48 protein-coding genes and 3 pseudogenes (1 of these 51 running past the window's edge) are annotated in these 57,671 nt (G+C 34.6%); 19 read left to right on the top strand and 32 right to left on the bottom strand.

The genetic code is table 11. The features are described 5' to 3' along the window. Window positions 1–58: 58 nt before the first annotated feature. The 3 genes from V6255_RS08330 to V6255_RS08340 all read right to left on the bottom strand — a co-directional run bounded on the left by V6255_RS08330 (window position 59) and on the right by V6255_RS08340 (window position 3,826). Window positions 59–1,960: a putative bifunctional diguanylate cyclase/phosphodiesterase gene (locus V6255_RS08330; RefSeq protein WP_341627732.1), complete on the bottom strand. Its 1,902-nt coding sequence runs from the start codon at window positions 1,958–1,960 to the stop codon at window positions 59–61. Between the two features lie 628 nt (window positions 1,961–2,588). Next, window positions 2,589–2,834, bottom strand: a complete 246-nt coding sequence (locus tag V6255_RS08335; RefSeq protein WP_341627733.1) for a glutaredoxin family protein — start codon at window positions 2,832–2,834, stop codon at window positions 2,589–2,591. 599 nt (window positions 2,835–3,433) lie between these two features. Continuing rightward, complete coding sequence (locus V6255_RS08340; protein WP_341627734.1) at window positions 3,434–3,826, bottom strand: DUF4112 domain-containing protein; 393 nt, start codon at window positions 3,824–3,826, stop codon at window positions 3,434–3,436. 348 nt (window positions 3,827–4,174) lie between these two features. Here V6255_RS08340 and V6255_RS08345 point away from each other — a divergent pair, with 348 nt between their 5' ends. Further along, window positions 4,175–5,749, top strand: a complete 1,575-nt coding sequence (locus V6255_RS08345; RefSeq protein ID WP_341627735.1) for a diguanylate cyclase domain-containing protein — start codon at window positions 4,175–4,177, stop codon at window positions 5,747–5,749. Between the two features lie 169 nt (window positions 5,750–5,918). Here V6255_RS08345 and V6255_RS08350 read toward each other — a convergent pair whose 3' ends face one another. The 3 genes and pseudogenes from V6255_RS08350 to V6255_RS08360 form a co-directional block, all read right to left on the bottom strand. Beyond that, window positions 5,919–6,320: a carboxymuconolactone decarboxylase family protein gene (locus V6255_RS08350; RefSeq protein WP_425355918.1), complete on the bottom strand. Its 402-nt coding sequence runs from the start codon at window positions 6,318–6,320 to the stop codon at window positions 5,919–5,921. Window positions 6,321–6,347: 27 nt separating this feature from the next. Further along, window positions 6,348–6,728, bottom strand: a pseudogene (locus tag V6255_RS08355) (carboxymuconolactone decarboxylase family protein); the annotation flags it as partial. 67 nt (window positions 6,729–6,795) lie between these two features. Next, the gene (locus V6255_RS08360) at window positions 6,796–7,212 is read right to left on the bottom strand and encodes a MerR family transcriptional regulator (RefSeq protein ID WP_341627787.1); all 417 of its coding nucleotides are present in this window, start codon (window positions 7,210–7,212) and stop codon (window positions 6,796–6,798) included. Window positions 7,213–7,408: 196 nt separating this feature from the next. Between V6255_RS08360 and V6255_RS08365 the strand changes: the two are divergent. Beyond that, a pseudogene (locus V6255_RS08365) lies at window positions 7,409–7,612 on the top strand (IS110 family transposase); the annotation flags it as partial. Window positions 7,613–7,644: 32 nt separating this feature from the next. On the opposite strand, the gene V6255_RS08370 reads toward V6255_RS08365, so the two are convergent. The 8 genes from V6255_RS08370 to V6255_RS08405 form a co-directional block, all read right to left on the bottom strand. Beyond that, a complete protein-coding gene (locus tag V6255_RS08370) occupies window positions 7,645–8,835 on the bottom strand; it encodes a restriction endonuclease PLD domain-containing protein (RefSeq protein ID WP_341627736.1) in 1,191 nt (396 codons plus the stop codon). Between the two features lie 611 nt (window positions 8,836–9,446). Continuing rightward, complete coding sequence (locus tag V6255_RS08375; protein ID WP_341627737.1) at window positions 9,447–9,968, bottom strand: IS110 family transposase; 522 nt, start codon at window positions 9,966–9,968, stop codon at window positions 9,447–9,449. Between the two features lie 175 nt (window positions 9,969–10,143). Further along, window positions 10,144–13,077 (bottom strand): NACHT domain-containing protein, encoded by a 2,934-nt coding sequence (locus V6255_RS08380; protein WP_341627738.1) that lies wholly within the window; start codon window positions 13,075–13,077, stop codon window positions 10,144–10,146. Between the two features lie 484 nt (window positions 13,078–13,561). Next, window positions 13,562–14,815, bottom strand: a complete 1,254-nt coding sequence (gene arsJ / locus V6255_RS08385) for an organoarsenical effux MFS transporter ArsJ (protein ID WP_341627739.1) — start codon at window positions 14,813–14,815, stop codon at window positions 13,562–13,564. A gap of 79 nt (window positions 14,816–14,894) precedes the next feature. Next, window positions 14,895–15,896, bottom strand: coding sequence for an ArsJ-associated glyceraldehyde-3-phosphate dehydrogenase (locus tag V6255_RS08390; protein ID WP_341627740.1), 1,002 nt, complete (start codon window positions 15,894–15,896; stop codon window positions 14,895–14,897). 147 nt (window positions 15,897–16,043) lie between these two features. Then, window positions 16,044–16,376 carry a metalloregulator ArsR/SmtB family transcription factor gene (locus V6255_RS08395; RefSeq protein ID WP_341627741.1) on the bottom strand — a complete coding sequence of 111 codons (333 nt, stop codon included), beginning with the start codon at window positions 16,374–16,376 and terminating at the stop codon, window positions 16,044–16,046. Between the two features lie 377 nt (window positions 16,377–16,753). Continuing rightward, window positions 16,754–17,713, bottom strand: coding sequence for a pyridoxamine 5'-phosphate oxidase family protein (locus tag V6255_RS08400; RefSeq protein ID WP_341627742.1), 960 nt, complete (start codon window positions 17,711–17,713; stop codon window positions 16,754–16,756). A 9-nt stretch (window positions 17,714–17,722) separates the two neighbouring features. Beyond that, a complete protein-coding gene (locus tag V6255_RS08405) occupies window positions 17,723–18,187 on the bottom strand; it encodes a VOC family protein (RefSeq protein WP_341627743.1) in 465 nt (154 codons plus the stop codon). 196 nt (window positions 18,188–18,383) lie between these two features. On the opposite strand from V6255_RS08405, the gene V6255_RS08410 reads away from it, so the two are divergent. Beyond that, window positions 18,384–18,947: a TetR/AcrR family transcriptional regulator gene (locus V6255_RS08410; RefSeq protein ID WP_341627744.1), complete on the top strand. Its 564-nt coding sequence runs from the start codon at window positions 18,384–18,386 to the stop codon at window positions 18,945–18,947. A 108-nt stretch (window positions 18,948–19,055) separates the two neighbouring features. On the opposite strand, the gene V6255_RS08415 is transcribed toward V6255_RS08410, so the two are convergent. The 3 genes from V6255_RS08415 to V6255_RS08425 all read right to left on the bottom strand — a co-directional run bounded on the left by V6255_RS08415 (window position 19,056) and on the right by V6255_RS08425 (window position 21,237). Further along, window positions 19,056–20,429, bottom strand: coding sequence for an aldehyde dehydrogenase (locus tag V6255_RS08415; RefSeq protein ID WP_341627745.1), 1,374 nt, complete (start codon window positions 20,427–20,429; stop codon window positions 19,056–19,058). 55 nt (window positions 20,430–20,484) lie between these two features. Then, on the bottom strand, window positions 20,485–20,961 hold the full coding sequence (sixA, locus tag V6255_RS08420; RefSeq protein ID WP_341627746.1) for a phosphohistidine phosphatase SixA: 477 nt from the start codon (window positions 20,959–20,961) through the stop codon (window positions 20,485–20,487). Window positions 20,962–21,096: 135 nt separating this feature from the next. Next, complete coding sequence (locus V6255_RS08425; RefSeq protein WP_081695378.1) at window positions 21,097–21,237, bottom strand: TIGR02808 family protein; 141 nt, start codon at window positions 21,235–21,237, stop codon at window positions 21,097–21,099. Window positions 21,238–21,480: 243 nt separating this feature from the next. Between V6255_RS08425 and V6255_RS08430 the strand changes: the two genes are divergently transcribed. The 10 genes from V6255_RS08430 (at window position 21,481) to V6255_RS08475 (ending at window position 33,075) form a co-directional block, all read left to right on the top strand. Further along, a complete protein-coding gene (locus tag V6255_RS08430) occupies window positions 21,481–22,440 on the top strand; it encodes an AAA family ATPase (RefSeq protein ID WP_025564490.1) in 960 nt (319 codons plus the stop codon). Beyond that, on the top strand, window positions 22,440–23,381 hold the full coding sequence (locus V6255_RS08435; RefSeq protein WP_341627747.1) for a DUF58 domain-containing protein: 942 nt from the start codon (window positions 22,440–22,442) through the stop codon (window positions 23,379–23,381). Before V6255_RS08430 ends, V6255_RS08435 begins: the two co-directional genes overlap by 1 nt. Next, the gene (locus V6255_RS08440; RefSeq protein WP_341627748.1) at window positions 23,365–23,880 is read left to right on the top strand and encodes a DUF4381 domain-containing protein; all 516 of its coding nucleotides are present in this window, start codon (window positions 23,365–23,367) and stop codon (window positions 23,878–23,880) included. The genes V6255_RS08435 and V6255_RS08440 overlap by 17 nt, the downstream gene beginning before the upstream one ends. After that, window positions 23,873–24,856, top strand: a complete 984-nt coding sequence (locus V6255_RS08445) for a VWA domain-containing protein (RefSeq protein ID WP_341627749.1) — start codon at window positions 23,873–23,875, stop codon at window positions 24,854–24,856. The genes V6255_RS08440 and V6255_RS08445 overlap by 8 nt, the downstream gene beginning before the upstream one ends. Beyond that, window positions 24,846–26,891 carry a vWA domain-containing protein gene (locus tag V6255_RS08450; protein ID WP_341627750.1) on the top strand — a complete coding sequence of 682 codons (2,046 nt, stop codon included), beginning with the start codon at window positions 24,846–24,848 and terminating at the stop codon, window positions 26,889–26,891. Before V6255_RS08445 ends, V6255_RS08450 begins: the two co-directional genes overlap by 11 nt. Further along, entirely contained in the window at window positions 26,891–28,627 is a 1,737-nt protein-coding gene (locus V6255_RS08455; RefSeq protein ID WP_341627751.1) for a BatD family protein, read from the top strand. Before V6255_RS08450 ends, V6255_RS08455 begins: the two co-directional genes overlap by 1 nt. Window positions 28,628–28,971: 344 nt before the next feature. Further along, entirely contained in the window at window positions 28,972–29,988 is a 1,017-nt protein-coding gene (locus V6255_RS08460) for an amino acid ABC transporter substrate-binding protein (RefSeq protein ID WP_298943746.1), read from the top strand. A 63-nt stretch (window positions 29,989–30,051) separates the two neighbouring features. Further along, window positions 30,052–31,236, top strand: coding sequence for an amino acid ABC transporter permease (locus V6255_RS08465; RefSeq protein ID WP_201288099.1), 1,185 nt, complete (start codon window positions 30,052–30,054; stop codon window positions 31,234–31,236). 1 nt (window position 31,237) lies between these two features. Continuing rightward, window positions 31,238–32,317 carry an amino acid ABC transporter permease gene (locus tag V6255_RS08470; protein WP_341627752.1) on the top strand — a complete coding sequence of 360 codons (1,080 nt, stop codon included), beginning with the start codon at window positions 31,238–31,240 and terminating at the stop codon, window positions 32,315–32,317. Window positions 32,318–32,328: 11 nt separating this feature from the next. Then, window positions 32,329–33,075 (top strand): amino acid ABC transporter ATP-binding protein, encoded by a 747-nt coding sequence (locus tag V6255_RS08475; RefSeq protein WP_425355915.1) that lies wholly within the window; start codon window positions 32,329–32,331, stop codon window positions 33,073–33,075. A gap of 591 nt (window positions 33,076–33,666) precedes the next feature. Here V6255_RS08475 and V6255_RS08480 read toward each other — a convergent pair. From V6255_RS08480 to V6255_RS08490, 3 genes are all read right to left on the bottom strand, one after another. Further along, a complete protein-coding gene (locus V6255_RS08480; RefSeq protein WP_341627753.1) occupies window positions 33,667–33,843 on the bottom strand; it encodes a hypothetical protein in 177 nt (58 codons plus the stop codon). A gap of 292 nt (window positions 33,844–34,135) precedes the next feature. Further along, window positions 34,136–34,642: a GNAT family N-acetyltransferase gene (locus V6255_RS08485; RefSeq protein WP_341627754.1), complete on the bottom strand. Its 507-nt coding sequence runs from the start codon at window positions 34,640–34,642 to the stop codon at window positions 34,136–34,138. A gap of 308 nt (window positions 34,643–34,950) precedes the next feature. Further along, a complete protein-coding gene (locus V6255_RS08490; RefSeq protein ID WP_341627755.1) occupies window positions 34,951–35,379 on the bottom strand; it encodes a hypothetical protein in 429 nt (142 codons plus the stop codon). 322 nt (window positions 35,380–35,701) lie between these two features. Between V6255_RS08490 and V6255_RS08495 the strand changes: the two genes are divergently transcribed. Continuing rightward, entirely contained in the window at window positions 35,702–36,262 is a 561-nt protein-coding gene (locus V6255_RS08495; RefSeq protein WP_341627756.1) for a GNAT family N-acetyltransferase, read from the top strand. A 63-nt stretch (window positions 36,263–36,325) separates the two neighbouring features. On the opposite strand, the gene V6255_RS08500 is transcribed toward V6255_RS08495, so the two are convergent. The 4 genes and pseudogenes from V6255_RS08500 to V6255_RS08515 all read right to left on the bottom strand — a co-directional run. Next, complete coding sequence (locus V6255_RS08500) at window positions 36,326–36,910, bottom strand: YqaA family protein (RefSeq protein ID WP_341627757.1); 585 nt, start codon at window positions 36,908–36,910, stop codon at window positions 36,326–36,328. 190 nt (window positions 36,911–37,100) lie between these two features. Continuing rightward, on the bottom strand, window positions 37,101–37,433 hold the full coding sequence (locus tag V6255_RS08505) for a DMT family transporter (protein ID WP_425355916.1): 333 nt from the start codon (window positions 37,431–37,433) through the stop codon (window positions 37,101–37,103). Window positions 37,434–37,598: 165 nt separating this feature from the next. Then, window positions 37,599–37,802, bottom strand: coding sequence for a hypothetical protein (locus V6255_RS08510; RefSeq protein WP_341627759.1), 204 nt, complete (start codon window positions 37,800–37,802; stop codon window positions 37,599–37,601). A 24-nt stretch (window positions 37,803–37,826) separates the two neighbouring features. Next, window positions 37,827–37,901 (bottom strand): annotated as a pseudogene (locus V6255_RS08515) (MerR family transcriptional regulator); the annotation flags it as partial. Between the two features lie 218 nt (window positions 37,902–38,119). On the opposite strand from V6255_RS08515, the gene V6255_RS08520 reads away from it, so the two are divergent. Beyond that, window positions 38,120–38,299, top strand: coding sequence for a DUF6435 family protein (locus tag V6255_RS08520; protein WP_341627760.1), 180 nt, complete (start codon window positions 38,120–38,122; stop codon window positions 38,297–38,299). A 125-nt stretch (window positions 38,300–38,424) separates the two neighbouring features. On the opposite strand, the gene V6255_RS08525 is transcribed toward V6255_RS08520, so the two are convergent. The 4 genes from V6255_RS08525 to V6255_RS08540 form a co-directional block, all read right to left on the bottom strand. Beyond that, a complete protein-coding gene (locus V6255_RS08525) occupies window positions 38,425–38,616 on the bottom strand; it encodes a CsbD family protein (RefSeq protein ID WP_160063029.1) in 192 nt (63 codons plus the stop codon). Between the two features lie 286 nt (window positions 38,617–38,902). Continuing rightward, window positions 38,903–39,871 (bottom strand): endonuclease/exonuclease/phosphatase family protein, encoded by a 969-nt coding sequence (locus V6255_RS08530; protein ID WP_341627761.1) that lies wholly within the window; start codon window positions 39,869–39,871, stop codon window positions 38,903–38,905. Between the two features lie 792 nt (window positions 39,872–40,663). Beyond that, window positions 40,664–40,993 (bottom strand): rhodanese-like domain-containing protein, encoded by a 330-nt coding sequence (locus V6255_RS08535; RefSeq protein WP_160063033.1) that lies wholly within the window; start codon window positions 40,991–40,993, stop codon window positions 40,664–40,666. Window positions 40,994–41,109: 116 nt separating this feature from the next. After that, entirely contained in the window at window positions 41,110–42,438 is a 1,329-nt protein-coding gene (locus V6255_RS08540) for a CinA family nicotinamide mononucleotide deamidase-related protein (protein WP_341627762.1), read from the bottom strand. A gap of 631 nt (window positions 42,439–43,069) precedes the next feature. Between V6255_RS08540 and V6255_RS08545 the strand changes: the two genes are divergently transcribed. The 3 genes from V6255_RS08545 to V6255_RS08555 all read left to right on the top strand — a co-directional run bounded on the left by V6255_RS08545 (window position 43,070) and on the right by V6255_RS08555 (window position 49,852). Beyond that, window positions 43,070–44,929, top strand: a complete 1,860-nt coding sequence (locus V6255_RS08545; RefSeq protein WP_341627763.1) for a DUF294 nucleotidyltransferase-like domain-containing protein — start codon at window positions 43,070–43,072, stop codon at window positions 44,927–44,929. A gap of 596 nt (window positions 44,930–45,525) precedes the next feature. After that, window positions 45,526–46,740: an efflux RND transporter periplasmic adaptor subunit gene (locus V6255_RS08550; RefSeq protein ID WP_341627764.1), complete on the top strand. Its 1,215-nt coding sequence runs from the start codon at window positions 45,526–45,528 to the stop codon at window positions 46,738–46,740. 4 nt (window positions 46,741–46,744) lie between these two features. After that, window positions 46,745–49,852 carry an efflux RND transporter permease subunit gene (locus V6255_RS08555; protein WP_341627765.1) on the top strand — a complete coding sequence of 1,036 codons (3,108 nt, stop codon included), beginning with the start codon at window positions 46,745–46,747 and terminating at the stop codon, window positions 49,850–49,852. 350 nt (window positions 49,853–50,202) lie between these two features. Here the strand turns inward: V6255_RS08555 and V6255_RS08560 are convergent, their stop codons facing one another. The 4 genes from V6255_RS08560 to V6255_RS08575 all read right to left on the bottom strand — a co-directional run bounded on the left by V6255_RS08560 (window position 50,203) and on the right by V6255_RS08575 (window position 55,225). After that, window positions 50,203–50,517 (bottom strand): DUF4144 domain-containing protein, encoded by a 315-nt coding sequence (locus tag V6255_RS08560; RefSeq protein WP_341627766.1) that lies wholly within the window; start codon window positions 50,515–50,517, stop codon window positions 50,203–50,205. Between the two features lie 742 nt (window positions 50,518–51,259). Further along, on the bottom strand, window positions 51,260–52,123 hold the full coding sequence (locus V6255_RS08565) for a DUF6279 family lipoprotein (protein ID WP_341627767.1): 864 nt from the start codon (window positions 52,121–52,123) through the stop codon (window positions 51,260–51,262). 133 nt (window positions 52,124–52,256) lie between these two features. Further along, a complete protein-coding gene (locus V6255_RS08570) occupies window positions 52,257–52,667 on the bottom strand; it encodes a hypothetical protein (protein ID WP_341627768.1) in 411 nt (136 codons plus the stop codon). 116 nt (window positions 52,668–52,783) lie between these two features. Beyond that, complete coding sequence (locus V6255_RS08575; RefSeq protein WP_341627769.1) at window positions 52,784–55,225, bottom strand: diguanylate cyclase; 2,442 nt, start codon at window positions 55,223–55,225, stop codon at window positions 52,784–52,786. Between the two features lie 934 nt (window positions 55,226–56,159). On the opposite strand from V6255_RS08575, the gene V6255_RS08580 reads away from it, so the two are divergent. After that, a protein-coding gene (locus V6255_RS08580) for a diguanylate cyclase (RefSeq protein WP_341627770.1) crosses the window boundary here: on the top strand, window positions 56,160–57,671 show its 5' portion. 912 nt of this gene lie beyond the right edge of the window; only the first 1,512 of its 2,424 coding nucleotides appear in the window; its start codon is at window positions 56,160–56,162; its stop codon lies off the right edge, out of view.

Genomic DNA, 57,671 nt, shown 5'->3' on the forward strand with positions numbered 1-57,671 from the left:
AACCATTATACATTTCCACCATGCTGTTCAAAAATTACTCTTGAAAGATCAACACGCCCTAAGTACTTTTAATATTATTATATATTTTAAACACGTCGAGTTGTTCTGCTGAAACGGGACGTTGAAAAAAATAACCCTGTGCAAAATCGCACTGCTGTTGCTTCAGAATATTCAAGTTACTTTGAGTTTCTACTCCTTCAGCTATAATTTTCATGTCTAGTTGCTTGCCCATGGCAATAATAGTTGAGGCTATCGTATCGTAATCACTGACGAAGCTCTTATCGATTTTTAATACATCAAAAGGAAGTTGTCTTAAATAACTCAAACAAGAATAACCCGTTCCAAAGTCATCCATTAACAATCGAACACCCATCTCAGAAAGCTCATTTAGTGTTTTCAAAAAAACATCATTATTAGAAACAGTCATACTTTCTGTAATTTCAAGATCTAAGCAATGTGGTGGAATATCAAACTCAGCCAGTATTTTTTGAACTAACTTAGGAAAGTTCGGGTTAAATAACTGGTAAGGAGATACATTCACTGCAATATTTAACTTACTAGCTCCGCTCTCGCGCCATAATTTATTCTGTTGGCAAGCATTCCTTAATACCCATTCTCCTATCTCCATAATCTGCCCCGAATACTCAGCAATAGGAATAAAGATATCAGGAGAAACACTCGTCTCTTCGTTTAACTGCCAACGTAGTAAAGCTTCTGTGCCTTGAGTGGCAAAATTATTTAAATTAACGACAGGCTGATAAACAATATTCAGTTGGTCTTTCGCGATAGCTGTTCGTAATTGTGATTCATAAGATAAACGACGTGTATGATCTTTACTAAAGATATCTTGATAAAATAGATACTGATTTTTACCCTCTTTTTTAGCCTTATACATTGCCGTATCAGCGAATTTAACAAGACTCTCTGCATCTTTTGCATTCTTTGGATAAATTGAAATACCAATACTTGCAGTAACATAAACCTCTGTATTATCTAAAGAAATAGGATCAGCAATCACCTTGATCAGTCTTTCGGCAATGTCTCTAACTTTATGACTATTAGTAGTAGAGAAATTGATAATAGCGACAAATTCATCACCTCCAAACCTGAATACAGAATCTTTATCTCTGATCATATTACCTAAACGACTCGCTATAATATTCAATAACTTGTCACCTTGAGCATGCCCTTTTGTATCATTCACATCTTTAAAGCGGTCTAGGTCAATAAAGAAAACTGCAAACTTATCATTATCGGGCATCAAAATATTTTTATTGATTACTTTGTCTAACGCATTTCGATTAGGCAACCCAGTTAAGGTGTCTTTATGAGCAAGCTGTTTATTTTTTTCTTCGCTAATAACGAGTTTATCTTTTGTTTCTTGCATTCTTTTAACGACTGTTCTAATAGCTTTAGTAATAGTAAATGCCATTAGAAAAAGAACAATCGATAATATAACGGTCATCATCGTTGAGGTTTTGACAATAAAGTTACTGAGTTTATTGACCGGTCCAATAAACTCGATAGAGTTAAGTCTAAATTTTTTATAACCTACATTAAGTTCCATTTTCATTACAGATTGCGAGATCAAGCCTTGATCAAACAACTGAATACTTTCTAATAAATCATCAGCTATTTTAATATCCTTTTTACAAATGCCGATGATACTTTCAGCATTAATCATTCTCATCAAAAGGTGGTCAATGCTGCTAGGCAATGCAACGCAAGCTTCAGGTTGATCTTGAATTTTTTTTACAACGTTTTTAAGAACGTTAGTATCAGGAACTGCATTAGGATAACGGGCAATGAGGTCATTGAGTTCGATGATGTAATTAAAGTGTTGGCTATTAAGTTGATGGAATCTTGCAGCATCTGAAATTTTAAAGGCGCAGGCTACAACAATGAGAGAAAATAATGAAATAAGCAGCATTAGAATCGTGAGTTGTTTGTTGATCGTCATTCAAAATCCATTGGTTATTTCAATACTCAGTGGGTTTATCAATGTTACCCAAAGTATGATGGTGTCAGCTCAGTTTAGAGGCTAGTTTAGGACAACATCATAAAATGACAAATATTAAATATCCCTCTTCAATACAATATAATTTATGCAACGCAGTTCGGATAAAGCCATCTAACTAAACAGGCTAGTTATTGACAGGTTGTTTGGTACACAAGCACACCTAAATATTGTTATTAACTAATTTAGTAGTCTAAAATGGTTAATATAAAACTTCATCTATACATTAAAAAGCGGCTCGCTGATCAGCTTTCTAATTTTGTATATGAGTAGTAACAGGCATACATAAATGTTAATTAAGTGGTATTAAATTATCTGAGGCATAACTTAGGACACAAGAGCAATAATATAAAGTTTATTCACTCTCTCAATATTAATGTTGATTTACTTAGACGTAATTAAAATAATTAAAATAATTTAGTTTCTCTATACTTAGCAAAAAAATTCCATGGCCTAATCGTCAGTGATAAGCTTCAATCCCTTAATAAAACCCAATAATTGAAATCAAATAATAGGACATGGCTCCCTGATAACAGAGCATGACAAAAGCACACTCATTTCAACTAAGTAGTTAATAATGTTGTTTCAAAAAATGAATAATATCTTGAGACTCATATAACCATTGATCACGCTTACCCTTTTCTGTCATTAGTAAGCAAGGTACTTGTACTTTACCGCCTCCCGCCATAAGCTCTTTTCTTAACTTATCATACACATCCAAATCTTTATAAGTAACACCAATGTGGCGACTCTGAATAACTTTAATGACTCGTTTACAGTATGGACAGTGCCCCATATGATAAAGGGTTAATTTCATAAAAATGCCTCTCTTAATTATGCTGGTAAATAATTGCATTGATAAATAATTGTGTTGGTAAATAATTGTGTTGGTAAATATTTTTCTTGTCACATAATAGTACAGCTACATAATATTTATCGATAAACATCTATTTTAAAATGCTAAATAATACCGATTACATTAAATAAGTGATCTAAATTTTGCGCAGGAAAAATGAGTTAGTTCAAGGCGAAAATTTAGCTAAATGGTTGTTCCCTTTACGAAATTTACAACGAAGAAATAAGTTATTTTAACAAGTAAAATAGATAACTTAATTAGTGTGATTGGTATAACCACTATCTCCGTTACCAACCAAGATGCATTATTCAGTCACTAATGCCGATGCCAAGACAAGGCGTAACATGATGACAATAGCTAGTCCTTATTAAAGGTTATAACGCAGTATTAGTTTTCGAGTTTTCGATCCTTAGGGCAAGTACTGAAGCAATCCCCCTCGTTGTTAGAAAGTGTCGATTTAACCCGTTAGATCTTTACCTTTATGCCTAGAATCTGTTTACCTTACGACTTGTTGATTTTTGCATCTTGAATGGTGACGGGTATATATTAACGTCATGATTTTACTCACTCCCTTCCTGTTTAAGGAGATAGTCTTTTAATAGGTTGGTATTACGTGTATTTGCTTTAAAAAAGGCGTCGAACACATCACCAACCAATGGAATCAAACCACCTAAAAAATCAATTAACATATTACCTATCATTTTCAGCTTGATACGTTTACTCACTCCCATCCGTTGTGCTTCTAGCAAGACATAACTTGATAAAATAAATCCAGCAGCATCACCAACAACAGGCACTACCCCTATAATAGCGTCGACCCCAATATTAAATTGAGTAAAAGGAATACGAATACTACTATCAGTCATTTTACTAAAGCGCTCAAGACGCCTTATTGCAGCGTGTGTTTTTTGTTGAGAGCGCTTTATATCTTCTGTTTGTGCTTTATTTGGCATCGTTTATTACCCGTTTAATAAAATATATATACCCGTTAGCTTGAAAACCAACTCTACGTTGCAACCTTCAATAAGGGCTCCTCATTGTGATCGTGTTGCGCCTTGATTAAAGCCCAAGGTGACGACTGAACCAAACACCTTGAACGGTAACGCGCATAAATTAACTTTATATTTACTTTCAATAACATCAGCGAAATATACCTCTTTATAAATAACAACTTTGATGCCTTAAAATAATAATGTAGGATAACTTATCAATTATTATCTGATATTAGCTAGTTTGTGAGCTCAAGGATGAAGTTAACAATAGCTCGACTATAAATGGATCTATAACCAAAGAGAAAGATAATGCAATCGACAATGACGGACGACAATATTGCAACAACCTCAGTAAGAAAACTAAAATGGCGTTATACAATCGCCTTATCAGTTATTGCTATTTTAATTGTCATCTCACAACTCACTATGCAATCTTTATTAGCCGCGCAACAATACGACTCAAATGTCATTAATATTGCTGGTAGGCAACGAATGCTAAGCCAAAAAATAACAAAATTAAGTTATTACATCTTAACAGCAGAATCTGAGCAAAAAGCATCACTCTCTCGGGTCGAGCTTGATCAAACAAAGACATTATGGGAAAAGTCTCATTTAGGGTTATTAAATGGAAATGAAAGCTTAAATTTACCCGGAAATAATAGCCAACCGATAAAAGAGTTATTTACGCAAATAACCCCGCACTTTAAGACCATCCTAAACTCATCAAATATTATAATAAGTACCACCGATCCAACTCAGTTAAAAAAACACATAAAAAATATCACCCTGAATGAAAATGAATTTTTAACGATTATGAATAAAATCGTATTTCAGTATGCAAAAGAAGCGAATGCTAAAGTCACCTCGGCAGAAAGAATTGAAATAATATTAATGGTTGCAACCTTGATAATACTTCTTTTAGAGTTTTTATTTATTTTCACGCCTGCTGCCCATAGCCTACGAAAAAGCCTTAATACATTAACTCAAAATAAACATGATCTAGAGAACCTATTCGACGCGAGTCCTATTTCGATGTTATTAGTTGATCCGACTGAATTATCGATAGTACAAGTCAATGAAAAGGCCATCTCATTAATAGGAGACCCTTTTGGCCAAACACCAAAAGCACACTTAGAGAACTATTTAGATGTCAATTTTGAAAATAACAAAGTCTTCATTGAAAAGCTTAAAAATGGTTCGAACCTCAATGAATATGAAATTGTTATTTTGAATACACAAGGCAGCGTTAACGAAACACTGATATCGGTACGCAGTATTAATTTTAATGGAAAACCAACGGCGGTGATTGGTATAACCAACATTAGCGAGCTTAAAAAAGCACAACAAGAGCTTTTTCATTACGCTTCTTTTGATGATATGACCGGGTTATTAAATCGTCGGACAGGGTTAATTTTCTTGAACAAAGAGATGCAAAAAGTTGATGCAAACCACAGCACTTTATCGGTCTGCTTTATTGATATAGACGGTTTAAAATATGTAAATGATAAGTTCGGTCATGCAGAAGGAGATTGGTTAATACAAACGGCCTCTAATGCACTTAACGATATAATCAGAAGTGGCGACGCGGCGATTAGATTGGGAGGAGATGAACTATTACTAGTATTAAGCCAATGTTCAATCGAGCAAGCAGAACAAGTGATCGCCAGAGTAGAAATAGCGTTAGAAAATGCAAGCGCCTCAGATAACAAACCATTCTCTTTAAACTTTAGTTACGGAATAACCACCTACACGAGTAATAGAAATATTACATCAGACGAACTAATTACAGAGTCAGATGAAATAATGTATCACGCTAAAAAGGCTAAAAAGAAAAATAAGGTGCATTGCTCAACGACAAAACCAGCGTTAACTCCTTCGTATTAGCTCATTATGAGAATATTAAGGTATTAAGGTATTAAGGTATTAAGGTATGGAGTTATTAAGGTATGAAGTTATTAAGTTATTAAGTTACTGGCTATAAAAAGCCTCATATACTGAATCGAGGCTTTAAAAATAACGACTAGTACAAGTTATCCAACAAGTGATTGTCGAATTACTTCACATCACTTTCATTAATAACGCCTTTTAATGCCAAGGTGCCATTAATAGCAGCGGGGAATCCACAATAAACACTCATTAAAATCATTATCTCTCGAATTTCTATTTGGCTAACGCCGATATGTAAAGCCGCTTTAATATGAAACTTAAGCTGTGGTGTAGCCGTTCCCATGGCCGTTAACGCAGCAATGGTCGCCATTTCTCTGTGTTTACTATCTAAAGCAGACCTTGAGAAAATATCAGAAAAGCCATATTCAATGACCAACCTAGCGAGATCGGGTGAAATGTCTTTAAACGTAGATTCTAGGTTTTCAACTTGATTAGCGTGCAACGTATTGAGAGTTTGTGCTCCTAGCGCATAACGGGAAACACCTTTAAGCGTAGAAGAAGAATGCATAACCCCTGCTTCATCTTGCTTACCTTCGAGTTTACGCTCTGCCACCACGTCTTTTAAGGCTAACATACCATTAATCGCACTTGGGAAGCCTGCATAGCTAGACATTTGTAATATTACTTCTTGGATTTCAGCAATATTAGCGCCTACGTTCAATGCGCCGTGAATATGTACTTTTAATTGTGGTGCTGCATTTCCCATCGCAGTTAGTGCAGCCACTACGGTTAGCTCTTTCGACTTAAGTGCCAACTCAGTTCGGTTATAAACATCACCAAATCCATATTCGATAATATATTTGACTAAGTCTGGCGAGCAATCAATTAAGCTCTCAACGACCTTTTCACCGGCCTCTTTATCAATGATTTTTAAATTTTTTAATCCTGTTTCATAACGTTCATTTAAAGTAGTCATATTAGCCTCTGTTCATTAATGGGATGAACAATAGCCTAATCCTTAGAGTAAGCTCTAAGTCAACCCTTTAATTTTTATTAATAACGTTTTCATAGTAGATAATTTTTTCTTTTATCTTTTTAAGGTGTAACGCTTCTAAGACTATTTTCTCTTCTAAGAGCACAGCATGATCTTGCAACAACTCCTTCCTTTGTTCAGCAGTCGATTCGCCCTGCTCTCTTAAATCGGCGTAAAGCTTTATATTATCGAGCGGCATGCCCATCTTTTTTAAGCGTTTCACAAACTGAATCCAATCGATATCCTTTGAAGTAAAAAAACGGTGTCCATTGGCATTTCTTGCAATGTGCTTTAACACCCCAATTTTTTCATAATAGCGAATAGTATGCGCAGATATGTTTGTTAAAGTTGCAAAGCGTTGAATATTGATAAGGCCTCCTAAGCAGGTAATACGTTGGAATGAGGAAATAATGGTTGGCAGTTCAATTTTAAGGATATCAGTTATTTACTTTGTACAATGAGTAATTATAAAAAAGAACACGAAAACGATTTTTAGAGAAACTTTACAGCCTCAATGCCACAATAAGCAGTTGGTTATACTTTGTGATGAACGAACAAAGCCAACAGTTTTTATCCACTTAATTGCCTTGCTATATTTTAAGCAGGCTGGTTTTTCGGTTCGTTATTCATTCTGGGCAAAGGCTTATTATTAGCAACAACAAGCTAAAGGGAAACCACATAATAGTATCATTAGAGCCTTAGCCTTTAAGTGGTTCAGGATAGTATTTAGATGTTGGAAAACTAACACTCCCTATGATGAATCAACCTATTTAGCGGCGCTAAAAAGAAGAGACTCACCGCTTTTAAAATTTGCAATTAATAGTTAAATTTTACTAGCGGTCCACCTCAGGGCGTGTTGTTATGTTTTGTTACGTGCATATTTCCAGTAAACGTAATTCAAAAAGTGATCGGTCTCTATAAAATCTTCAGCACCTATATCTTTTGATAGAGTACTCATAAACTCAGCATAACTTTTGTAGTCATTACTTTTAAAGCTACCAGGCTCTTTAAATTCTAAACCCCAGAGATACTTTACACTGCCAATAGGATTTTTATTCAACACAGGAAATTTACTAGGTTTAAATGTAGTCAAAAGTTCAGTAATAACATTAAAACCAAGACCAGTAATACTGTTTTTGAAAGGTAATATTTTATTAAATACCTGTTCAGGATTTTGTATTAGTATGTCCTTATCAGTAGCAACTTCAACAAAACTTATGAATTCCTTATAACTTTTAGCAACGATATTTTTTGATCTAAATATGCTCCCTGAATGCCATAATTGACCTTCACCAGCGGCACCAACTAATTTTTCGTAAACTGAAATGAAATCATCTTTATTTTTTATATTATTAGAATTTATTTTCCGTACTAATTTTTTTGCTTCTTTATAATTTTGTCTTTTTTGCTGAAGATTATCCATTTCTTTTGGATTAGAACAGTACTCTTTATAATATTTCATAACCAGTGGAGAATTTAGTGTTTCATGAATAATTTTTTTTGCTTTTTTTGTCGCTTTTTCTATTTCAGTATTATGAATATTACACTCTTCTTCATACGCTTTTATTTTTAAATGACTAGCACTCTCACAATCAGAATTGGTTATTATTTCCTCATAGAAACTCACTACTTGATCAAATAAATCGTCATTATTTTTTGTATAAAATGAAGCCTCTGTATTTGAGATTAACCCTCCATTAGTTAGGTTAGCTGAACCTATTAATGTCGATTTGGTTTTAGCATTTCTAACGCTGTATATTTTAGGGTGAAAAGTAGAACTCTTACTTTTATATAGATATAAATTTACACCTTTATATTTTTGCTTTAATTCATAAAGAACGTATAAAGCTTCAGCATCTGTTATATAAAGATCTAATCCAATGACAAGGTTTACCACACCTTTGTTTATTAATACATTTTCGATTGAAGTCAATACAGAAGTTAAGCCTGAAGACTTCAAAAATGCGACAGCAATATATACTTTTTGCGCCCCAGATAGCATCTTATTGATAGTTTCTAGATGACCAAAATTGTTGTTAGTGACTAACATATTAAACCTTAGATATTTTGATAAATGATTAGAAACATAACGAGGCTGTAGAATTTCTCATTTCAGCCTGTTTATTTTAAATAAAAATGACAGTAGCTTACATTTACTTGAGATTAAATAGATTATTTTGTTTTTATTAACTAATTGATTAAATTGAGTCATAAATGGGATTAGAGGGTTAAACATGAGGGATTTATTGAGTTAAGGGCTTAGCCCTTACGTTAATAATTTTGGGTGTCCCTACTTTTTTCGAACTTTTTTCTTTTATTGTTTTTTGGTTCGTCTACGCTAATTTGCGCAATTAGGTTCTTATCAGCTGAGGTTTCACCCTGTCGGCGACATCCTTTCTTTTACCAGAAAAGAAAGAATGCAAAGAAACTGGCCACCGGATCACTTTCTTATCCAAACGCTAATTGCCTTTCTTAACGCACCAGCTCATACAGCACATCCATGTGCTGAGTGTACTTACAGCAAACGTCTTGTTTGCTGTTGCTGAAAGTAATTTATCGCTTGGGAAAGTTTTACGGTGCGGGAGTTGTAGCCACATCGAGCATCGTTTTTCTTGGGATTTTTAAGTCGTATTTTTAAAAGGCAAAAAACAAGACTTGACCCTATTTTCCTTTTTCAGCATCACCAAGTATTGTTGGGATTTCTACTTTCAGAACCTTATCTGATTTAGCAATTGGGATACCAAATTCTAACAAATATGCTCTTATTTGGTTTGCTTGTGCTCTTTTCGTTGAAACTAATGCAGCTCTGGCACCATCCATACAATTTAAGCTTTGATCTTCAGCTGTAATTAAACGAGAGGATTTTATATTAGGCTGTAAAGCAGCAACTGATATTGCAATCGCATCATTAGCATCTGTTTTCTGACCTTGTAAAAAAGATTTTACAAGCCTTGCTGGTATTGCCTTTACTTCATGCCCCTGAGCTTTCGCAAAACGAGCCCAGTAATGTGTACCACCACATGACTCCATTGCAACAAGTGATTTTTTTTCTAGAGTTAAAATTTCTTTTAATCTTTTACGATTAACAGCTTTATTGTAAATAACATTTCCAAAACTATCTGTTTTACAAACTTGAAAAACTGTTTTAGCTAAATCGATCGCGAGAACACCATACTTATTCATATAAGACTCCTTTAATTGCTACAAATCAGATCACTTAAATCTTAGTAGATAAGGTTAGGGAGTCCATACATCTTGTTTGTTAGGTTTGTTCCGCGACATTAAATTGATTTAGACGTAACTTGTGATTCAATGTGCTACGGATATTATTCCCACCCCATAGTCATTAAAAAACACCTTATTTAGATAATATTGAATCTAACAATTCGGTGGCTTTTTCATGCTTCAAAGAAAAAACATACTCCTTTAATTTCAAAACATTAGCCTTAATTTTTACATTCCGAATATTACGTTCACTAATAGTGTCTAAATTCAAACCGTTAGTTATTGAAAGAATAGTTTTTTCGAAAAAATCTGGATGCTTATTATTACTACTCGCAAAACATTTGAATAAATTTAAAGCAACATTGACAGAGTCTGTAACATGAGAAAAACTCATATACTCGTCTATTACAGACTCATTATTATTTGCAATAATATCATCGACTAATAACAATAAGTCATCACTATCATTTTCTTTGGGATCTGTTCGTAACCACCTTTCGATTAACCCGATATAAAAAGTACCACCTGAAAGTCTGATATAAATTCGCTCAAAAAGCTGTTCCGATTTGAATACCTTCATAGCATGTTTTAATGAAAATTTATCTTTATAGAATATTTTATACAAATATGTATCAATTTGGGCAGCATCTTCAAATGTACTTTCATTATTATAAAATTTGTTAGAGCTACTGGAGTTTAATGTGCAGGCTAAACTATAGAAGTTTATACGATGAGTTTTAGATTTTAATTTTGTTTCTATTTTCAACATAACTTCAGCTAAAATGTCCAACTTACATTCAGAATCAACATAAGATCTCAATAATTGAGCTAATTTCACTTCATCATGGTCAAAACTACCTTCATGAAATGGTTCCCTATCATATTGAACTAATTTTAAATTAATTAGTAAATAAATAACATTTTCAAAAATATTCGCAATTAGATCTTTATCCATATTACTTAAAATTCTAATTTGGGATAGCAGGAATAAGCTTGTTAAAGGTATGGTGGTATTTAAATGTGGCTTAAAAAGATTTTCAATGACTTCATAGTCATCGACTTGTTTATCAATCATAGAAAATAGTAATTCAAAAACGACATGCCAAACCGGATCTCCTAAATTATCTTTAATTACTTTATCCCTTAAACTTATGTTTGCGGGGTTATTGTTGTAGTTCATACAAATAAAGTTGGCGGTATAATATTCAGAAAATGTTTTATGGGTAAAGTTATTATCAAAATAAATAGATCGTTTTTCTGCATACTTTATAAATTTTTCAGCGCTGTCTTTTGCTTCTTCAATATCATCACAGTTTCTTTTTTTAAATAAATAATCTGCAATGTGCAAAATAGCCATTTCATTCGTGGCTTTTTTATCGTTACTATTCTGACAATACTGCCAATAAGCTAAGCTACTAAATGCCCCTTTAATATTTCTAATATTTTTAATGTCAAATTTCAATTCTTTTTCTTCAATATCTCTTTTTTCAACCAATGTTTCTGTTATTGATTCATACACTTCTAATCTTGAATCTGGTATTTGAACATTATTCAATGCAAGCATAGACATTAGCGATAAAATTAATGGATTACTTTTAAGTTCTACGCTTACATTCTGAATTTGAGATTTACAATTAGTCGCCTCTTGAACTCTCAATTTTTTATTATTTATCTGAGTCGAAAAGAAGTTATCGATGAACTCTTCTACTTGGGGCTCTATAAAAGGTAAAATTGAAAGTTTATCAAAATACTCTTTATCAAACTCCACGTCATTGAACCCGATAAATCTGGAAGTAACAATGCACTTCACTTTAGGGTAGCTATTGCAAAAGTTTTTTATGACGTTCACAGTGTTTTCTTTCTGAGAAATATCAAAAATTTCGTCAAGTCCATCAAATAGAAAAACAGTTTGTGTATGTTCAATTATTTCTTCTAGTATATTTTTTTCCACTTCAAGTTGATATTCAGAATTTAATAATATTTTCAGGTATTCTAATATTGATAGGTTATTCCGATTATTTTCTTGGATATATTTTCTTAGCTCAACTCTAAAAGGTGTTTCGTTAGCTAATTCAAATATTTTAATCATTATGTTTTTTACAAGTAAAGATTTGCCAGCTCCAGGATCCCCTAGAATGATCTGGTGATGAGTAGAATTCAAAATATATTCTGTTGTTAAATTGTTATCTTCTGCATTTTCTCCATAACTATCATTAATCTCTGTATCTTTTTTGTCTTGAATTCGCTTAAGCAACGGCTCTACATAAAGGCTCGATATAGTCATATTTTGAGGTTTGTTAAACCTTGTGGCATGACCAATGAACCTTACAGAGGATAGATATGTTAAAGCTGTTTCTTTATATTTTTTCAGAAAAACAATTCTCTTAGGTTTCAAATCAGGTGATATATTATCACTAATTTTCTGGAGCTCATTTAACACCGGTTGAGTTTCTAAAACAGTTTTAATTTCAAAAAATTCATTTGTTAATGCTTGATATTTGCTTACATACCCATTGATATCGCTACCTTGTAACCATTCCACTTTTAGATTATTAAGTGTTCCTATGAGTTCTTTCTTTATATTTTTATACTTAAGTTTATTAAATGCTTCATATTTACCAATAACTGATGTGGTCCACTCTTCTAGTTTTCCTGATTGAGTAATTTGCTTATTAAAGCCATTTAAAAGTTCAATTGTTGTATTTGCAGCTTTATGAGAAATGACAAAGTAATATTGAAACTTATGTATATTTGGAATTAGACTACTATCGATAATCGAATGGAGAACAAATTTAATTATCTCTTTAGCGGCGCTTGGCTGTGTAAGATTACCACTAGAATTTAATTTACACTGAACTAAGCCACTAGCTGTTCCATGATTGTATAGTGATATATCACGTCCTTTTTCACCGACTCCACACATCAATGTTGCTTTATCGTGATATGAGACTAATTCATCTTGTATGCGGAACTCAAATAGTCTATGAGAAAATTCTTCAAAGCGACGGTCAGAAAAATCATTAAAATTAACTGAGTTGTTAGATATAAGTTTAGTTTTATTATTCATAGTATTAACTATCCTGCTAGAGTGATTTATTCAGAAATAATAAAAACACTCGTAATGTATTGATAAGCAATTATTATTAATCCTACAGCATAAAAATTGATGAAGGAATGCATTGATTTGGCTAAAAATTACAACATAAAATTGATTTAAACGTAAGTTGCAAACCAATACACAAATTGGATTACCCAGAAAACCTAACAGTGTTACTAAGCCGAATCATTCCGTATTAACAGCGGAAGTACGGAATAGTTTAATTTGTTAAAATATACGCTGTCGGAACATAAAAACAATGCTTTAAAGCTAATAATCAAAAAATAATCATGGGGATAGGCAGAAAAATTCCGTATTAATAACAAAAGTACGGAATGATGGCGATCTGTGCATAAACACATATAAATTTAGAAGAGAATGCCAGTTATTTTCTGAACCCTGTAATGCATCAAAGAGTCTTAACTAGCTTTACCATTCGCATTAGCGATTCAAGTTACTTGTTCAGGTTAATGGCATCACTTTTTTGAACAGGCAATTTTAAAGAAATAATGCTTGTGAGTAATAAAAACGCAAAAGCAATCCATAAACATGCGGCAAAGCCATACACTTGATACACCCAACCCGATAACAAAGTTCCTATTAAGCGCCCCATTGCATTGGCCATATAATAGAAACCAACATCTAAAGATACGCCATCTTCTTTTGCGTAGCTGATAATCAAGTAAGAATGTAATGAAGAGTTAACTGCAAAAATGGCCCCAAAAACTAATAAACCAATGCCTATAAACCATTGAACTTGCCACTGTAATTCAACACCAAAAGCTAAAAGCCCAGTCACAAACGTTAAAAAGCAACACCACAAAACAGCACTTTTACCATTGGGAGCATGACCATGGTCAGAATGGCCACTTGAAAAGTAGTGTGTAATTTTAGGAGCAACACCTTGAACGACACCATAAAGGATCACCCAAACCGCAATAAAACTGCCTACCACGGCATGCTCCCACCCAAAGGTACTGGCTAAATAAATAGGCAAAGCCACCACAAACCAAACATCACGAGAAGCGAATAAGAATAGTCGTGCGGCTGAGAGGATATTGACAGGTCCTGATTTAGAAAACATTTGTGAGAACTTAGGTTTGGTTTTTGCCTTACCTAAGTCTTTTTCTAAATAAACAATACTTAACACAAAGACGAAGGCCAACACTGACGCCATTAACACTAACGCCATTTGAAACCCTAGGGTGGTGAGTAATAACCCCCCTAAGAAAAAGCCCGCCCCTTTTAATGCATTTTTAGAGCCCGTTAAAATGGCAACCCATTGATATAATTTACCTTGCTGATCATTGGGTATTAATGTTTTTATCGCGCTTTTTGCGCTCATTTTATTCAGGTCTTTAGCAATACCGGATAACGCTTGAGCCCCCATCACCCAAGCTACACTTAACCAATCGCTAGGCACTGTCAGTAAGAGTAACGCCACTACTTGTAATGCAAGGCCAATATTCATGGTACGATTTAAGCCAATTTTTGCACCTAACCAACCACCAATTAAATTGGTCACGACACCGAAGATTTCGTAAAATAAAAACAACAAAGCGATATTTAAAGGGCTGTATCCTAGTTGATAAAAATACAACACCACCAACATACGTAATGCACCATCAGTTACCGTAAAATTCCAATAATTAAAGGTGACTAATAAATACTGACGCAATGATTTATCAAGTTGTAAAAACCACTTCATTGTTTCGTTTCCTAGATTGAGCAAATGCCTTAACGTGAAATAAATAGCATTAACATAAAGAGTGCTAAATTAGATAGCGTTAGGCTAACCCAACTTTTTTCATTAACTCGGCAGTACGTGTTGCGTAGCCCATTTCATTGTCATACCACGCGTAGATTTTTAACATGCGCTTGCCAATCATCATGGTTGATAACGCATCGACAATCGTTGAACGTTGATCGCCACGGTAATCAATCGATACTAATGGGCGAGTTTCAAATCCTAAAATTCCAGCTAATTCGCCTTCTGAAGCATCCGATAATAATTGATTCACTTCTTCTGCCGTTGTATCACGATCTAATTCAAAAACAATGTCTGTCAACGATGCATTAGCTAATGGCACGCGAACAGCGTGACCGTTTATTTTGTCTTTCAATTCTGGGAATATTTCAACAATCGCTTTAGCAGAGCCAGTTGTGGTTGGAATCAAACTCATGCCACAAGCACGCGCTCGACGTAAGTCTTTATGCGGTGCATCTAGAATAGTTTGTGTATTAGTTAAATCATGAATAGTGGTGAAAGCAGCATTAGTAATGCCAATTTTCTCATGAATCACTTTTACAATAGGCGCTAAACAGTTAGTGGTACAAGACGCCGCAGTTACAATTTTATGTCGCTCTGCATTAAATACATGGTCATTAACACCCACTACGATGTTAGCAATATCAGCATGTTTCACGGGTGCAGAGACCACCACTCGTTTAACACCTTGTGCGATATATTTATCTAATAACACTTTTTCACGGTGTACGCCTGTTGCTTCAACAACGACATCACACCCCGACCAATCAACGGCATCAATGTCTTTTTGTTGGCTCATTGCAATTGATTTACCTGCAATGGTCATTGTGCTGTCTGTACTTTCAACGGCATGTGCCCAGCGACCTTGAATTGAATCAAACTCTAATAAATGCGCTAACGTTTTTGCATCACCCGCTACATCGTTAATTTGTACAAATTCAACGTCAGGCCAATCAAATGAAGCTCTCATTACTAAACGACCAATACGCCCAAATCCATTTATGCCTACTTTAATTGTCATTACTCTTCTCACTCTATTGATAATATTAATAAAACGTTTTAGTTTTGGTAACTTATAGTTTTAGTTGCTTATAAATAATTCTTTACAACATTGTTACCTGATTTTGACCTAGTTCTTAACCTAGCTTTTAACGTAAGTTACTGTTAGTTATTTACTCGTTGAGGTTGCCACTTGATAATTAGCAATATCTTGTTGGTATTCTGCTTTTAAGCAATTCGAGGCAGTCAAACCTGCAATCACTTTGCGCATCCATCCCGGTAATTCTGAGTTAACAAGGTAATACACCCACTGACCATCTCGTTGATCGAGCAATACACCTGATTGACGTAAGATAGCTAAGTGCCTAGAAATTTTAGGTTGGCTTTGATCAAGAGCAGCACATAACTCGCCAACACTGACTCGCTCTTCTCGCGCAATTAAGATCAAACAACGTAAACGTGTTTCATCGGATAACATTTTAAAAAATTGATGGGGCAACATAAGAACATCCACATATACGAATATCCACATATATTAAATAATCAAACTTATAAATCAAGGTATTATTTATAAGTTGCCTGTTAAAGGCCCAATGATGTTTTTATATGCTTGATCAATAAGCAAAAAATTTATTAAATAATTTAAAACTGAAGTCAATAAATAGAAATGAATGAAAAAGTTGAATGGAAGTAGATATGTGAAACGAAGTGAATCAAAACAGTTGTATGGAAGTATTTATTACTGTTTATGCCATCTCAGCCTATAAGCTAATGAGGCGAATGCTGTTAAAAAACAAAAGCTATACGGATCCTTTTTAGTTTGATTATGTTGCTGTATCAGGATTTTACAACCTTCCTGATTAACTTTGCCCCCTGTTTCTACTTCTGTAAATAGGCAAATCCATTTTCATAATGATCTATTTTAATAGGCGTGAAACATAATGTTCTGACGAGCTTAGTGTCTTGATTATCATTTATTATATCGTTTTGTTTATTACCATCATCAACCTCTTGATCGTCATTCCATAGTATTTCTGCAGAGACGGTTATTTGTATTGCATGGCCTAACTGAGTATCGAAAAATAATAAACTAGCGATTGGGTTTAGTAATAAATTGCCTATGGTATTAAAAAAACCATTACCATAATAATCTTCCACTAATAATTGGCCTGATTCATTAACCTCTACGAATCCAGCGTCTCCACCGCGATGAGAAATATCAGTGCCGCGATTATTCAATAGCTCACCATCATCAAAACAACTCGCAATAAAAAAGGTATCTGCATTGGTAATCATCTGTTTTATGGTTTTATCGGTACTTATTTTAGTTTCTAACGCCACTTCTGTTATGGAAGGAAAACGTTGATAGTCAGGATTAAAAGCCCATGTTTTAGGTTGAATATATTTAGGACAATTCCCAAAACTTTGCAGTACTTTGACCGTTATGCTTTTCTGATTAATATCGGTGACAATGACGTTGATGCGATTACGTCTTTTTGACTGAAATTCAAGACCCAGTAAACCTATTCTATCGCCGACTTTAACGCTTTGATTAGTAAAGTCGCCTATCGAATATTGAAGGTTAATAACCAGCTTACTTGGGTCTGGTGATGAAACAAAACCTGGTTCACCAAATAATACACTGGCACAAGTCTGCGACTGAAAATTTGTATAGCCAATAAACATCATGGTTAGCGATTCAAAAAAATCTCGATGTTGTTGAGGCATCAATTCACGAATGAATTTAGGCCCCACTTCTGCCATACGTTGTTCAGTACCGATTCGTTTTTGTGCAATTAACTCACCGTGATGCCAACTGTTTGCCACTGTATTATTCATAAAAGTACTTTACTCGCTGATCAGTTCTAATCTAACGCCACCAGGAATCAAACACATCATGTGTACAAAAGGTGAATCGCCTAATGCTTCAGGTGCAAACTCAATCTCAACATCTTCAAGTTTAAGTAGATTTTGATATAACGCGTTTAATTGCTCAATGGTGTTCACTTTTAGTGCAAAATGGTGAAGCCCTACATTTTTTGTACGATCAAATTTAACCGTGTTCTCTGTATCTTTGATCTGCCATAACGTTAACATTACCGTTCCATCAGATACAAAAATAGCAGGATACGCTGGTACTTCCCCTACTTTTTTAAAGTTTAGTTGTTCAATAAAAAAATCGGATGTTTGTTTGATGTCTGGAATAGTCAGGCCTAAATGATGAATACCTGACGTTTCAATTTTTGTTGTAACGGTTGCTGCATTGCTGCTTTCTGTTGATTTTGGTGATTTTGGTGATGATGTAGAGCACATAATAAATAGCCTTTTAGTTAATTTTTATTGTAATAATTAATTTTTGTTGTAATAAGTATAGTTGAAAAAACAAGGTGAACAACTCTGTACACCACTATAAGTGAACAGAACTGTTTACGTCAAGTTTAAATTGGTTATAATTTGGTTATCATGTACCGTTTAATAAAAATCGGTAGCTAAAAGGACAAGCAATAATATGCAACCAAGAAAACAACATTTAATCGATACGGCACTGATTTTATTTAATCAGTTTGGCTACCATACAACGGGTATTGATTTGATTTTAGCTGAATCAGGTGTTTCAAAAGCAACGCTATATAAACACTTCCGCAGTAAAGAAGCGTTAATATTGGCAGCATTACAACTTCGTCATGAGCAGGTAGTTAGTAAATTGCAGGCTAAAATTGAAGATAATAAAAAAAACCAAGAAACGGTTGATCCGGTTGAGAACGTATTGTTTATTTTCGATGATTTAAATGAATGGTTTAATAGTGACACTTTCTTTGGCTGTAACTTTATTAATGTCAGTGCGGAATATGCCGATCCAGCACATCCGATCAAACTATTTGCTACAAAACACAAACAAGTCATTGTTGATATTATTGCAGAACAATTAGCGACTGAAGATAACCATGAAGTCAATAAACAGAAAGCAGATCAAATAGGTCTATTGATTGAAGGTGCTATTGTGATGGCCCACACTCGAGGTATGAAACACGCAGCATTGATTGCAAAAGAGATGGCTAGACACTTACTTTAAAAATTATTGGCTTTAAAAGTATTAGCTTTAAAAGTATTGGCTTTAAAGAGATTCATTTAAAGGTACTGGGTTTAAAGAAATTGACTTAAAGGTATTGGCTTAAAGGGATTATTTTAACAGCTTTTTCAGCATAGACAGTTTGCCCTTATAAGGAGGGTAAACAAAAGAGAGATCAAGCCAAGTTGCCGCTTTCAATACGCTTTTTTGATGAGAAAAACAGTCGAATCCAAATTTACCATGATAACGACCAATGCCACTATTACCAACGCCACCAAAGGGTAAATTAGGATTTGCAGCGTGCTGTAAGCAATGGTTCACCACAACACCACCAGCTTGAATTTTGGATAACAATAAGTGTTGAACCTGTTTGTCTTCACTGAAAATATAAGCTGCTAAAGGATGATCAGATAACTGATCAATAATGGTTAACACGTCATCTAATTCTGAAAAACTAATAACAGGTAAAACAGGACCAAATATTTCTTGCTGCATGATAGGATCATTTAGCGTTACATTCGCCATTACCGTCGGGGCAATATAACGTCTTTCAACATCGACCTGCCCGCCAACAATCACTTTATCTAAATCAATTAACTCACTAATTCGTGATGCATGTTTTTTATTGACGATACGACCAAAATCTTCACTTTCACTCGCATCTTTGCCGTAAATAGACTCAATACGTTGTGCTATTTTTGTTAGGAATAAGTCTTTAACTGAATCGTCGACCAACACATAATCAGACGCAATACAGGTTTGCCCTGCATTCAGCATCTTTCCATAAACAATACGCTTTACCGCAATATCAATATTCGCATCAGCGCAAACAATACAAGGACTTTTACCACCTAGCTCTAGTGTCACCGGCGTTAAATGCTCTGCGGCTTGTTTCATCACTAACTTACCGACTTCTGTACTGCCAGTAAAAAAGATATGGTCAAATTTTTGTGCGAGTAAAGCCGTCACCTCTTCTACGCCCCCATTAATACAATTAACGTAATTAGCTGCAAATGTTGACTCAATGAGCTTTTTTAAAACAAGACTCACATTGGGTGTTAGTTCTGAGGTTTTTATTGTGCAGCAATTTCCGGCTGAAAGTGCAGCTATTAAGGGAGATAAAGTTAGCGACACGGGATAATTAAAAGGAGATATGATTAAACAAACACCCAGCGGCGATGGGTGAATATAACTTTTAGCAGGTTGTATAAATAAAGGTGACTTTACCTTTTTAGGCTTCATCCAGTGTTTTAATTGTTTAACAACCAAGTCAATTTCATGTAGAACCAATCCAATTTCTGTCATGTAAGATTCGAACTCAGGCTTTCCTAAGTCGAGCGCTAATGCTTCATTTAAATCTTTTTGATAGTACTGAATGGCCTCTTTTAATGAGATCAGTTGTTGCTTTCGATAATCGAAAGAAAAAGGCAGGTGAGCAATAAAAAAATCACGTTGCTCTTGAATACTTTGTTCGTATTTATTCATTAAAAACATGATGAATAAACTTAGTATTAATGATTAAGATAATAACTTTCAATGCTTATTGGCTAACTTGGGATACAGTCGTTAGGCTTAATAACTCTGCAAAACCATCTTCATCACTCAATGTAATGTGGCCAATCGCTGATGGAGAAAAAGCCGGTACACCTGCTGCTGGCGCTAACTCACCAACGATATAACCCACTAACGGTAAATGTGAAACCAGTAATACAGATTTAACCCCTTCCGCCTGTAAAGCTAAGAGTTCGTCTACTGTTTTTCGTGCACTACCACTAGGCGTTAAACAAGGTAACACTTGGATATTAGTCACACCTTCAAAAAAAGGACTAACTGACTCCCAAGTTTGTTGTGCTCTTACGTAAGGACTCACTAATGCAGCGTCTAACGTCACGCCTTCTTTAATAAGATACTTAGCCATTAACTCTGATTCTTCACGACCAATATCCGTTAAATTACGTTCAGCATCTGAAAAAGCCATCATTTCCGCCTGTCCGTGGCGCATTATATATATTTGCATTCATTTCTCCTGAACAAAAAAAGCCCCATAACAATAAAGTATAGAGCTTATAATAACTATGTAGTCATGGTCGCTATGTAGTCATGATTCAATAACCAATAAATAGAGTTATTGCTAGCATCAACCATATTTTTATTAATCTTTTACTGGTGTATCACCAGACATCTTTAAAATACCTACAGCCGCAATAAATACAGCACAAAAACCTGCAATAAAAATGGTTGGCATCGCCATGTAACCTAATACGTGCCAAATGATCGATTCTAATTCACTCATTGCCGTTCCTTAATAAAATTAAATAATGACTTCTATTGCTCATACAAATGATACTTCAATATAGCTCAAAGAAAAGAATAAAGGGGCTTTTTCAGCAAAGCTTTTGATCTATTACAAGAATAAATCTTATTCGTTATAAAAAGTTTATGTTTTTTAGTTTGTTTTAGGAACTTTTGGTGCTTGAAGTTGCCCTCTATTGGCAGTATATTTTCTTCCATACAATAACTTATGTAGATACCCGCAATGGCAAAACAACAATTAAATCAATTACGTCACTATTTAAATCAAATGATCTTAGGGCAAAGTGAGCTTGTTGATAGCTTATTAATTGCTTTATTAGCCGATGGACACATTTTAGTTGAAAGCCCTCCTGGTTTAGCAAAAACCCGTGCTATCAATGCATTGTCTGATGGTATTGAAGGTGACTTTCATCGAATCCAATTTACACCAGACCTATTACCTTCAGATGTCACTGGTACCGATATTTTCCGTCAAGAGACAGGACAGTTTATTTTTGAAAAAGGCCCTATTTTCCATAACTTGATATTAGCGGATGAAATCAACCGTGCACCTGCAAAAGTGCAATCCGCATTGTTAGAAGCGATGGCAGAGCGCCAAGTGACCGTTGGTAAAACCACTTACCCGTTACCAGAATTGTTCTTAGTCATGGCGACACAAAATCCATTAGAGCAAGAAGGAACGTATCCGTTACCTGAAGCGCAATTAGACCGTTTCATCATGCATATACAGCTTGACTATCCTGATGCTGATACTGAGCGCTTAATCTTACAGTTAAATCAAAAAGAAATTTTAAAAGAGAAAGTCGCTGAAGTGACCCCTTTGTTGAACGAGCAAATATTCAGCATGCGTGAAGAAGTCATGAAAGTCACTATTGCGCCTCACCTAGAGCAATACTTGATTGATTTGATTATCGCAACACGTGAGCCAGCTCGTTTTGGCGAGAAACTGTCACAATGGGTAAGTTATGGAGCAAGCCCACGTGCAACATTAGCGTTAATGCGCACAGCAAAAGCCCGTGCATGGTTGAATGACCGTGACTATGTAATGCCTGAAGATATTATTAGTAACTTATACCCTGTATTACGTCATCGACTTATCTTAAGTTACGAAGCCGAAGCGCAAGGCGTGAATGCTAACCAAGTTATTCAAGAAATCATTAACCAGGTGGCGATCGCAGGATAATGAACACTCACATTCCCGCTATTTTTACTAATACCCCCTATACCACGGGGGTTGATTTGCAGTTAGCTGAACTACTCAGTTACAAACAACATGGTAAATTATCACTTAATGCCAAACGTTTGCCTGCATCACGTCAACTCTCTGGTAATTATTTAGCGAATATTAAAGGGCGAGGTATGGAGTTTGCCGAAGTGCGTCATTACCAACCCGGTGATGATGTACGCGCAATTGATTGGGCTGTGACAGCGCGAACCGGTAAAGCGCACACTAAATTATTTCAAGAAGAGAAAGAACGCCCCGTTTTCCTTTTAGTTGATGTATCAGATAGTATGATATTTGGCAGTCAGTTTGTCTTTAAGTCAGTACAAGCTTGTCATTTAGCTTCCCTATTAAGTTGGCAAGCGAAACAACGTAATGACAGATTAGGGGGTATTGTCTTTAATCAACAAGAAGTGGCAGAGTTAAAGCCGACTTCTCGCAGTAAAGGATTAATGGCTTTTTTACACCAAAGCCAAATGTTATGTAAAAACGTCGCATTTAAAACCAAACAGCAACAATCACTTTTATTACAATTAAAACGACTTTCACATTTAGTACAAACAGGTAGCCAAGTTCACTTAATTAGTGACTTTTCACAATTAGATGAAGGTTGTTATAAGTTGATTAACCTGATGCGTCGCCATAACCAAGTGACCGTTTGGCAAGTCAGTGACCCACTTGAATCTCATTTGCCTAAACAAGTATTACAAACGAGTTTAAAAATAAACTCTATGACTGGCAGTGGTTTTTTAAAAAACCAACGTCAACAACAGTCATATCAGGAAGCGGCAAGTCAACGCCAACAGTTAATGGAAAATAACTTATTGAAATATGGGATTGCACATTACCATATTAGTTCTTCCATCCCATTATTGGAACAATTCAATGCCTACGCCCAGTAACCCTTTTGAACAAATTATTATTCCCGCAGACGTACCTTCTGCATGGCCTCCAGCACCTATTTATTGGTTAATATTAGCGACGATTATTGCCGTTATTGTATTTGCTGTTATTTTTATAAAACATAACATCAATAAACAAAAAATAGTCAAACAAGCATTAACGTCGTTAAATCAGTTACAGGAAAGCAATGCGAGTTTTGCTCAGTTGAATCAATTATTGAAAGGGGTATGTTTACATTATTATCCGCGAGAACATGTTGCCTCTATTACGGGGCAAGCATGGTTTATATTTTTACAAGAGCATAATGCCCAACAAAATACGCCGCTATTTAATGATCAAAAGGAATTCTGTCGACGTTTATATAAAGACAATTCAGCTTGTACGGATAACGACTTTGCCTCTGCTAAAAAATGGATAAAATCATTTCCAAGCCAAGTTAAAGCACATCAAAAGTTAACCTTGGGTAATCAGCCTTCAGCAGGTAAAGCACATGTTTGAATTTAGTTACTGGTGGGTATTATTTTTTATACCACTTCCTTTGTTAGTTCGTTATTTCTTAGCAGCTAAAAAACAATCTTTTACACAAATATGGATCCCCTTAGCGCAAGGTTTACAGCAACAAACATCTACAAAAAAGAATCCTTTAATTAGTGTTGCGGTTCCTTGGTTATTATGGATTTTATTGCTTTTAACTATCGCTAAACCTATTTGGTTTGGTGAGCCGATTCGAATTCAACAGCAAAGCCGCGATATGATCTTATCTTTAGATTTGTCGGGTAGTATGCAAGAAGAAGATATGCCATTAAATGGTCGAACAGTAGATCGATTAACGTTAGTTAAATCTATCGTCAAAGACTTTGTTAAAGAGCGAAAAGGCGACCGATTAGGGCTTATTTTATTTGCTGACCATGCTTACTTACAAACACCATTAACCTTTGATGTCGATACGGTATCCACTATGGTCGATGAAACGGAAATTGGCTTAGTAGGTAACCGCACTGCGATTGGTGAATCTATTGCGATGGCCATTAAACGTTTCGTTGAAAATAAGAATGAGCAGCGTGTTTTAATACTATTAACTGATGGGGCAAATACATCGGGTAGCATCAAGCCTATTGAAGCGGCTAAACAAGCGGCAAAAAATAACATTAAAATTTACACGATTGGTATCGGTGCAGATTCAATGATTAAACGAGGATTTTTTGGTAATGAAAGAGTTAACCCCTCAGCTGATTTAGATGAAAGTACATTGACTGAAATAGCAACGCTTACCAATGGCCAATACTTTCGAGCTAGAAACCAAGATGATTTACAAAAAATCTACCAAACTATTAACAAACTACAACCTGTTGACAGTGAGTTCTTAGAGTTTAGACCTGAGAAGAACCTTTTTTATTGGCCCCTTTCATTGGCTATCAGTCTTTTATTAATCGTTGTTATCTCGTTAAAACTAAGAGGTGAAGATGAACTTTAATAACCTTCTCGATACAACTTTTGGACCATTAGAATTTCTTCGTCCTTATTGGTTACTGGGTATCATTATTGTTGTAGCAATCAGTTTATGGCGCTATCAACGTAATCAATACAAACAAACCAGTATTATTGCCAACCATTTAAGTGAGCATTTGGTTACCTTACCAGAAACGACTAAAAGCAATCGCTTAGCATTAAACTTACTTGCCATTATTGCTTGTATCGCTTTATCTGGTCCGAGTATTCGCAGTGTCAAATTGCCTGTTTACGAAATACAAAAAGCACAAGTCATTGCTTTTGACTTGTCCTACTCCATGTATGCCACAGATATAAAGCCAAATCGATTAAGCCGTGCAAAATACAAAGCAATTGACCTGTTAAAACAATGGACTGAGGGTGATAAAGCATTAATAGCCTATGCGGGAGACGCCTTTACTATTACACCATTAACCACGGACAGTAATTCAATTATTAACCATATCCCTTACCTCTCTCCAGATTTAATGCCTGAACGAGGTTCAAGACCAGATTTAGCATTACAAAAAGCGATCTCATTATTAAAAAATGCCGGATATCAACAAGGACATATTGTCTTTATTAGTGATGGATTTGATAAAGATAGCCAAGAAAAAATGCAAGAGATGCTAAAAGGAACAAAATGGATGGTCTCTGTTTTATCAATGGCAACCAAAGAAGGTGCCGCTATTAAATTAAACGATGGTAGTTTATTAAAAGATTCAAATGATGACATTGTTATCCCTAAGCTTAATAGAAATACGTTATACCCTGTGACACAAATGAGTGATGGTTTACTATTAAACTTTGATGCAAAAGGACAAGATATTCAATTATTAGCAGCACACTATGACACTAAAGAATTAAATAAGAAGGATAATGAATCATCTAAACAAACAGATAATAAACAACCCATAGATGATGGCTATTGGATAAGTTTACTATTGATACCACTGTTTTTATTATTCTTTAGAAAAGGTGTTTTTTATGCCCTACTGTTAACCGTGATGTTACCTTTAACGACACCTAAAGTAGAAGCCTCTATTTGGGAAAACGATCAACAAAATGCCTATCAAGCCTTTCAAAATAAAAACTACAAAGAAGCCAGCGAAGTATTTGAAGATCCGGCTTGGAAAGCGAGTGCTTTGTTTAAAAATAAACAATATAAACAAGCCGAAGCCGTTTATTTAAATGAAACAAAAGAAAAGCCAAATGATGCCAATAACTTTTATAATTTAGGCAATACACAAGCAATGCAGCAAAAGTATGAGCAAGCATTAACTAGCTTTAATAATGCATTAAAAATAAAACCTAACTTCGAGCAGGCATTAGCAAATAAAGCCGCCGTTGAACAATTACTCGAGCAGCAAAAACAGCAAGAAAACCAACAACCTTCTGATAAAAAACAAGATAATCAACAGCAGGATGAACAACAATCTTCTGAACAACAGAATGAAAGTGAGCAACAGCAAGACCAGCAATCTTCTGAACAACAAAATGAAAGTGGACAACAACAAGACCAGCAATCTTCTGAACAACAAAATGAAAGTGGACAACAGCAAGACCAGCAATCTTCTGAACAACAAAACGAAAGTGGACAACAGCAAGACCAGCAATCTGCTGAACAACAAAATGAAAGTGGACAACAGCAAGACCAGCAATCTTATGAACAAAAAAACGAAAGTGAGCAGCAGCAAGCTCAACAATCCTCTGAACAAAAAAAGAATCAACAAGAACAAAGTGCAGCATCAGAGGAAAAAGAAAATATTCAACAATCAGAAGAAGAAATGTCACAGCAAGAAGAGCTACAAGCAGAGCTACAAGCAGAGCAAGCAGCTGCCAGCGCTAGCATTTCAGAAGATGATTCAACAAGTAATGAAGAATATGAAAAGCTGCCTATTTGGTTAAAAAACATGCCCGATGATCCTTCTTTATTATTACGCAATAAAATGAAACTTGAGTATCGAAAACGAGCAGCGGATAAACCTGTCTTACAAAATAATAATGGAGAAATCTGGTAATGCAGTTCTTAAAAAAATGCTTAACTATTATAGTACTTTTAGTCACCTTCAGTATGCCTGCGATATCTGAAACGCAAGCAACTGCATCTGTTAATAGCAATAACGTCTTTCTTGGCGACACTTTTATGTTAACCGTAGAAGTCAATGACACCGGATCAGAATACCAGCTTGATACAAGCGCCTTAGATAAAGATTTTTCTGTCGGTCGAGCATCTCGTAGCCAACAAACATCCTATATTAATGGTGAATTCACTCAACAAATAACATGGACGTTACCAATACAAGCTAAAAAATTAGGCACATCAACAATCCCTCCATTACAAATAGGAGATGTATCAACGCAGGCAATAACAGTTGAAGTGAATAAACCTGGTAAGCAACAGCAATCTACTGCCGACGACACTATTTTTATTGAAAATACGATTAATAAAAATAACGTTTATATCGATCAACCTATTATTTTAGAAACTAAAATCTATGTAGCAGAGAACATATCGAATGCGGATGTACAACCTCCAGTATTAGAGGGTGCGAGTATCGAAAAGGTAATCTTAGATCAATCACAGTCGCAGATTGTACGTAATGGTTTGCCCTACCAAGTATTCACTTATCAATACACAATCACGCCATCTACTTCTGGTGAGGCAACTATTAACTCTCCTTTATTAACAGGTACTGTTCAAAAAATACAGCAAGTGAATAACTTTCAACATAGGAGAGTCAGTCAAGCAGTCAACATTAGGGGTAATAACTTAGCGCTTTCGGTAAAAAATATGCCAGATAACTTTCAAGGAGACTGGTTAATCAGTGAAGACGTTCGTTTAATAGAAAATAATGACTTACATGACAAAGAGTATTTTGTTGGCGACCCAATTACACGTAGCATAAGTTTACAAATTGCTTCAATCGCACTCGATAAAATACCAGAAATCCAACTCAACTATGATAGTTCATTACGTTATTACCCTGACCAAGATGATTTAAAACAAGGTACTATTAATGGAACTTTATATAGCCAACGAACCATTACACACGCCATTATAGCTAATAAAAGCGGACAACTGATATTACCGGAAATAAAGATTGCATGGTGGAATAGCAAAACAGAGAAACAAGAATTTGCAACGTTGCCTGCACAAACATTAATGATTAAACCTGCACTGACAAATAATACGGTAAACGATAGCAGTGACATTAATAGCAACAACATTAATAGCAGTACTGATCAATTGGCACTAACGGCGGCCGCACAACAAAAGAAAAACAATGCTCAAAATAATGTTAATGATGATCAATCAACACAATTAATAATATGGCAAATAAGTACTTTAGTACTGTTGTTATTATTGATTTTATTAAGCTTTTATCATCTTAACGTTGTTAAAAATAATAAAGTCATCATGCAAAAACCTAAATTAGCTAACTCACAAGGTCAGCAATATAAGGCGTTATTAAGCGCATTAAAACAAGCAAAGCCAAATGATGTGTATGCCTCTTTATTAAGATATTTTCAAACTCAACAACCGAATATAAAATTACTGCAACAAATCAGTTCTTTTACCGGTTTAAGTGAAGATCATAAACAACAACTTCAAGAAAATTTACAACAATTAGAACTTGCTTGCTCTGAAAAACCGCACCATTGGGATGCAGAAAAACTATTAATATTAATAAAACTGCACCATCAAGTGACAAGCCAAAGCGATCTTAATCACATCAACAACATCAACCCTTAGAGCACTATCACATTTATGAGTAAATTAATTTTCGATTAATTTGCTCATAAATGAAGCTTCATACTCACTTTTTGCCATAAAAAGCATTGAAACATGACTCAAATCAAAGAATCCGACACATAACCCCTTGAAGGACTAGTAATAGTACTCTTCTAACTTATGATGAATCAGGTGCAATATATGGATGGCATGTAAATTGCTCTATCTGTTTGATATGAATATTGTTTAAAATGTAAAGTGGCATGCAAGTTGCTAATTCACTTTATATGAATACCGTTCTATATAACGTTACCTATATATTCATAGTTAATTTTTATATTATTTTAAGCCACAAGGAAAATACAATGAAAGTGACAAAGCTAGCTCTATTATTTGGTCTTACAGCTGCAGTACCTACGCTATCTCATGCGGGTACATTAGAAGATGTTATGAAAGAAGGCGTACTTAAGTGTGGCGTTTCTACAGGCATCCCTGGTTTCTCTGCGGCAGACTCTAACGGTGAATGGAAAGGTCTAGATGTAGACTTTTGTAAATCAGTAGCAAGTGCGGTATTGGGCGATGCAAGTAAAGTAAAATACTTTCCATTAACAGCTAAAGAGCGTTTTACTGCATTACAAAGTGGTGAAATTGATGTACTAGCGCGTGCAACAACTTGGACTGCTACTCGTGATGCTTCTCTAGGTTTAAACTTTGCTGGTGTTAACTACTACGACGGTCAAGGCTTCTTAGTAAGTAAAAGCATAGGTGTAAATTCAGCTAAAGAGCTAGATGGCGCAACTTTCTGTATTCAAGCAGGTACAACAACAGAGCTTAACTTAACAGATTACTTTAAAGCTAATGGTATGGAATACAAAGCCGTTACTTATGATACATCTGGTCAAACAATCGATGGTTTCAAAAAAGGTCGTTGTGACGCAGTAACTTCTGATCGCTCTCAATTAGCAGGGTTACGAATTAAACTTGATGATCCTAAATCAGCAATTCTTTTACCAGAAACAATTTCTAAAGAACCACTAGGTCCTGTTGTACGTCAAGGTGATGATGCTTGGTTTAATGTTATTCGTTGGACTATGTTCGCAACAATTGAAGCTGAAGAGCTAGGTGTATCATCAAGTAATGTTGATGAAATGCTGAAATCATCAATTAATCCTGGTATCAAACGTTTATTAGGTAGTACAGGTAAAACAGGCGAAGATCTAGGTCTTAAAAATGATTGGGCTTACCAAATTGTTAAGCAAGTAGGTAACTACGCTGAATCATACGATCTAAATGTAGGTAAAGACTCACCGATTCAAATTGAACGTAGTTTAAACAAACTATGGAATCAAGGTGGGATCATGTACCCAATGCCAATTCGTTAATTTTAACCAGTCTCTAGGGGAAGCCTCTCTTCCCCTTTTTCCTAGCTGATTAAAAGGCACATTATGACAAACAAACAGCTCCCAGTAGACGGTAAAGGATTGTTAAACAACCCTCAACACCGCGCAATTTTTTTCCAAGTTCTCGCTTTAGCACTTGTTGTATTTTTTGCATTTTATTTTGCAAATAACATGTTTGATAACATTGAAAGCCGTGGCATTACCACTGGTTTCTCGTTTTTAAACAACACAGCAGGCTTCGGTATCAGCCAAACACTTATTCCTTACGACGATGGAACATCTACCTTTTTGGATGTATTTATCGTTGGTTTATTAAATACGCTTCTTGTATCTGTATTAGGGATTATTTTCGCTTCAATTATTGGCTTATTATTAGGTGTTGCTCGCTTATCAAGCAACTTTTTAATGTCTAAGCTAGCACTTGTTTATATTGAAACATTTCGTAATATTCCAATTTTGTTACAAATTTTATTTTGGTATAACGTTGTACTTGCAGCCTTACCAAGTCCACGCCAAAGTTTCGTTTATTTAGACAGCGTATTCTTAAATAACCGAGGCTTGTTACTGCCAGAACCTATTCTTCAGAGCGGAAGTGGCGCAGTTATTATTTCCTTTGTACTAGCCATTGTCGCTGTCATTTATCTTGTTCGTTGGTCTCGTCAACGCCATAATGATACAGGCCAAGAGTTCCCAATATTTAAAGTATCAATTGCACTTTTACTATTAGCACCTACATTAGTTTACTTTATCGCTGGTCAGCCTATCACCGCTGAATACCCGGTACTAAAAGGCTTTAACTTTAACGGTGGCTTAACCATTATTCCTGAGCTACTCGCATTATTATTTGCGTTAAGTATCTACACTGCGACCTATATTGCAGAAGCGGTACGTGCAGGTATTGAAGCAGTACCAAAAGGTCAAAAAGAAGCGGCTAAATCATTGGGTCTAAAAGACTATGTGATTTTAACTAAAGTCGTTTTACCTCAAGCATTACGTGTGATCATTCCTCCTGTTATTAATCAATTTTTAAACTTAACTAAAAATTCATCCTTAGCAACTGCGATTGGTTACCCTGAATTAGTAACCCTATTCTCAGGAACAACATTAAACCAAGTAGGCCAAGCAATAGAGATCATACTCATGACCATGGCTGTTTATCTCACTTTCAGTATTCTTATATCACTGTTATTGAACTGGGTTAATGCCAAAATGGCTATAAAAGGACGATAAAATGGCAACTTATACAATGAAAGAAGCCAAGCCAGCTCCAACGGCAAATAAAGGCATTATTTTTTGGTTAAAGGAAAATCTATTCCCAGATGTTAAAAGTAGTTTGCTTACTTTATTTGGGTTGTACGTGATTTACAGCATTGTGCCGCCGCTATTAGATTGGATGATATTTAATGCGACGTGGAGCGGTACAAAAGATGAAGTAGTTAATAGTGGTGCTCGTTGGATATTTATCATCGAGAAATTCGATCAGTTTATGTATGGCTTTTATCCTGAAAGTTTACATTGGCGCCCTAACCTAGTCGCTATTATTAGTATTGTTTTTGTTTTTTCTTTTAAATATATCAAAAACCTTAAAGTTAAAATCGCAGGTATTTTATTATTCCCTGTTGTTTGCTTTATTTTAATCAGCGGTGGTTGGTTTGGTTTAGAAGTAGTAGAAACAGAAAAATGGGGCGGCTTAATGCTGACCATTCTAGTGGCTGCTGTCGGTATTATTGCTTCTTTCCCTATTGGCGTTGTATTAGCGTTAGGACGTCAATCTAACATGCCAATTCTTAGAACCTTATGTATCGGTTTTATCGAATTTGTACGTGGTGTTCCACTGATTACAATTCTATTCATGGCATCGGTTTTATTACCTTTATTTTTCCATGATGGGATTGAATTTAATAAGCTATTACGTGCACTCATTGGTATCACACTATTCCAAGCGGCTTATATCGCTGAGGTAGTACGTGGTGGCTTACAAGCCATACCAAAAGGTCAATATGAAGCAAGTGAAGCGTTAGGTTTAAGCTATTGGCAAGGAATGATTTTAATTATTCTTCCACAAGCATTAAAAATCTCTATCCCTAACTTAGTGGGTTCATTTATCTCACTATTTAAAGATACAACACTTGTTTTAATCATCGGTTTATTCGACATTTTAGCAATGGTAACACTGACTAACAGTGATACCAATTGGCTAGGCTACGAAGTAGAAGGTTATGTTTTTGTAACGCTTATTTACTGGGTATGCTGTTTTTCAATGTCACAATATTCAAAATCGATTGAACGCAAATTTAACACCGAGCATTAAAAGGAATCGTCATGTCAGACCAAGAAACTATGATAAAAATGAAGGACGTCAACAAGTGGTATGGTGATTTCCATGTACTAAAAGATGTAAACCTAGATATTAAAAAAGGCGAAAAAGTCGTTATTTGTGGCCCGTCGGGTTCAGGTAAGTCAACGACTATTCGTTGTTTAAATCATTTGGAAAAGTTCCAAGAAGGTAGCATCAATATTAATGGTACTGAGTTAATTGAAGATGTAAAAGTAGTACGCCATATTCGTTCACAAGTAGGTATGGTATTCCAACACTTTAATTTATTTCCGCATTTATCAGTGTTAGAAAACTTACTAATTGCACCTACATGGGTACACAACAAACCACGTAAAGAAGCAATTGAAACGGCTATGTACTATCTTGAGCGTGTAAAAATCGCTGAGCAAGCACATAAATATCCGAATCAATTATCTGGTGGACAACAACAACGTGTAGCGATTGCGCGTTGCTTATGTATTAACCCTGAAATCATGTTATTTGATGAACCAACTTCTGCACTGGATCCTGAAATGGTGTCAGAGGTATTAGATGTAATGGTCGAATTAGCTGACGAAGGTATCACTATGATTTGTGTAACCCATGAAATGGGCTTTGCGAAGAAAGTAGCAGACCGAGTTATTTTCATGGATGCAGGGCAAGTTATTGAAGAAAATGAACCTAATGAATTCTTTAATAATCCGCAATCAGACCGCTTAAAAACCTTCTTGGAACAAATCTTATCGCACTAGTGCTTTAGGCTTATATTCAAGTTTAGTTTATGCATAAAATAAAAAGGGCTAATGATTAGCCCTTTTTTGTACCTTTAAAAAAGTAGATTTAATGTTACAAACATTAAGAAACTAGAAGGCGCTATAAAACAGCAAGCAAACACTCAAAAATAAGAACACCAAGAGAAACTAATTATTCTTTTAATAATTTTTTTGACCTTCCCTCTTTACCCTTCGAGCCTTCGTGGTAAATCGATTTTCATTTTAAAAGAATGATCACCACGAAGCGCTGCGCTACACGAAGGACACGAAGAGAAAGCAATTATTTATTTTAAAATGCGCTTTTGACTAACTTCCCCCTACTTTTCATCTCTTCGTGATAAATCACTTTTGGTTTCAACACATAATCACCACGAAGCGCTGCGCTACACGAAGGTAACGAAGAAAAGCTAACATTATTCTTTTAATAATTTTTTTGACCTTCCTTCTTTACCCTTCGTGCCTTCGTGGTAAAACCGCTTTTTTATTTTAAAAGAATGATCACCACGAAGCGCTGCGTTACACGAAGGACACGAAGAGAAAGCAATTATTTATTTTAAAATGCGCTTTGACTTACTCATCCTTACTTTTCATCTCTTTGCAATAAACCGCTTTTGATTTCAAAACATAATCACCACGAAGCGCTACACGAAGGGCACGAAGAAGAACCAACAATATTGTTTTTAAAATACGCTTTGACTTACTCATCCTACTTTTCATCTCTTCGTAGTAAACCGCTTTTGGTTTCAAAACATAATCACCACGAAGCACTGCGCTACACGAAGGTCACGAAGGTCACGAAGAAAAGCTAACATTATTCTTTTAATAATTTTTTGACCTTCCTTCTTTACCCTTTGTACCTTCGTGGTAAAATCGCTTTTGATTTTAAAACAGGATCACCACGAAACGCTGCGCTACACAAAGGACACAAAAAGAAACCAATTATTTATTTTAAGAAAAGTGATGACTCCACCCGCTGTCCTTCGTGGTTAATCTCTTTTCACTTACACTAATTAAGATTTAGTAATGGGTAGGTTTCAAATCAGAGAGTTGGGTTTATTTGATTAACTACTTTCTGTTTAAATGTCAGGTCTGAATAAAACTGTGTGACTAAATGAGAAGAATCGATACCAGTACGCTGCATTAAAGGCACTGCACGTTCAGTAGCCGTTATATAAGCATGAACATCATTATAACGTGCTAACAAGGGTTTAATGACCTTAGTGTACATCTCATCAGCAACTAAGCTTGCATAGCCTTTTTTACGATGCACAGGCAGAGTTACAAAATGTATGACTCCTAAATCTTGATACAGTACACCTTCATGCCACTTCTTTTTATCTGTAGCCGCTTCATAATTTTCTAATAAGCTATAAGCAACCAACTCTTCATCAACATATAACTTAATCATTTCAGCCTGAGTGCCATGACGTAACTCATCATGCTCAGTTAACCATTCAAATAAATACCACATTTTCATGTTAATTTGCCCTAAGGCCAGTAACTCTTGTGTACAATTTTTAGCATTACAATATTCGAAACGTTGCATTAAATGACCTATTAAAATTAAAGCTTAAAGTTATTTATTCATGATAGTCATCATGAGCATAGAGTAGTTTAAAGGTTAAAATAAGATAATGGAAAGTAAGCTGATCACTTTATTTATGTCATATCCGATTACAATTGCAGTTATTACTTGAATTCAAGTAATATTGTTTCGTTAATTTTTGTAGTTCAAGACAAACCATCTATCAATAACTAGTTATTGATAGATGGTTTGACACAAAAATACGCGAACAAAACAATGCTGTGTCGGTTTTCTTATCCGGAAATGAGGTTATATTCACCCTTCATTCATTAGTGATCTTTTTTCTTATTCTTCTGAATCATTATTAATTGTGCTTGAAGTTCTTTCATGCAGTTATCGCAAGGTGGGTATTCGTTGGCAAACTCCAATAAAGGAGGCAAGGTAATACTAATTGCTCTTATTGCAATTTGTTCTTGTTCTAAATCACCATTATGTTCTTTGGCCATATAGAGCATAGACTGGTGTGGGATAAGCAAACACTTTTGAGCTGTTTCTATCGCACCTTGTTGAGCATATAAAGAAGCTAATTCATGATAGCTCGCAATCCAATCACATAGCACTTCAACACACTTAGGTTCCTGGCTTAGTTTTTTCTCAAAGTTATAAATTGCTTCTCTATGATAACGCTCAGTATGAAAGAAGTGATTACTTTCATAGGTTGAGAAATCAACTGGTACGACATTATTAAATACATCCATAAAACCTCACCTTACATTTAAAAACCAAACAATCCAAATCATGATAATAAGTATCATTTAGATTTAATTAAATGTAAATGCTTAATTGAAGGCTTTTATTAAAATGTGAGACAATAATATTACAGATCAATTTTTGCTTTTCTTAAGATTGACTTCGCTAAACTTAAATAAAAAGTAATAGATAAAATACAATACCGACCTATTTTATTTATTACTTAAGGGTTTATTAGCATCCTATAGCCATGCAGTATCATCGATAGCCCAAGTGATTTTTTAAAATGACTTTAATAAACTTAATAACTCGAATATAAAGCGATAAAAAATGAGCGATATAACAGGTACAACAGATATAGCGGCGATAACTACAACAACTACGATAACTACGATAACTACAGCAAGACTAATTTTACGTTCATTCCAAAGTAATGACTTTGAAAAAGCTTATCAATTATTCAGCGACCCTATTGTAATGCGGTTTTCGCTTAATGGTCCTTATTCAGCAGAAAAGTGCCAGATTTTTATCGACCAATGCATGTTGAAATCGAAGAATAATGAACCTAGTTTATTAGCCGTTATCGATAAGCAAACGAATCAATTAATTGGCTCTTGTGGTTTTTTCGCTCAAACAATACAAGGAATGGCAGAACTTGAATTAGGTTATCGTTTATTACCGCATTATTGGGGGAAAGGATTAGCCACAGAAGCGGCAATGGCAATGAAAGCTTATGCTTTTAATGAAATCGGGTTAACGCGTTTAATCTCTTTGATTGAAATAGAAAACATCGCTTCAGTTCGAGTTGCTGAGAAAAATGGTTTTAAACTTGAAAAGACTATGCTCTATGACGGAAGAATTTCAGTCGGTATGTATGTCGCTATTCGTTAAAAAATAGTGCCTATTCACTACCAACTCTGAATTATGTTTCGATACTTTAGTGACTTGATTTAACTAAAATAAAGTACTTAACCCCCAAGCACCTAAAATTAAAATAGTTAAGGCAATCATTACTTTGTTTTTATGTTTACTAATAATACGTTCTGCCTGATTACCCGCATAATAGACAACAACCGCTAACCCAAAGTAACGTATAGAACGGGCAATAGCGGAAGCGATTAAAAACAGGGTAAGTGAATACTTTGTTGCTCCAGCAGCCAACATCGCGATTTGAAATGGGATAGGCACAATCCCTAATGTAATAACAAACCAAAATCCCTGCTCTTGCATTTGTTGTCTCACATTTTCAAATTGTTCTGGGCTTGAAAATGTATTGATGACCCAATCGCCAACCACATCAAATAAGTAATACCCCAAAGCATAACCGAATAATGCACCTACAATACAACCTAATGTCGCCATTAGTGCAATCGTCCATAATTTTTCGCGACGTGCTTGCATTAATGGTACCAATACCGCTTCTAAGGGAATGGGTACTATGGTTGATTCCAAAAATGAAGCAATCGTAATACCGCTGAGCATATGTTTAGAATCGATAAAACGTCGTGTTTTTTGCTTAATGTTGTTTTGGATAGACATAAGATTCCTTTTTTGCAATAAGGTAATTGCTTTCACATAAACGTTGAAAATAGAGTGATGACAAAAAATAAAGTGAGGGTACAGATAAAATGAAGATAGTTTCTATTTTTTCATTACTCATTAACTGTTTATTCATTACCTGTAAATGACTTAACTTATTTATTACTTTTTCAGGCGCTTAATTGATTTTTTAATGAGCCGCACTTTTTGAAAAAACGTTCATGATAACGACACCTGTTATAATCAAAAACATACCAATGATCGCCGCTGTATCAGGAAATTCTTTATAGACGACAGCACTAATTGAAGCGACCAATACAATCCCCATACCAGCCCAAATTGCATAAGCAATACCAATAGGCACCGTCTTAAAGACTAATGATAAAAGGTAGAATGCAACAACATAACTCACGATACAAACAGTGCTATAAAACCAATTGGTAAATTCACCAGACGCTTTAAGTGCTAATGTTCCAATGACTTCAGATACAATTGCAATTGCTAAAAACCAATACCCCATCACCTACTCCAACTATACTAAAAAGAATAAAACGTAATTTAATCATTGATAACGTCATCTATATTAATGAGTAGTAAAACTGAAACAGTCACTAGTATTAGAACGACAATCATGGACATTAATATAGCATCCATATCAATAAGTTAACCTATAAATAACAAAATAAAACTAAATCTTATCTTCAATATTATTTGCTAATAAACTTTTATAGTATGTAATTTTTTGTTGCAACTTTTTAAGGTCAAATTGCTCTTCTTCTATTTTAGCCTCTAAGATCAAAGCATGCTGTTCTAACATTTTCATTCTACATTCAGAAGTGATGTTTCCTTGGTCTCTTAAATCAGCATAATGCGCAATATGTTCAAGCGACATCCCTGTTTCTTTAAGTCGTTTGATAAACTCAATCCAAAGGACTTCTTTTTCAGTAAACCATCGATGCCCACTGCTATTTCTAGCAATAATTTTAACAATCCAATTTTTTCATAATATCGGTGAGTATGAGCAGGCACTTTGATTATCTGAGAAAGTTTTTTAATATTATCTCAGCCTATTTCTCTTATATATAATTTAAACCATCATATAAACCTAACTCTTTGTTTTCCTTATTCAATATTTATCATTTGAACAAAAGTAAACCAAACTCTCAATTGATACGTATAAATAGGTATAAAATAAAAAAGGAGTTTGTTATGTTTTCAATATTTAAAAAAGATCCAACTAAAAAGCTCAAAAAACAGCTATCTATTAAGCTCGAGCAGGCAATGAACGCACAAAGAAATGGAGATATAAGAACATTCTCACAACTAAGCTTTGAAGCACAAGAAATTGATAAGCAAATTGAAGCAATAGAAGTAGAAGAAAGTAAGTGATTTAAGTAATTAAATACAGCTACCTTTTATAATATTTATTACGGTTTCATTTATTGTATTGTTGAGTGAGTGCCAAACAGTTCGGTACCCACTTAATGATAGAATTACTTAAAAACTAAAAGAAATTATGAATATGATTTCTCAAATTCTTTTTTTGACTCGTCTTTAGCCATTCCATACTTTTCCTGCATCTTACCTTGGAATTTTTCAAGATTACCATCGATTTCTTGCAGATCATCATCGGTTAATTTGCCCCAATTCGCCTTAAGTGTACCTGAAACCTGCTTCCACTTACCTTTCATAATATCGTTATTCATCAGAGTGACTCCTACATTTATTAAAAGCAGCGGTAAAACTAAAGTATATTTACCGCAATAAGTACGTTCAATATAAACTTATCAAGTTCTATGCCAAAAAATAAACAATTGATTTTAAAAGGAAATTAATTTTAAAGAAAAATATGAGAAGACTTACTATGTAAGTATTACATAGCATTTTGTCAGGTTTTCAGTATCAATAAAATGAATGTCCCCATTACTCTGCATTACTAAGGGAGAAGAAAAGCCCAACAAAAAAATAAGTTGCTGGTTTAATACGGCCCTGCTACTTTTTTCCTACATAAACTAACTCACTTAATAAAGGGAAGTGGTCTGAATCGATCGATGGCATTCTGTGTATTGCACCTAACTCAAAATGTTCACTATGAAAGATATGATCTAAAGGCCAACGTAGGAATGGATAACTAGCATGAAAAGTATTAAACATACCTCTTCCCATTCTTGGGTCTTTTAGTCCGCTAATTTGCCTGAATGCACGAGTAGTCGGTGACCAAGCTACATCATTTAAATCCCCAGTCACAATAATAGGCTCAGTTTGACCTGCTACTTTTTTTGCAATGACCAATAACTCTCTATCTCTTGGCGTTGACGTTGTATTTTCTGTTGGACTTGGTGGTGCAGGGTGAAGAAAATGGCATTTAATTTTAATGCCGCTTTTTAACACTAAATAACAATGTATTGAAGGGATCCCTTCTTCAATAAGGTGTAATAATTGCACATCTTCTAATACAAACTTACTGTAAAGATGCATACCATATAAATTATCTAACGGCTGATTAACTCGGTGTAGATAATCATTATGAATCGGTTCTAACGCTTTTTGCCACCACATATCGGTTTCTAATGTCACCAACACATCTGGTTGATGTAAGTTAACCAACTCAATTAATTTGTCAGCTGAACGGTTTGTCATTAGCACATTGCTGGTCATGATTTTAATCGATTGAGCATTAGCTGAAGAAGCTTTACGAACTTGTATTGGGTACAGTTTTGTATAAGGAAATATCCAAGCTATCTGATAAGCAGACAATAACCCATTTATAATCATAAAGGTAATTTGCATGATAGGTGGAGCGATATAAAAGCTAGCAATAGTAAGAGAGACAGTAATCACTGCAATTTGTACTCGAGGAAACTCCCACACTCTCGACAACCAGTGATTGGTTGGCAGTAAGGGGGCGAATGTAACACCCAGCATAATACTCGTAAGCAAAATAATAGAAACTTCAAACATATTCAATTCTCTCAATATTAAATAAATACACTCTTCCAATACAGTCAACAATATACAGACTCTTTGTATACGAAACCTTAAGCAGAAAAACCATAATATTCATTAAAAATAGATATTTTGCCGCAAAATTTAATATATTGTTAAAGGTTTCATAATCTTTTAAAAATTGGTAGTTGGCAACAAAAAAACCAATTAATCATGTAGTTAAGTGAATTAAAAACGGTAAATAGTGTAATTAACAGTTAAATATGAGGAATCACCTCCCCCTTAGAAGTACATTAAAAATAAAAAACAACTTATACCAATCACACTAATTAACTGATCTATTTTACTTGTTAAAATAACTTATTTCTTCGTTGTAAATTTCGTAAAGGGCACAACCATTAATGAATTAACATGTTTTAGTTAATTCACCGACAGACGATTAACGAAGTTAATCTTCGAAAGGCCTCAATTTACGCCTTAAACTAAGTCATCTTTCCAGCGCAAAATTTAGATCACTTAGTTAATGTAATCGGTATTACTTATAAAACATGTAGTTACATAAAATGGTCTAAAAATTTCGTTAACCTATTACATTTAAATGGAATAAAAACTAAAGAAGGGAAAATAATGAAAAAAATATTATGCATGCTTGGCTTAACTGTACTGACAAGCTCAGTACAGTTTTCTAATATAACGTTCAACACAGGAAATTTTGTAAATAATGACTATAGTAGCCTTTCCCCATAATAGTAATATTTCACTATTATGGATCATTACTTTATCTTTCTGTTATCCCTATATTAATCTTCATTTTATACCTCTTTGTTCACGAGCTTCTTCAATACTGCCTGCATTATGTAGATTTTTATAGCCTGCTTGATCTAAAGCTGAAATTGCAATATCCGATCTCCCACCTGTATTGTCATATAAATAAAACTCTGTATTTATATCTGGGTAAAGTGTACGTACTTCTCTCACAATATTTGAATGTGAAATACGTAAATCTCCTTTAATATTATCTTTTTGATTTTCCACCAATGTACGAACATCAATCCACACCTTTTCTGCAAAAGAGAAAGAACTAAATAGTGTCGTTATCATTAATAAAGCTGGTAAAATAAGCGCTTTAATTTTCATTATTTAACTCCTTCTATAATGGATATTTATACCCATGCTTACACCAATACCCAAAGACTAATTATGTTCATTTTTATGATTGATTCATAAATAATCTATAAGCTCAATATAAGTGGTTATTTAGTCACAAGATCTCGGCATTCTTTCATGGAATAAACCATTGATTCGATACGTTCGATATAACTGTAATCAGCAATAGGAGATAAGCCTAATATAGCGCGACGTAACATATCAAAGGCAATTGCGGTGGTTAAATCACGTATATGGTTTCTACTACGTTTAGCTGAAAATTTGATTTTTTGACAAACAACTTGATCTCCTGTTTTCACTGCAATAACCACAGTTCCAACCGGGTTATCAACAGTCCCTCCGGCAGGTCCTGCAATACCGCTAGTTGCAATAGAAAAGTCTGACTCTGCCACTTTTGAATAAGTACAAGCAGCACCAGCTGCCATCTGCGCTACACAAGCTAACGAAACTTCAGATTGATCCAAGATAGTCTGTTCACTAACATCTAATAATGCGACTTTTGCTTCATTACAGTAGGCAACAATAGCATGCTTTAAATAGTGAGAGCTGCCAGAGAATGCGACCAATTGGCTGCATATTTCCCCACCAGTTAATGATTCGGCTATAGTAAGAGTTTTTTCTCTTTGCGTTAAAAGTTCATGTATTTCTGCCGCTAATGTACCTTTATTTCGAGCGACGATACCATCACCTAATACCTTAGTTGCCTGTAATATAGCTTTATCTTGTTCTTCTTTACTCACATCACGCGCAATTAACTTTAATTCTAGGTAAGGCATATATGAACGGTAACCTAAGGTGATTCCTTCTGGCCAAGTTAATTTCTCTAAACGCCCAGCCATGTCTGACTCACCAATACCTAAACTCAACAATTTGGTGACTTCTACTTTAGTCTGTAAATTAGTTTGTGATTTTACAAAAGGAATAAATTGTTCTATCACCATTTTTTTATATTCATGAGGCACACCCGGCGTAAAAAAGAACCAACTGCGATTTAGTTTCACTCTAAACCCACAAGCCGTACCAACAGGGTTATCAACAACGATTGCCCCTTTTGGCAACAGCGCTTGCTTTAAATTCTTTGGATTTAACTCAACATTGCGTTCTTTAGCCCACAATACGAGTGTTTCACGCCAAGCTAAGTTTTCTTCTAATTCAACGCCCATGGCATCCGCCATAGCTTGAGCTGAAAGGTCATCCGCTGTTGGCCCCAAACCACCATTCACTAAAATGATATCGGCGAAAGTACTACGCTCTTGAAAAACGTCAACCAAATCGGTCAAGCGATCGCCTACGGTCGTTCGACGATGCATTTCAAAGCCATTGTCCATTAATTGGTTGCCTAACCATGCTGCATTAGTATCGACAATTTGTCCCGCAAGTACTTCTTCGCCTGTGCATATCATTTCTAGTTTCATTAACGTCTCATTAATAGATCTTTGGTGTTCAGAAATTTAGTTATTTAGTTATTTAGTAATACCAATCTAAGTAATTATCTGGTCATTTATGCTTGTTAAAATGAATCCTAGCTTCGTTGTTGATTTTGTAATGAGAATAACTAGTTACTGCAATCAACGCCTTGCTATCATCCATTTGCCCTAACGCCTAAATAGACCATTTACTTATCCAGATTGGTATAAGCTATCTATCGAATGACTAAATCGTTATTGGTAAATGTTGGAATAATAGTTAAATCTAGCTTCTTTTAATTAAAAGCTTACGCATAACTTATTTACTTTAACATGCTCTATTCAAAACAATAACTAAGGAGTTAATAAAGTTAATCGCTTTATTTACTAAGGTAACTTTTGACGTATAAGTTTATTTTTCAAACAAGCAGCTTATTTAAATAATACAACTTACTTTCTGAATAATTCCATGAAAAATAATATTGTTTGCATGACTTGATTTAATATTCATCGAGTAATTTATTAGTGTTACAAATCCACAAGGTACTTTATGATGATAAATTGCTGTAGCATGACTTTAAAATCAAATAACATTCAGTTTTCACCTAGAAAAAAGTCAACAATAAAAAGCATGGTTAATATGAATAATGAACTACTCCCTGACATCGTGTCTTTTTTACAAACTATCCCTTCCTTTAACAAATTATCGTCTGATACGCTTAAAGAAATAGCCGATACCGTAAAAATTATTCAGCTTAATGCGGGTAAAATTTTAAATCATGATCCTGATATTTCATATCTTTACATTATTCGCAATGGAATAATCGAACAAAATAACCCAGATGGAAGTTTACGTTCCAAACTCGGTAATGATGATATCTTTGGTTTTAATCAGCAACCAGGAGATGGATCTGAGCATTATTCAATTACTGCTATTGAAAATACGTTACTTTATCAGTTTAACTACGAATCCTTAGTAAAACTAATCAATGACTATCCACATATATTAAGTCAGCTGGATTTAAGTTTACGTACTCGTTTAAAAGCGACAACCACTGAAGCGGATGATTCTCGACATTCATTCCATCAATATATGCGTCCATGTGACGATGTAATGAGTAGTAAATTAGCACTCGTTTCAGTTAATGACACTATTCAAAATGTTGCACATCAAATGCGTAATATAACAGGTATCTCTTGTGCTTTTATTGTCGCGGAAGATAAAACCTTAATTGGCTTAGTAACCGATAAAGATATTACTCAACGAGTTGTTGCAGAAGCGCTCGATGTACAGCAACCTATCGGTTCCGTCATGACAGAAAACCCACACACCATTTATGCAAATGAACTGGTGATGGAAGCGGTACAGTTAATGACAAAGTACAACATTCAAAACATCCCTGTTATTAATAAAAAACAGCATGTTATTGGTTATATTACCCCTAAGGATTTGATACAAAATAGTGGTGTACAGAGTATTTATTTAGTGAATAAGATTCGTCATGCTAGCTCATTACAACAACTTATCTCGTTATCCGAACAACGTAATGCAGCTTTTAAAGAGATAATGGAGAGCACCTCTTCATCTAGTTTAGTAGCACAAATTTTGACGACTATTTATGATGCTTTTAATTGTCGATTAATTGAATTAGGCATTGAAAGCTTTGGTACCCCACCCTGTGCTTTTTCTTGGATTGTTGCAGGCTCTCATGCTCGTAATGAGGTTCACTTAGCTTCAGACCAAGACAATGCATTAATTCTTGATAAAAACGCAACAAAATCCGATCGTATTTATTTTAATCATGTCGCGATGACAGTGTGTAAAGGCTTATCCAAACTTGGCTATACTTTATGCAAGGGGCGCTTTATGGCTGCGACACCAAAATGGTGCCAAAACATTAAGGTATGGAAAGAGTATTACGATTCATGGAGCCAAAAGCCTGAGTATGAATCATTATTAAATCTTAATGTATTTATAGAGATCCGCCATATATATGGTGATAAATCATTATTTAGAGAAATAGATGCCCATCGCCATCAACAGATCACTTATAATTTTCCATTAACAATCGCATTGGTTAGAAATGCATTAAGAACTCGCCCTCCTCTTGGTATTTTTCAAAATTTAGTCTTAGAAAAAGATGGTAACAATAACAACGTACTTAATATCAAAAAAGCGGCGATAGGGTGTATTGTCGATATTGCTCGAATTTATACAGTGATCAATGACTGTAGAGATATTAATACCAGTGATAGAATTAAATGGTTATATCAAGCCAAAATATTAAATAAAGCAACCTACCAAGATTTGATTGGCACCTACCAGTATGTCACTCATTTAAGGTATCAACATCAGCAACAATCCGTTGAAAATAACGTTAAAATAGACAATCTATTAAAACCTAATTTATTTGGTAGTTTTGAGCGCCAGCATTTAAAAGACTCGTTCCGTATTATTTCGAACTTCCAAAATATACTTAAAATGAAATATCTAAAATAAGGTTTAGTTTAAGGCGTAAGTTGAGGTATTTCGAAGATAGCCTTCGTTAATCGTCTGCCAGGGAGTTAACCAAAAGATATTAATGTTTTCATAGTTAACCTCAATTCTAGTTAATAAAAGCGGCATTATATTTAAAATCATAAGGTTATATTTTTTACTAAACAGTACCGTTAGTTTTGCGTAGTTCAAGGCGAATTATTGAAACAATAGCGGGTTATTGAGAAATAATTTAACGCAGAAAAACGCGGAAATAGCGGTGTTGTATCGCTTTGCTTATCCAGAACTGAGGTTAGTTATTCCCTTTACGAAACTGACTACGTGACTGACTACCAAACTATGAGTTATTTTAACCAGTACAAGAGATCAGTTAATTAGTGTGATTGATATAATGCAATTTAAGCTGTAGTTCTGATCATAGATAAATATTATCCGTAAGACCCTATTTATCCATTCCCTCTACTTTGACACAAAAAAAGCTAAACAGTTAAATAATTATATTAAAGATCTCTTATTTATTAACTCACTCTTAACCTCAAATCACCTATGATTTAATAATCTACATCGATGATGTTCAATTATTAATTTAAGGCTGCTCTATGTTGTTTGTTAATACATTAAAATACTCTTTACCACTATTACTTACATTAAGTATCTTGGGTTGCGGGGACCAGACAGAATCAGATAAAAGACCAGTGAAAGTTATTCATGTTGATGTATCTCCTTTAACTTATTCAACATTACGTTTAAGTACCGAACTACCAGGACGTATTACCGCTTTCAAGGAAGCAGAAGTACGACCACAAATAACAGGTATTGTAAAAAGCCGCTTATACCAAGAAGGTAGCTATGTACAAGCAGGACAAGTGCTTTTCCAAATTGATGACACAAGTTATCAGTCAGCGGTGAACAGTGAAGATGCACAATTAAAAAAAGCATTAACAAGCGAAAAAAATGCTAAAAAAGAAATGCTTCGTTACGCACAATTAGTCAAGAAGAAGCTCAGCAGTCAACAAATTTATGACGAAGCTGAGTCAACTTACCTACAAGCTAAAGCTGAGGTTGCGATACGTCAAGCAGCATTAAATTACGCGAACATTGAATTATCTTATACAAAAATTAAAGCACCTATCTCTGGTCAGGCAGGGTTTTCTGAAGTATCTGAAGGTTCATTATTAACATCAAGTCAATCTGATTACATTACAACGATTATTCAAACAGACAATGTCTATATTGATATGCAGCAGTCCGCTCTTGCTTTTTATAAGATACAACAAGAGTTTAAGAAAGCGACTGAAGAGAACCCTATTGTCCCAGTCACCATCACATTGGAAGATGGGACAATTTACAATCAAACAGGCCAACTAGAATTTACCGATACTCAAACTAATGGTTCAACTGGCACCGTTGCATTACGTGCAATTATCCCAAATCCAGATAATTCGTTACTCGCAGGCATGTATGTTAGAGCCCATATATCAATGCCTGAAGCACGAGATTATATCGTTGTATCACAATCAATCGTAGTAAGAAGCCAATCAGGCCAACCTTCAGTATTTGTTGTTGATGAGGATAATAAAGTCGTTAAAAAAAGCATCACACTAGGCAGTGAAGTCGATAATAAATGGGTTGTGAAAGAAGGGTTAAACGCAGGTGAAAAAGTCGTCATTAATAATTTAAGTAAAATTAAAAATGGGTTAACAGTCATTGTTGATTCAGTGACAAAACACACTACTGAAACAGCATCTAAAACAAATATTGAAAATGAATCATCAACAATAAACCCTGACACTAACTCAAAAGATCTGGATTAATTATATGTCTAACTTTTTTATTCACAGACCCATTTTTGCTTGGGCTTTGACCATTGTGATTATGATGGCAGGTATTGCATCAATTTTAACACTGCCGATAGCACAATATCCGACCATTGCACCACCAGCAATAACAATTAAAGCAACGTATACTGGTGCATCAGCTAAAACAATTGAAGATAGTGTTACACAAGTTATTGAGCAAAGCATGACGGGGCTAGATAACTTATTGTACATGTCTTCAACCAGTGCTTCTTCAGGTAGTGCGCAAATAACACTTACCTTTAGCGCAGATACAGACCCTGATACAGCACAGGTTCAAGTACAAAATAATTTGCAACAAGCAAGCAGCCGTTTACCAACTGCCGTGCAAAATGCAGGCACGTCGGTCACTAAAAGCACGTCTGGTTTTATGTCTGTCACCAATATTTACTCGCCTGATGGCAGTATGAGTGCCGGTGACATCCAAGATTATGCTAACTCTAGTATCAAAGATATTATAAGCCGTGTTAACGGTGTTGGTAGCGTGACTATCTTCGGCCCTTCTTATGCGATGCGTATCTGGTTAGATCCTGCTAAATTAAATAGCTATAACTTAACACCAGTAGATATATCTAGTGCAGTATCAGCACAAAACAGCCAAGTTACTGTTGGACAATTAGGAGGAACACCAGCAACCGCATCACAATTAATTAATGCAACCATCACTGCACAAAGCCTATTGACGACGGTCGATGAATTTAAAGAGATTTTACTTAAAGTGAACTCTGATGGTTCTCAAGTTCGACTGCAAGATGTAGCCCGCGTAGAGCTAGCAAGTGAAAGTGCTAGTGTCATTCCAATTTTTAATGGTTATGAAACCTCTGGGATTGCAATCACCCTAGCATCAGGTGCTAATTCACTTGATACACAAGCAGGTGTAGATGCAAAACTAGCACAATTATCAGAGTCATTTCCAGCAGGTTTAGCAATGGCAAAGTCAGTTGATAACAATGACTTTATCCGATTGTCTATTAGTGAAGTAGTCAAAACATTAATTGAAGCAATCGTTTTGGTTTTCTTAGTGATGTTGTTGTTTTTACAAAACTTCCGTGCAACTTTAATACCCACCATTGCAGTGCCTGTCGTGTTATTGGGTACTTTTGGCATCATGTCCGTGTTAGGTTTTTCTATTAATACCTTAACCATGTTTGGATTAGTATTAGCTATCGGCTTATTGGTTGATGATGCGATTGTGGTAGTAGAAAATGTCGAACGAATCATGCATGAAGAAAAACTTTCTCCATTAGAAGCCACAAAAAAATCCATGAGGCAAATCACCAGTGCATTGGTGGGTATTACCATGGTATTAATGGTGGTGTTTATTCCAATGGCTTTCATGTCAGGTTCAACAGGTGTTATCTATAAACAATTTTCGTTGACCATCGTTTCTGCGATGGGATTATCAGTATTAGTCGCTTTAGTGCTCACGCCAGTGCTTTGTGCAACTTTACTAAAACCTGTTGATAAAGAAAAAAGCTTTAAAGTATTCAAAGTGTTTAATCGACTGTTTGACAAGCTAATAGGGAAATATCACGGGTCTATTAAACATTTTTTATTACGTCCAATCCGTTTTGCATTAATTTATGTCTTATTATTTGGTGGTACTGTTTACCTCTATAGCGTATTACCAAGTTCATTTTTACCTAATGAAGACCAAGGTTCATTTATGGTCATGGTGCAATTACCAATGGGCTCAACACTAAGAGAAACAAATGAAGTAATGACTGATGTGAAAAATTACTTTGATGAAAATGAACCAGATCTTGTTAATTCTGTTTTTAATGTGTCAGGTTTCAATTTTTCAGGCTCAGGCCAAAATGCAGGTATGGCTTTCATTGGTTTAAAAGATTGGGGTGAGAGAACGGCATCAGGAACAGATGTTGACTCTATTATTGCACGAAGCATGACTTACTTTTCTAGCTATAAAAAGGCATCTATATTTGCTTTTAGTAGCCCACCGATCAGGGAGTTAGGACAAGCAACTGGTTTCGATTTTTATCTTCAAGATATTGGCAGTATTGGTCATGATAAATTAATTGAAGTACGTAACCAATTACTAGAAAAAGTAGTACAAAGTCCAATAATCCAAAATGCCAGATCGAATGGTTTAGAAGATAATGCACAGTTTTTTCTTGATATCGATTATGAGAAAGCCAAAGTATTAGGGCTTGATATCGATGAGATCAACAATTCATTATCAATTGCTTGGGGCTCCTCTTATGTTAATGATTTTATAGACCGAGGACGATCTAAAAAGGTCTATATTCAGGCAGATGCTGAATATCGTATGACACCGGAAGATATGAACCTTTGGTTTATTCGCAATAATCAAAATGAAATGGTGCCTTTATCTGCCTTTAGTTCATCGCATTGGGGGACAGGTTCTCCGCAGTTAATACGTTTTAATGGTAATTCAGCCGTAGAAATATTAGGTGAAGCGGCTTCGGGCTACAGTACTGGTGACGCAATGGCTGAAGTCGATAAAATTGCTGCAGAGCTATCTAGTGATGTACAAGTAAGTTGGTCTGGTATGTCATATCAGGAGCTTGAAGCAGGCAACCAAGCGCCTATTTTATACGGTATCTCGATCTTATTGGTATTCCTGTGTTTAGCGGCTCTTTATGAAAGTTGGAGTATCCCTATCGCCATTATTCTAGTGGTGCCATTAGGAATATTAGGTGCATTAGCCGCAATTATGGTAAGAGGACTTGAAAATGATGTCTATTTTCAAGTCGGTGTACTCACTACCATTGGATTAACCGCTAAGAATGCAATTTTAATTGTAGAGTTTGCAAAAGAATTACATGAGAAAGGGACTAATTTAATTGATGCCACAATACAAGCCTGTGAGATGCGTTTACGTCCGATCATTATGACCTCACTTGCATTTGGCTTAGGGGTATTACCGTTAGTAATAAGCACTGGAGCAGGCGCAAATGCGCGAAATGCAATTGGAACATCGGTGCTAGGTGGAATGATAGCGGCAACTTGCCTCGTTATCTATTTTGCTCCTTTATTCTTTGTTCTTTGTTCTTTGTTCTTTGTTCTTTGTTCTTTGTTCTTATCGTGAAATTATTTACGCCTAAGGAACAATCAAAAGAAGTCATTGAACAACAAAAATAGTCATTAAAAGCTTATTTACATGTTGTGAAAACAAGATGTAAATAAGTATTAATTATATATACCCGTTACCGTTCAAGGTGCAAAATTCAGCAAGGAATGAAGTGAACAAATTCTAGGCAGAAAAAGGAAGTTCTAACAGGTTAAACCGACAGTTTCTAACAACGAAAGTGTTTATTTCACAGCTTGCCCTCTGAGTCGTTAGCTTGAACGATAACGGGGATACATAAAAAAGGCTGCAATATTAATGCTAAATTTTACTGCTAAAAATCGCGGTTAAATGTTACGGCTAAAAAATCGCTATTTAACTTCATAAGCCATCGACTTAACAGCCTCTTCCACACTTAAAAAATAAATCTTAGTTAGACAAACTTGTGCTTTACTAAACTCATGTGAGCGTATTAGAACTGTCACTTCTTCGGTCGAAAGACATTGTTCTGATTGATATAAATTTAGATTGGGCTCGATTAAGTAACATTGCCCTGTAGAGTCAATAATGTAATCATCATCAGTGAAAATAAGATCTTTACATTCAGTCATAAAATCAGAATTTTCAGCTAAATAAATAAGCTCATCATCTCCTTCTAGCGTTAATAAACAAGGCCAAACAACCATCAAAACTCCTCAATAAATACTTTTTAATTTTAGCGTCGAGGGTTCTAAAGTAGATAAGTAATCTCAATTTCAGGTAAACCAATTGACTCAGAACCGACGTGAATTTAAGCAAGTATTACATACTAAGTGGACTCGATTCTTTTTAATTTATCAATAATACCGATTACATTAAATATGTTATCTAAATTTTTCGCTAGAAAAAACAGTTCAATTTAAGGCGTAAATGGAGCCTTTCGAAGATTAACTTCGTTAATCGTCTATCGGAGAATTAACCAAAAAATGTTAATTCTTTAATGGCAGCTCTTTTTACTAAATTTACAATGAAGAAGTGGGCTGTTTTAACCAATAAAATAGATAAGTTATTTATTGTGATTGGTATAATCATAACAATATATGCCCGTTACCATTCAAGGTTCAAAATTCAGCAAGCGGTGAAGTAAACGGATGCTAAGCAGAAAAAGGAAGACCTAATGGGTTAAGTCGACACCTTCTAACAACGAGTGTTTACTTCGCAACTTGCCCTATGGATCGTTAGCTTGAAAACCTACTCTGCGTTGCAACCTTAGATAAGGACTCGCTATTGTCATCATGTTACGCCTTGATTTGGAGTCCAAAAGAGAACGACTAAACAAAGCACCTTGAGCGGTAACAGGTATATGTCTAACGCCTTATTAAATATTGTTTTTTAGCTGGAAAATAAATAAAGGATAAATAATGCCAATCACATAAAAAAACAAAAAATCTAAAGTAACGCTTCTAAATCTTCAATAGTCTCATTTAACTTTTCATTAAGGTGTTTTAATTGTTTTTCATCCAGTGAAGCTACGATTTTTTCTAACGTATTAATCCTTACTCTTTGGTTATGCTCTAGTATGTTTGAATATTTCTCTGAGCGTAATAAATTTGATTCTAGGATTGATTGCTTTAACGCTAGTTCAAAGCCCTTTTTTTTCTTTTCAGTATCACCTAAACTTCGTGCTCGTATTACATAAGCTTTTCTTATTGAATCAGCCCAGTGACGACGAAATTTAATACGCTCTTGAAAACTAGGTAATAATTGGTTATTACCGTCATTAAGGAGTTTCTTTTGTTGTGTATTTAATCTTCCAAAAAATGAGCTCAACTGTTCTTCAAGCTTTTCAAGCCTCTTCTTTGTTCGTCTTTCTTTACTTTCTTCTTCAAACCTTTCAATTTTATCAAGATTCTGTTGCTCAAACTCAACTAAAAAACTACCCGCTTGCTTATCACTTAACGAATAAGCCAACGCAACGACTTCAGGCTCAGCCTTGGTTAAAGCAACTTCTAAAAAGGTTTTTACAGACGTAACATAACTTTCTATATCAGAAAGGGTAACGCCTTTATTGAAATCAGCTTGGATAGCTTTAATTTGAAGAATATAATTTTGTAGCTCTATATTTCTATGCCACACCAAAAAAGCATCTAACTTAGTATCAAACTCATCTTCTTGTATGTCAGTTAAATTTACATAGTCATCTACATACCAAGAAGCAAGCCAATCCAAATTATTATAAGCTAACTTTGTGCTACATGAAGTGATGCTAAATACCATAATGACTAACATGAAAGCATAAATTGAATTTTTCATTCTCAGAGAGATCCTTCTTATGTGGCTAACTATGTATTCAAAATAATGATGACTAAACCAATTAGTAAATTAGAAAGTTAAAGTGCCTGTATTAACAATTTTAATTTAAAAAATAATATTTATTCTCAGATATTTATTTATCTATTTCAGCTAACTTAATATGAAGTGCAAGCAACACATCATCACCCATTAACTCGGCTGTGTGTCCATGAATGTTTGAATCAAAAACTTCATTTTCTTGTAAACGATCTTGAGCAATAAAAATATCACCCGCCTTAAAATCTCGATAGTCTCCATTACGCAAAGCTATACGTAATATACCAGAACGAACAATAATAAGCGTTGGATCTCCAGCAACATGCCATGAGCTAAAATAACCAGGTTCACTCATTCGATGTCGAAAATTAAGGGCATCCATTCTATCGGTTATAAATAACCCGTTATAGTCTTGGACAGAATACTGCACATCATTAAAGGTTGAATAACTTGTTTCCCCCAAGCCACTAATGGTTGAGGACAGTACTGGTACGTGGATATGGTTCAATATGAGATACTCCCAATAGATAATTAATGAATGATTTAATTCATAACGTAAATAACTTATCGTATTAAAAGCCCTTTTAACAAGTTATATCTACAAAAAGTACAATACCTTAGCGTCTACCTACCCAGTTTTTCATTCCACAGAGTCACTTTGTTACGACCATTTTGTTTGGATTTATATAACGCTAAGTCAGCTTGATGAATTAACTCTGACGGTGTTTGAGCATTAAATTGAATAGATGTCACACCGAAACTACAGGTAACAGTGACTCCATCAAAATAACTTGCCTCAACTTTTTTGCGTATAGTCTCTACAATTCGCATAGCTTGTTCAGGCGCAACACCTGACAATACAAGACAGAACTCCTCACCTCCATAACGAACGGTAATATCATCTTGGCGAACACCTGTTTGTAGTATATTTGCAATTCCACGAAGAACGGTATCACCCACATTATGCCCATGAGTGTCATTTACTTCTTTAAAACGATCGATATCCACCATGATGACGCAATATTCACCAAGCGATTCTAAGTCAACAAAACTTTGATTCATAAGATCAAACAAAGTACGGCGATTATAACAATTGGTGAGAGGATCACGCGCCGCTAAGTAATCAAGCTTTCTATTAAGCGTTCGTGAATGATTAAATTGGCGATAAATAAACCACACAGTAAATAAGCAAATTAATAGTAAAGTAACCAAAATTAAATTAGCATATTTATTTTTAGTTAATTCTAATTCAGCAATTTTCTGATCTTGTTTTGACAGTTCTATTTCATTGTTTTTCTTTACTATTTCAAGTTGGTCAAGTCGTGTCTTTTCTTTTAATTCAGCTAACTCTACTTCTTTTTTATGTGAGTATAATTTAGCTTTAACTAAGACAAGCTCTTCATCTTCTCGTTCTTTCTGTATTAGCCTAAACAACTCGATTTCTTTTTCTGCATAACTCAAAGATGCTTCAAAATTTTGTCGTGATTTTTCTGCTTTTTTTAATTCACGATAAGCATAAAGCATATGAGAAGTAGAATTAACTTTTGTTGATAAAACTAATGAGGCCTTTAGTAGTTTGATGGCTTCTTCGTCGTCTTTGCCAATAAGCATCCCAGCGAGAGGAATTTGTGCTTTAATTTGGTATATTTCACTTTTTATTTCTTTTGCTATATCCAAAGATCTTCTGTAATAAATAATAGCGGCTTCATCATCTTTTTCAGCACGATAGATATTAGCAAGAATACGAGCAGTCAGGGATTCATTGGATTTTTCATTTTCTCTTTGATAAATGATATGCGCTCTTTTTATTTTTTCCTTAGCTGAGTCATATTTTCCAGAGTTAAGGTCTATCACCGCGAGTTCTCGTAATGCAGAAGCCATTGTTTTAGCATTGACTTCTTTTTCAGGTAAATCAATTGTTAAATGATAAAATGATCTAGCCTGTTCAAACTCTTTTAATCGAGTATAAATAAGGCCTATTTCATTCGATGTTTTTGCAATGCCGCTTGAATTATTGACTTCCTGATAATATAGATGAGCTTTATAAATATATTCCAATGATTTTTCATAAAGACCGATATACCGATAAATAATGCCCGCCCCCATTAAAGCTTTCCCTTCTCCAACAGGGTCATTAATTTGTTTGTGTACTTCTAATCCTTGCATTGAGTAATCAAGTGCAATGTTATAATGACCAAGATATCGTTCTGCCTCTGCCAGTGTATTTAACGTGCGAGCCATCAGCTTACGATCTTGTATTGTCGTATATATATCTAATGCATTTTTATAAGAAGAAGCTGTTAATTCTCTATTTTTTAGACGTTTATATGACTCTGCTAGTTTAGTATAAGTTTCACCAAGCTCTTTTTGAACAACTCTGTCATTACCTTTGAGATACGCTAAGGCCTCAATATATTGTTCAATTGCATTTTCATAATGCTTTTGTCGATAGTAACTTTTGCCTTTAACAATAATGGCTAAGGCAATAGGGAAAGGTTTTCCATAATCTTTTGCTATAGAAATAATATCATCTGCTTTCTCATTCGCTTGGTAATAAAGCTTTTGATCTAAGAATGAATTTATATAAGCGACAAAAGTAATTATATATTGTTCTTTATCGCCTAACTTGTCATATATTTTAGAGGCTTGTAAAAAGTGAAACATTGATTGTTTAGTGTTCTTTTGTTTTCTTTCTAATTCCCCTAAAAGTGAGTGAGCATCAGCGGTTATTTTTTCGTTATTATTCTTTTCAGAAAGTTGAAGTGCTTTTTTCGCTAAAATAATACTTTGTTTTCGATTACTGTTTAGTTGTGACGTAGCTTTAGTTATCAATTCTTTTTCTGTTAATACAGATAACTCACTTTGTGCGATAGAAACTTGAGATGAATTCTCTTGCGAATGAACAATACTAGTAAAAAAAACAAGAGTAAAAAGTAGGAAAAATCGAATTACATAGCTGTCAAATAAATGCTTAAAAGAAGCCAAAAGTATTGTGATATAAGTACTTTCACCTCGACCAAAGAAAAGTGTAAGAGAAAATCCGCATAGGGTTAAGCCAAACCGCATAGTTACTACCTAAATATTTGTCCTTTACGGAAATAACCGCAAGTAGGTTAAAAGTAAATATATTTAAAGATTCTAATGTGTAATTTAAGATCTGGGGGCGCACAATGAATTAAATTCCACACATAACTGTCAGATAAAAAATATAGAAAAGCTTTATATTCAACATTTACTAATACTGAATAATGACAAGAATGATAAATACCTGACACTTACATTAGTAGTATTTTATTAATAAACAACATACATACAATAATTTATCTTATTTTAGTCAATTTGTCATTTTTATGACTATTTAAACTGATTTAATGCTAGCAACCATTGATTTTGAAACATGGTTTAAACTGAATTGGAGCTTGAAACTGAAAATTTCCAAGTAATCATTCTAATCCTTCCTTAATATTTCCTATTTAATGACAATAATAAATACTAGACATGACTTAAAGAGGTTGATTTAAAGTGGTTTAATTTGAGACAAAGATTATTGAACTAAAATTAATCAAAGGCTTAAGTAAGACTAGGTTTAGGAGTAAAGTGATATGAAAAGCTTAGCTGTACTTTTATATCACACTGACAACAGTACATAATGCATTGCTAATCTATAAAACTTATTAACAAACTTTAAATTGAACACTACCTTTAAATTTTATAAATAATATTCATTATTTATCTTTTTCATAATAATTTATTTAACAGATACAACATCAACCCATTTAAAAATAAATATTTAGTGAGTGCTTTTAACATTAATAAATTCAACAACAAACAATAACTCTTATTGGTTATTCTTTTGCTTTTATCAATCAAATTATTACAAATAAACGACAAGCACATGATATAGTCAACTATTTGCCATTTTTGATATTTATATTGTCTTATTGGTTTTTTATCTACTATCTTTTGATTTGAATATTTTAAAAAGAAAAGGAATTCTTTAGTGCCTAGAATTATAAGGCTGTCTATTTGTTTACTTGTATTATTTAGTAACTCGCTATTTGCAAAAGAGTTACAACAGGTAACATTGCAACTCTCATGGTACGAGCAATTTCAATTTGCTGGTTATTACATGGCTAAAGAAAAAGGTTTCTATAATGAAGAAGGCTTAACCGTTGACATAAAACCTTTCGACGTTAAAAATCAGCCTATTACTCCTCAAAAAGTTGCTGATGGAGACATTGACTTTGCAGTAGCAAAAGAAACCCTCATTCTCTCAAAGTCACATAGTAAAAGAATAGTGTTTCTATATGCATTATTCCAATCAAGTCCACTTGTATTATTAAGCACTAAAGCATCAAAGATAGACTCTTTTGCGAGATTTATTGATAAAAGAGTGATGGCTAGCATTGCCGATGCTAAACAAGCATCATTAAAAGCAATGCTTAGTGCTAATAATGTTAAAGAAGATGATTTGATTTTTTTAAATCACTCTCACAACATAGAAGACTTAATCAATAAAAAAACAGACCTGATGTCTGCTTATATATCTAGAGCTCCATATTATTTAGAAAAAAAGGGAGTGCAGTACAATATTTTCAATCCAAAAGACTATGGATTTGATTTATATAGTGACTTTTTATATACAAGCGAACACTTTATGGCCAATAATATTGATACAGCTAAGGCATTCAGAAAGGCCTCTTTAAGAGGATGGCAATATGCGTTTGATAATATAGCTGAAACCGTGGATATCGTATTCGACAAGTATAATGAGCAAAATTTAACTAAAGAAGCACTGCTGTTCGAAGCCCGTGAAGTTAAAAAACTAGCTTATTTAAATACGACAGAAATTGGATCGATCAACGAAAACAAAATAAGAAAAAGCTTCGAACTTTACAAAGTGTTAGGCATTGAAAAAGACGCAATTGATTTTACACAACTTATTTATGATCCTAAAAAACCAACTATATTCCTAACTGAACGTGAAAAAATTTACTTAGAAAAAATACAAAAAATAACCATTTGTATCGACCCTAACTGGTTACCTTACGAAGGATTCGATGATAATGGAAAACATATCGGTATCAATACAGAGTTTCTCGATATTTTTAGAAAGCAACTTCCTGTTCCAATAGAAACAGTCGAAACAGATTCTTGGAGTCAATCTATTGTATTTGCAGAACAAAGAAAATGTGATTTATTATCTTTAGCAGCATCAACACCTGAAAGAAAGAAGTACCTTAACTTCACTTCTCCTTATTTAGTTTTCCCTCGTGTATTGGTTACCAAAACGAACTCTCCTTTCATCAATAACTTCACCCTCTTAACCAATAAAATTATTGGGGTGCCTAAAGGGTATGCTCATCAAGACATTATTAAGAAAGATTATCCGGACATCATAGTAGTAGAAGTTGAAACGATAAAAGATGGACTTCAAAAGGTAGCGAATGGAAGCCTTTATGGCTTTATTGGTAGTTTGAATACTGTAGATTTATTTTTAGAAGATGAATTC

It is taken from the genome of Psychromonas arctica (assembly GCF_038155225.1).
Lineage (GTDB): Bacteria > Pseudomonadota > Gammaproteobacteria > Enterobacterales > Psychromonadaceae > Psychromonas > Psychromonas arctica_B.

What these genes read in the sequence shown, in the direction of transcription:
- V6255_RS08330 (WP_341627732.1), bottom strand. Translation starts at nt 1,960, where the DNA reads ATGACGATCAACAAACAACTCACGATTCTAATGCTGCTTATTTCATTA.
- V6255_RS08335 (WP_341627733.1), bottom strand. Translation starts at nt 2,834, where the DNA reads ATGAAATTAACCCTTTATCATATGGGGCACTGTCCATACTGTAAACGA.
- V6255_RS08340 (WP_341627734.1), bottom strand. Translation starts at nt 3,826, where the DNA reads ATGCCAAATAAAGCACAAACAGAAGATATAAAGCGCTCTCAACAAAAA.
- V6255_RS08345 (WP_341627735.1), top strand. Translation starts at nt 4,175, where the DNA reads ATGCAATCGACAATGACGGACGACAATATTGCAACAACCTCAGTAAGA.
- V6255_RS08350 (WP_425355918.1), bottom strand. Translation starts at nt 6,320, where the DNA reads ATGCATTCTTCTTCTACGCTTAAAGGTGTTTCCCGTTATGCGCTAGGA.
- V6255_RS08370 (WP_341627736.1), bottom strand. Translation starts at nt 8,835, where the DNA reads ATGTTAGTCACTAACAACAATTTTGGTCATCTAGAAACTATCAATAAG.
- V6255_RS08375 (WP_341627737.1), bottom strand. Translation starts at nt 9,968, where the DNA reads ATGAATAAGTATGGTGTTCTCGCGATCGATTTAGCTAAAACAGTTTTT.
- V6255_RS08380 (WP_341627738.1), bottom strand. Translation starts at nt 13,077, where the DNA reads ATGAATAATAAAACTAAACTTATATCTAACAACTCAGTTAATTTTAAT.
- arsJ (WP_341627739.1), bottom strand. Translation starts at nt 14,815, where the DNA reads ATGAAGTGGTTTTTACAACTTGATAAATCATTGCGTCAGTATTTATTA.
- V6255_RS08390 (WP_341627740.1), bottom strand. Translation starts at nt 15,896, where the DNA reads ATGACAATTAAAGTAGGCATAAATGGATTTGGGCGTATTGGTCGTTTA.
- V6255_RS08395 (WP_341627741.1), bottom strand. Translation starts at nt 16,376, where the DNA reads ATGTTGCCCCATCAATTTTTTAAAATGTTATCCGATGAAACACGTTTA.
- V6255_RS08400 (WP_341627742.1), bottom strand. Translation starts at nt 17,713, where the DNA reads ATGAATAATACAGTGGCAAACAGTTGGCATCACGGTGAGTTAATTGCA.
- V6255_RS08405 (WP_341627743.1), bottom strand. Translation starts at nt 18,187, where the DNA reads ATGTGCTCTACATCATCACCAAAATCACCAAAATCAACAGAAAGCAGC.
- V6255_RS08410 (WP_341627744.1), top strand. Translation starts at nt 18,384, where the DNA reads ATGCAACCAAGAAAACAACATTTAATCGATACGGCACTGATTTTATTT.
- V6255_RS08415 (WP_341627745.1), bottom strand. Translation starts at nt 20,429, where the DNA reads ATGAATAAATACGAACAAAGTATTCAAGAGCAACGTGATTTTTTTATT.
- sixA (WP_341627746.1), bottom strand. Translation starts at nt 20,961, where the DNA reads ATGCAAATATATATAATGCGCCACGGACAGGCGGAAATGATGGCTTTT.
- V6255_RS08425 (WP_081695378.1), bottom strand. Translation starts at nt 21,237, where the DNA reads ATGAGTGAATTAGAATCGATCATTTGGCACGTATTAGGTTACATGGCG.
- V6255_RS08430 (WP_025564490.1), top strand. Translation starts at nt 21,481, where the DNA reads ATGGCAAAACAACAATTAAATCAATTACGTCACTATTTAAATCAAATG.
- V6255_RS08435 (WP_341627747.1), top strand. Translation starts at nt 22,440, where the DNA reads ATGAACACTCACATTCCCGCTATTTTTACTAATACCCCCTATACCACG.
- V6255_RS08440 (WP_341627748.1), top strand. Translation starts at nt 23,365, where the DNA reads ATGCCTACGCCCAGTAACCCTTTTGAACAAATTATTATTCCCGCAGAC.
- V6255_RS08445 (WP_341627749.1), top strand. Translation starts at nt 23,873, where the DNA reads ATGTTTGAATTTAGTTACTGGTGGGTATTATTTTTTATACCACTTCCT.
- V6255_RS08450 (WP_341627750.1), top strand. Translation starts at nt 24,846, where the DNA reads ATGAACTTTAATAACCTTCTCGATACAACTTTTGGACCATTAGAATTT.
- V6255_RS08455 (WP_341627751.1), top strand. Translation starts at nt 26,891, where the DNA reads ATGCAGTTCTTAAAAAAATGCTTAACTATTATAGTACTTTTAGTCACC.
- V6255_RS08460 (WP_298943746.1), top strand. Translation starts at nt 28,972, where the DNA reads ATGAAAGTGACAAAGCTAGCTCTATTATTTGGTCTTACAGCTGCAGTA.
- V6255_RS08465 (WP_201288099.1), top strand. Translation starts at nt 30,052, where the DNA reads ATGACAAACAAACAGCTCCCAGTAGACGGTAAAGGATTGTTAAACAAC.
- V6255_RS08470 (WP_341627752.1), top strand. Translation starts at nt 31,238, where the DNA reads ATGGCAACTTATACAATGAAAGAAGCCAAGCCAGCTCCAACGGCAAAT.
- V6255_RS08475 (WP_425355915.1), top strand. Translation starts at nt 32,329, where the DNA reads ATGTCAGACCAAGAAACTATGATAAAAATGAAGGACGTCAACAAGTGG.
- V6255_RS08485 (WP_341627754.1), bottom strand. Translation starts at nt 34,642, where the DNA reads ATGCAACGTTTCGAATATTGTAATGCTAAAAATTGTACACAAGAGTTA.
- V6255_RS08490 (WP_341627755.1), bottom strand. Translation starts at nt 35,379, where the DNA reads ATGGATGTATTTAATAATGTCGTACCAGTTGATTTCTCAACCTATGAA.
- V6255_RS08495 (WP_341627756.1), top strand. Translation starts at nt 35,702, where the DNA reads ATGAGCGATATAACAGGTACAACAGATATAGCGGCGATAACTACAACA.
- V6255_RS08500 (WP_341627757.1), bottom strand. Translation starts at nt 36,910, where the DNA reads ATGTCTATCCAAAACAACATTAAGCAAAAAACACGACGTTTTATCGAT.
- V6255_RS08510 (WP_341627759.1), bottom strand. Translation starts at nt 37,802, where the DNA reads ATGTCGCTTGAACATATTGCGCATTATGCTGATTTAAGAGACCAAGGA.
- V6255_RS08520 (WP_341627760.1), top strand. Translation starts at nt 38,120, where the DNA reads ATGTTTTCAATATTTAAAAAAGATCCAACTAAAAAGCTCAAAAAACAG.
- V6255_RS08525 (WP_160063029.1), bottom strand. Translation starts at nt 38,616, where the DNA reads ATGAATAACGATATTATGAAAGGTAAGTGGAAGCAGGTTTCAGGTACA.
- V6255_RS08530 (WP_341627761.1), bottom strand. Translation starts at nt 39,871, where the DNA reads ATGTTTGAAGTTTCTATTATTTTGCTTACGAGTATTATGCTGGGTGTT.
- V6255_RS08535 (WP_160063033.1), bottom strand. Translation starts at nt 40,993, where the DNA reads ATGAAAATTAAAGCGCTTATTTTACCAGCTTTATTAATGATAACGACA.
- V6255_RS08540 (WP_341627762.1), bottom strand. Translation starts at nt 42,438, where the DNA reads ATGAAACTAGAAATGATATGCACAGGCGAAGAAGTACTTGCGGGACAA.
- V6255_RS08545 (WP_341627763.1), top strand. Translation starts at nt 43,070, where the DNA reads ATGAATAATGAACTACTCCCTGACATCGTGTCTTTTTTACAAACTATC.
- V6255_RS08550 (WP_341627764.1), top strand. Translation starts at nt 45,526, where the DNA reads ATGTTGTTTGTTAATACATTAAAATACTCTTTACCACTATTACTTACA.
- V6255_RS08555 (WP_341627765.1), top strand. Translation starts at nt 46,745, where the DNA reads ATGTCTAACTTTTTTATTCACAGACCCATTTTTGCTTGGGCTTTGACC.
- V6255_RS08560 (WP_341627766.1), bottom strand. Translation starts at nt 50,517, where the DNA reads ATGGTTGTTTGGCCTTGTTTATTAACGCTAGAAGGAGATGATGAGCTT.
- V6255_RS08565 (WP_341627767.1), bottom strand. Translation starts at nt 52,123, where the DNA reads ATGAAAAATTCAATTTATGCTTTCATGTTAGTCATTATGGTATTTAGC.
- V6255_RS08575 (WP_341627769.1), bottom strand. Translation starts at nt 55,225, where the DNA reads ATGCGGTTTGGCTTAACCCTATGCGGATTTTCTCTTACACTTTTCTTT.